Raw genomic sequence first — 57,671 nt, 5'->3', positions numbered from 1 at the left:
TACACACATGGCAGAAGGCTGGAAGGTGACTACGCAAATCCGTGAGCATCAGCTAGTGATTGACCAGCCAACCGGTGGTAATGAAGGCGCTAATCCTTTGGAAACCTTTATTTTCTCATTGGCTGGTTGTATTTCAACAATCGCCAAAATGGTTGCTCGTGAGCAAAAAATAGATCTGCAGCAGTTTGATGTATCGATGAAAGCACAGCTTAATACTGCTGGGTTACTCGGTAAACCTTCTGAGGATCCAGTTGGTTTCAAATTGATTGATGTTGTTGTGGTCATGGATGCTCAAATAGATGATATTCAGCTTGATGATGAGCAGAAGAATCTGTTCCTCGATACCGTTTGTCACCGTTGTCCAGTGCATGAAAATCTGCTTAAGCCTACGCTTGTTAACCATAGCGTTGCTTAGTACCAGCTAACAGAAAACGGTGGAATGAGTGTGGGTAACCCCACTCATTCGGCTTGGAAATGGTAACTTTTTACGCTTTATTACAGAGTCTTAATGTTGTGAATTCTTGTGTCTGTAATGCTAAATATTGGCCGACTGATAATAACTTAACGTTCTGATTAGATACCCACTTTGTTTCATTAGTTGTAACCCTCTAACGCAACCTGCTGTAATTTGCACTTTTGGAAAGTAAGCATAACTGTAAGATAGATATTAATTACCCCTTAATCTGCTAGAATATTGATCAAATAGATGTAAATTACTGCACGGACGAATTGTTCTTTATGGATCAAAGTTTATTTTTCTCGCTTATTCAAAATGCAGCGCTATTACTAGCAATGGTGTTCGTATATGACGCGTTCCCGCGTAGTCATAAGCGAGAGTTAGATGTGCTTTGGAGAGTGGGCATTGGCGCCCTTGTTGGGGTGATTTCTATCTCCGTGATGTTGAGCCCTTGGCAATATACGGAAGGCGTTTTTTTTGATTCAAGAACCGTTATCCTTGGTGTTTCAGGGATGTTTTTCGGTGGGATCCCCACACTTGTCGCTGTGATTATTAGCGGATTATTTCGACTTAGTGAAGGAGGCGTAGCGGTATGGTCTGGCGTGGGGACAATTATGACCTCGGGCTTGGTAGGCTATTTATGGGGTAAGTACCGCAGCGGCGATATTGGTGATATTCGCTTTAGAGAGCTGTTAGTATTTGGTTTTAGCTTGCACATTATCGCCTTACTTTGGGGCTTGGTTATGCCCTTTGAAGTGGCTTTTTCACTATTGAAAGCGATCACTTTACCTTTCTTAGTTATTTTCCCTATCACCACGGCTTTATTGGGAATGCTGCTATCTCGACGCATTGAGATCCAGCGAGACCAAAAGATAAAACTTCAAGACCATTTATTATTCAAATCCCACTTTCAAGCGGGCAGCATGGGCATTGCTATCACCGACGTTGACCATCAATGGATAAAGGTGAATCCAAATCTTTGTCAGATGTTGCAATATAGCGAGTCAGAGCTGCTTGAATTACTTTGGGCTGACCTACTGCATCATAGTGATTTTAACCTCTATAGGCACTATTACGCCGATATGCTCGCGGGGGAAATCGATGAATTTGAACTCGATATCAGACTGATTGCTAGCGATGACTCTATTGTTTATACCCATATGACCGTGGCATGCCAACGCAACCAAGATAAAGTTGAATTGGTTATTGTTGGTTTGCTTAACCGAAGCTCACAGAAACAAGCTGAAATGGCTATGTTGGCGAGCCAGGAGCAACTCGCACTGGTACTAGGTAGTAGTGAATTGGGTTTCTGGGACTGGGATATTGTTAATAATAAAGTAGAGCGTAATGAGCTCAGCGCCAATTTGCTGGGTTGTGATGTCACCACACTTAATGAAAATCCTAAGCTTTGGATGCGTGCAATTCACCCCAATGATCGCGTGAAAGTACTGAGTTCAATAGATGAGCATCTTAGCGGTATCAGTGATCAACATAAAATAGAGTATCGCATGTATGCTCATACTGGAGAGATCCGCTGGATTTTAGATTCTGGCAAAATTGTTAGTCGGGATGAAAACAATAAACCGTTGCGCATGTGTGGGGTGCATTCTGATATCACTGACAGTAAGCGAGTCGAAGAGTCTTTAAAATTAGCTGCGTCAGTCTATAACAACAGTAGCGAAGCGATGAGTGTGCAAGATGAAGCTGGCGTTATTATCACCACTAATTCAGCTTTTACCGATATTACTGGATATAGCGAAGCCGAAATCAAACATCAGAATATTCAAATTCTGCAGTGCAAGCGTAACAACTACAGCGTATATGAACAGATTAGTCTGGCAGTAGAGGAGACGGGACGCTGGCAAGGAGAGATGTGGCTTAGGCGCAAAAATGGCGAAGAGCTAGTGGTCTGGTTAACGATAAATACGCTGTTTGATTCAGAAGCCCAAACAGAGCGACGAGTGGCGCTATTCTCCGACATTACCGATAAAAAACAGGCTGAACAGATTATCTGGAAACAGGCTAATTATGATCCTTTAACGGGTTTGCCTAACCGTCGCATGTTGCTTGATTATCTAGGCAGTGAGATTTTAAAGTCAGACCGACGTGAAAAACACTTCGCACTAATGTTCCTCGATCTCGATTATTTTAAAGAGGTAAACGATACACTTGGTCATGACATGGGAGATTTACTGTTAACTGAAGCAGCTAAGCGCCTAAAGAGCTGCATTAGAGACAGCGATGTTGTTGCCCGTTTAGGCGGTGATGAATTTACTGTGGTGCTATCTGGGATAACAGATATAAAAGGCGTGGATAAAGTCGCCCAAAATATTTTGAATCGTCTTGCTGAGCCCTTTAGCCTTGGAGAAGAAACCTCTTATATCAGCGCAAGTATTGGTATTACTCTTTACCCTGATGATGCTAGCAGTATTGAGGGGCTACTCAAACACGCTGATCAAGCCATGTATGCGGCTAAAGATCAGGGCCGAAATCGATTCCACTATTTTACACCTTCAATGCAGCGAAATGCCAAGTACCGGATGCGCTTAATCCAAGATTTACGACTCGCGGTGACCAACCAAGAGTTTGAACTTTATTACCAGCCAATAGTGTGTCTAGCGGGTGATCCCACCGTTAAAGCTGAAGCACTTATTCGTTGGCATCATCCAAAGCGTGGCTTAGTGTCTCCCATCGAATTTATTGCAGTTGCGGAAGAAACGGGTTTAATCGTAGAGATAGGTAATTGGGTTTTTCAGCAAGCAGCACGTCAGTGCGCGCTTTGGCGTGATAGATTTGGAATTGAAGTACAGATAAGTATTAATAAATCTCCAGTACAGTTTAGAGATGAAGGAGAGAGTCTAGATTCTTGGGTTGCACTGCTTAAAACACTGAACCTTAGTCGGAACTCTATCTGCGTCGAAATCACAGAAGGTTTACTATTAGATAGCAACCAGACTATTTACAGTAAGCTAGAGCAGTATCGCAATGCCGGCATGCAAATATCACTGGATGATTTTGGCACTGGTTACTCCTCTTTAGCCTACCTTAAAAAGTTCGACATAGACTTTTTAAAGATAGATCAATCTTTTACCCGAAACCTCGACAGCAATAGCGATGATTTTACCCTTTGTGAAGCGATAATTGTCATGGCACATAAGCTCGGTATGAAAGTCATAGCCGAAGGCGTAGAAACAGACTATCAGCGTCAAGTGCTTGCGGATGCGGGTTGCGACTATGGTCAAGGTTATCTGTTTTCAAGGCCCGTTACCGCTGAAGAGTTTGAGGCTAGCTGCATCACTGCTGCTTTAGAGTATAAGCAAAATGCATTGCCGCAAGAGAGTCATTCAGACGCTACAAAGGCTGTTAACAAAAGTAAGTAGTTTAGTATTATGGTTGCCGTCTGAGCTTTTCGGCTCATCACCTAGCGGATAAATAGCTAGCCATCGCCGCTTTGCTGCACTCGGTAGTATTATCTGTGCTGGGTTTTTGATAGACTCCGCGCTCACTTTTATTCCTCTATTTTATAACCAGTATTGAGCCGACCATGAACTTTGATGCATTTGATCTACACCCTCACATTCTAGATGCAGTATCGAATCGCGGTTATAAAGCGCTAACCGAAGTTCAGAGCCATGTGTTACCTGTTGCAATGCTTGGTCAAGATATTATGGCTTGTGCGCAAACGGGTACCGGGAAAACGGCGGCATTTGCACTCCCTTTGCTCAATACCCTAGTTGAGCAAGCATTACAGCAAAGTAATGTTGCTGAAGAGGATGCCTTTAATCAATACAAGTCAGAGCTAAAAGTTCTAGTGTTAACGCCAACTCGTGAGCTTGCCATACAAGTGGCGGATAATATTCAAGCTTACGCACAGTTGTTACCTTTTAAAACGGCAGCGGTTTATGGCGGCGCAAACATGAACCCACAGCGTAAAGCAGTGCAAGCCGGGGTTGATATTTTGGTTGCGACGCCAGGTCGACTTTTTGATCTAATCGGCCAGTTCGGTTTGGATTTAGGCAGTGTGACTCACTTAGTGGTTGATGAAGCCGATCGCATGCTAGACATGGGCTTTGTTAGAGATATTGAAAGAGTAAAAAGGCTGGTGGCAGTTGAGCATCAAACACTATTTTTCTCAGCAACTTACAGCGAAGAAGTAAAAACTTTAGCGCAGAAGATGTTAGTTTCGCCAGAGTGGATCGATGTGACTACCGCTGCCACTGCCAGTAAAATAACCCAAGAGGTTTATCTGGTAGATAAGCGCCGTAAAGCTGAATTGTTGTCAGAGTTAGTAGGCCGTAATAATTGGCAGCAAGTTCTGGTGTTTGTCAGCAGTAAAGAGAGTGCTGAACACTTGCATAGCGAGCTGAAACTTGATGGTGTTAAAAGTGCAGTATTTCATGGTGATAAAACGCAAGGCTCTAGAAATCGAGCATTAGAAGAGTTTAAAAGCGGTAAGTTAAGAGTGATGGTCGCCACTGATGTTGCCGCTCGCGGGTTGGATATTGAAGCGTTGCCATTGGTGATTAACCTTGAGTTGCCTTTTGCGGCTGAAGATTATGTCCATAGAGTCGGCCGTACAGGACGTGCTGGCTTAGAAGGTCGAGCCATATCGTTTGTATCACCGCAAGATAAAGCGATGTTGAGTGAGATTGAAACGATTATTGAAATGACACTACCTTGTATTACGCTGCCAGGCTACGAAGAGGGCGCACCTTTACCTGCTCGCTATCGCGATGTCATCGCAAAGCCGGTTAAAGAGAGAAGTCATAATAAGCGTAAATATCAAGAGAAAAGACGTAGTGAGTCAAAAACCGGCCAAGCTAAAGCGTCTAAAGGTAGCGGTGATAAAAATAGTTATGGCCGTAGTAAGAGTCGAACCAAATAACGGTTACTGATAAAAATGATGAGGTTGATGGTGAACCTCATCATTAAGTCATATTGCAGCTTCAGCAATGTCTCTAGCTGTAATTTATCGCTCTGCTGCGTGCTGAATGGATAAATTAACGATCCAGCCTGCTATCTCGTTAACCTCAGTTTGTTTGCCATTAAATAAGCATATTGTTAGTCCATCATGCAATAGCGCATAGGCTTGACCTGCATTAACTTAATAGACTGGGGTTAAAATGTGATGGTGGCACCCACGGTGTACATCCAAGTTTGATCTAATATGTCAAAGTACTCAACTTCACCTCTGACGGCAATACTGCCTAATTCAAACTCCAGGCCAATACCAGCCGCTAAATCCAGGCCATCATTAGAGATGTTTTTCCCAATATACTCTAAATCTGCATCCCAATAGATCCCTCCTAATTTGCCAAATACTCTTACCGGTCCGAGTGGAATACCTGCAACGGCAAAGACATCTAAGCCATAAGGATCAACGCTGGCTCTGGAGTCTGACGGAGAACCTAAATCAACATAGCCGGCTTCAATAGCGAGTAAGCCTGAAAATTGATAACCACCAAAGAGTTTCCAAGCAAAATCATTTTCATTGAAATCAAAATCGCCGAGGTCAGCATCACTGCCTGACTGCTCTATGCTGGCAGAACCGACTGAAGCTCCAAAGTATAAGCCTTCATCTTTAGCCTGTACTGAAGTACAAACTAAGGTAAACATCAAACTCAATATTAGCAAAGTGATATGTTTCATCATTAACTCCTTTGATTACTTTAATTACTATCCTTAGCGAATAGACTAGCGCGTGTAAGTTGTACTCTTGTATATCGATACTGTATGAGCACAAATTGAGGATAGTAAACAACTTGATAATTGCAAATTGGTGGGGATATAGGGACTAGTTAATGAGTCATTGATACGGCTTTTGGGATAACAATACCGACTGTAAAATCTCATCTTATACTCACGGCATGGAGGAAGTGCTTATTTTTATATCTGCGCAGCGTACCTTGGCAAACTGCGCAGTTATTGGGGACTATGATGGCTAATTATTAACAGCCAGCTTTAGCTGTTTCAATGATGTTTTAACTTGCTCTAAAGGCGATGCAAAGTTCATTCGATAGAAGTTTTCATCCGCTTCTCCAAACCAAGTCCCCGGGGTTAATGCCATCTGCGCCTGCTCTGTTAATAGCGTCTTTAGCTGCGTCGGAGTGAGCCCTAGTCCGGTAAAATCAAACCAGATTTGATTTGTACCTTCTGGGACGAAGGTTTTTACCTGGGGTAGCTGTTGCGCCATAAACGCGACAATCCAATCTCGGGTATGCTGGGTATAGCTTAGGAAAGAATCAAACCACTCTTTGCCCTGCTGATAAGCGGCAATCGTGGCGTAGGTTGTAAAGGCATTTCCGTGGTCAAGTGACATTGATGTTGAGGTCGCTTTGATTTTTTCACGTAATGCCGTGTTATCGCTGTAGATGTAACCATTAGAGATACTATTTAGGCCGAAGTTTTTCGCTGGTGATCCAATAATCGTCAGGCTGTTGTCGTAATCTAGAGACGCCAAACTGGTGAACGTTGAACCCGCAAAAATAATATCGGCATGTACTTCGTCACTGATGATTATCGTTTGATATTTCTTAGCTATTGCGACTAACTTTTGCAGTTCGGACTTGGTCCATACGCGGCCTACTGGGTTATGCGGGTTACAAAGCAGCACCATTTTGACTACACCGCTTTTTAGCTGTTGTTCAAAATCTTCAAAATCGATGACGTAACGGTCATTTTCAATCTGCAGCGTGTTATTTACTGCTTTACGGCCTGCTGACTCAATTAAACGACGGAACTGGTGGTAGACCGGTGTTTGAATGAGTACACCATCGCCTTCATTGGTAAAGTCGCGGATCAACATGGCTATTGCACTTAATACACCAGGCACTTGAACAAAGTGCTCAGGGTTCAGATTGAGACCGTGGCGCTCTTGGTTCCAGTCAGCAATGGCATTGAACACCGTTTTTGAATCGAACTCATATGAGTAAGTTTCTCGGCTGACCAATTGCTGCATCGCATGACTAATGGGGGAGGCGATAGGGAAATCCATATCTGCAATCCAATAAGGGGTTACATCCTCGGTACCGTAGACTTGCTTAAGCATATGACTATCGCGTTTGATAAATTTATCACTGATTTCAGTTTGTTTGGGTTTAACTTGGAACATCTATTCTCTCCGAATATTAAGATTTATAATAGTAAGACGTAGCAGCATTAGAAAAGACGCAAATAAATATGATTTATCAGTCGTAATCAATTTACGCGTGTAGTTTCTAAAGTCATTCAATCAGCGAGAGAGAGTCTAGAATGCCTTGGCCACTGTGAACGCCGCCTTCATTTTCACTGGCGGGTTTACTGCGGATCAAATATCCTGCGTAACCATTCAATTGCGTCACTGGTTTGGAGTCGAAATAGGCGCTGAATAAACCAATTTCACTAATGAGATTATCTACTTGCAGTTGCTTACCATTCCGAATAGCTAACGCTGGCCGCTCACGTTCATGGGGATATAAACGCCGCATTAGCGCCCATGCGTCATACTCTTCAGCAGCCAGTAACGCTAGCTTTTCACTAATATCATCACCAAATATACAGTGACCACCGCCTTCACCTTGGTTTTTTAGCACCCAATCTTGTTTGATAGCTTGATGGTTAAACCAAGTTATATTGTCAGCGTTAATAGGTTTCATCTCAGTAAATACCTGTTTTACGGATCTCGCTTCGGCGAGACTAAGCCCCCAACGTGCGTACTCCTCTATAGGCGTTTGACTGAGTAACATCTGCATGGTTTTGCTGGTAGCGAGCTGTTGGCTGAAAGTCGCGCTAACTGCGACATGGTGTTGTTCTATAAATAGTCTTGTTTGGCTTAAGGTTTGGCAGCAAACTGCCTCATCGAGCTTGGGAGCATGGTAGTCTGAGTACTGATAGCCAGCACGCAAATACACTACGTCAATAGCGCCCACTCCTTGTAATAATAAGCGTTGTTTTTTGCCACTTGAAAGCTGTGAACTTAACTGTTTGAAAGTACGCCTAATAGTGCGTAGCCCAAGCCTTTGTAGTTCAATTTCGAGCAGATGCTGATCATAAACATTGTCTTCATTCTCTTGAACCACCATTAAAAAAGTAGGCTTATCTGACTCTTCAAATTGAGCTTTAACTTTGGTTGCTGCTTGTGTGATGCCATAGGCAAGTTGTTCAAGCCCATGGTTTTCAGCGGGAGTAGCACGCTTGTTTTCAATCCAGTCATGATAAGTCTCTGGCCATTGATTGTTCATGTAGCGGTGAAACTCGGTTGCGCGTTGGCCAAAAGGTGCCATCCCTGCTGCGATACCGTTAAACTCAATAACCTTAGCACCAAGCTTACGATCATCCATAAAGTCAGTGCGCATTAATAGCAGCGGTTTGCGAGCTGGTTGGATTCGAGCGTCAATGTCACCATGAGCTTGTTGGTGCAGCGCTAGCAGGCGCTTGAAAAATGGATCTGCTTTAGCGACGTCTTGCAGTGATGTCTGCAGAAAATCATGATCTTCGGATACATTATTAATCAGTTTGCTGATAATAGGTGTCACTTTTACTAGCTGCTCAAATATTTTTCGCTCCATAGTCATTGGCGCAATACTAAAAGGACAATGCCTAGCGCTATTATTTGCTTGCCGAAAAGCAACGCCATGCATAATGGCCCACTCGGTGGCCTCTGCAATGACTTGGTTTGTTAACAAGGAAGCGGCGTTATTGTGCATGATGACTGATCCTATCTTTAAGGCTAATCGTTATAACTACTATTTTGAGAAAACTGCTTGATGCAAGCAGGCTTAAGTCGTGCACTAATTCGTACACGGCTTAACTAAGACGTTGGAATAACTGAAAGGATGCAAAAATTGACAATAAATATCTAAATGGTGGCAATAGCGCTAACGATCGAGGATTAACATTTGCGAGATATAGGCTTTTTCGGCACGTAATCGATAATACCTTGCTGACCGATTTCAAAGTCACAGCAAGTCATCATCTGCTCTCTAAATTTAACTCGGCTTCTTTGCACTCGGCTTTTCGCGCCAGAAAGCGATAACCCTAACTCATCGGCAATAGCTTGTTGTGATACCCCTTCAAGCTCAGCCATGCGCAGAGGGATGGCATATTTCTCTGGTAATTCGTTGATCAGCGGCCGTAAACATTGGGCCAATTCTTTATGTGCTAGCGAACTGACATCTTCCTCTTCAATCGCAAGTTCCTCTGGCAGCATTTCGTGGGGTTGGCGCGCTCGATAAAAATCCATAATGGTGTTATATGCGATGCGATAAAGCCAGCCCTTAAGGCTACCTTTAGATTTTAGTTGGTGCAGGTTACTACTGGCTTTGATGTACACCTCTTGCAGGATATCGTCCACCGCATCAGGGTCGTCAATACGTTTACTAACGTAGCCGCGAAGCTGCGCCTTGTGATTTTGCCATTCTGATACCATAGAAACTGCGCCTTATAATCAATATTACATTTTAACTATGACGTGCTTATCGCTAAAAAGATGCAAATTTTTAATAAATTTTCATTTGGATAAATACTTATTTACCGTCGTAAATTGCAATACATTGTTGCCGGTTAATTGATTTTGATGGAGAGAATGTGTGTGTTTATATTTTAATGCAATTGCTTAAAGCTTGTTTAATTTTTATAAGGGAGAGAATATTGAACGACTACCTGCAATTGATAATAGGTAATTTCCAATGAAAATTAGGTGTTTTAGTACAAGAATTTTAGCCGCGATACTATGTGTTTTAACTGTTGCATGCACTGATGGCGAGTTAGAAAAGAAACCATCGGGTCTTCAGACGATTGAAAGCCCATGCAGCCAAGTATGGTTTGAAAAAGTGGATAGACAAATAACCAGCGGTGATGGTCAAGGTCATGGCCCTGATTTAGGCTCGATGGAGTGGCGCTCCGTGGTGGAGTTTAAGCTAGGAATTAGAGGTGATGAGTCATTACCGGCTGCTGATTCTGAACACTGGTGCGTTTATATCGAGCAGCATTTTATCAACTAGTACTTTTTCGACGCTAAAGTTGCTGATTAATCACTTAACGAGTGAGTTTAGTGCTTTGCATGATTGCCGGTGGGCAGATTTGCTGCTTTTTAAACTCCTGCATCACTTTAAGGGTGATATCTGTTTCGAATAGCTTCTCGTATTTTATATCTAACACGTAGGCTTTTAAAGTGAGTTTAATGGCAAAGTAGCTGTCGCTAATGTCCTGTTTCACTAACACCACGATAGGCTTTGGTAGATGAATATAGCGGCTTGAGGCTGCAGCTTCTCGGATAATATCGGTCGCCAAAGTCAAGTCTTGATCAAGTGCGACATAAAAGGGGATCACCACTTGCATATCTAGAGCGCCATAATTGCCACTGACCACTACATCACTTAAAAACTTACTGTTGGGGATAGTGATTATATCGTCAGTTAAGGTGCACATGCGTACAGAGCGCAGGCCGATAGCGATAATGTCGCCATAATGCCCCTCAAAGGTCACTCTGTCACCGACTTGAAATGGCCTGTCTATCATTACTGTTAAGCCGGCAATAAAGGAAGCCGCAAGGTCTTTCATGGCAAAGCCAACTGATACTGCCAGCGTTCCTCCTATTAACGTCAGTACTCTGTCATCGACTCTAAAGCTGAGCATAAATACTGAGATCCCTGCTGTCATATAGACAAAAAATTGAAAGAAAGATTGTAGCTTTTGCGCCAGCATTCGCCGTTGGGCAAATTGGCTGCTGATCGAGTCAACGATGTTCTGTGTGAATTTCAGCATTAACCAGGCAACAAACAGGACTAACATTGATATAAATACACCGCTCCAGCGGATAAGACTGGCAATTTCGGTAAGACTATCGAGGTTAGGCGATAACGCTTCGGCCTGCGCTTGAAAGCTTAAGAATAACGCCAGTAGCAATAGTGTTGCGTACGATTGTATTTTCATCTACTTCACCAATAAATGTTGGTTATGCAAGGTATTGGTGATGTACCTAAACCAATGCGAAGATATTTTTGCCTTGTCGTCAATCAGTTCTATAAAGCCTCGGTTTTGAAAATAGCGCAGGGTATTAAGTACCTCAGCAAAACCCAGTTGGGTACAAGCCGCTAGCTCTTCTGCTGAAGCAACCTCTAGTTGCACGATGGCTCGAAGAACAGCGAGCATAGGCTTTGGCATACTTTCAAGCTCTTTGGCATCAGGCGCCTTGAAGATCCGCACAAACACTTCACCTGTGGCTTTATCTTGATGAAGTGACTGCCTGAAGAAACGCAGTGCAACGCTAGGATTTCCATCTGAGTAGTCCCATAAAATACGGTAAAACCCTTGTTCTGCGCGCTCTATTTCAGACAGTTCCTGTTCATCCCATTGCTTAGGTAATTTTAAGCCTGCAAAGCTCAAAACATGCTCGCCATCAGTCGCAATACGGCTACTGAGTAAGGCGGCTATTTGGGTCTCATTCCAGCGCGGCATCGCGATGACTTTATCAAACAGCAAGCGTTCACCACGGGCCCGGTCCACAAACCGCCATGCTGACTGCTCAATACCAAGCAACATGCCGTGCTGGTTACGACCTCGGCGCAGTAATTTAGATAGCTTCATTAAGAGGTTCAACCCGCCGACTTTAGGGCTAATGATGCGCTGACAATCATCAATACAAAATACATAACGTTTATCAGTATTACGTAGCAGTTTAATTAGCTCTGTCTCATCAGCTTCTTCAGGCAAGCCAACAGCGCTGTTTATCTGTGCTATCAGTGCGCTATATCCTGCATGGGGGCAATTGATGTAAATAGCATCTTCTGACTGAGCCCGATAGATGACCCGTTTTAATAGTGTAGTGAGGCCAAGTCCGCGTTCGCTGTAGATCAGCGCCATTGCTGGGGAGGGCGCTAACACATAGCGCGCTATTTCATTGAGTTCATTACTAGCATAATCTTCAATTAGTTCACTATCTTCATGGCCTGGAGCGACAAAATGATAGGTACTATCGCCCTTAATTCGTACCATGTTGGCGTTCTCTTTGTCTGCTTTACTTTGTTTAGCCACCTCTACTCTAAAGAAGTAGGCCAGTGCGTGCTTAAAATTTTCGTATTTAGAAAGCTTGTTAAAAACGGCTTGGAATAGTCGTTGCGAAAACAGGCGGTATACAGCAATGAATGTGGCTATTGGCGCTAAAAAAAGATTATTACTCTTTGATATAGCCCATGCAACGTAGGTTGGTTGCTCCTCAAACTGACCTAGCTGCTTAAAGACAATGCTGCGCCAATCTCTTAATGTCTTTATCAGCAGAAGCAGTAATATAAGTAGAATTAGCGTTTTAACCCAAGCGTATATCGTTCCTTGGTAGACGCTCATTGCCGTAGCTTTTAATACAATAGCAGCAATCACAATTGTCCATACCCAATGCTTTACAGTGCGAACTCGTAGCTCAACAATCTCTGACTGATTATTGTAATGGCTATGGTGTGAAGCAAACTCGGTGATTAATCGAATAACAATGACGGCGGCAAAGCTCCAGTTAATTACCACGCTGAGATAATTGATGCTATCAAGGCCAGGTAAACTGACTAAGGTGTTTAGCACCACTGAAAGGGTGATAAACCAAGCTAGTGGTGCCTGTATTTTATTAAGATAACGCCAAAAAGAGTGGCTAATTGGTTCGCGAGTTAGCGGTTTGCTTTTAGTGTGTTCGAGCTGAGTCACAATTAACTTTGGTGCATGTTTAAGCCACCATGACAGTAGCATAGCGATTAAAGTGAGCTTGAAAACCAATACTAATAGCGGGAAGGGGGAGACTTTAAGATCAGCGATGAATGTGGCTAAGCTTCGTAGCTGGAATACGAGCTGATAATTGATGATGGCTTCAGTGACTTGAATCTCTAATAGAAGCTGCCTGACGCCATCCGGGCCAAATCCAGTAAAGCGTTCATTAACGCTCGGCGGCACATAAGCTAAAAGGTACGCTTTGTTCTGACTCAGGCTATCAAGCGAAAGTCTTGTTTGTTCAATGCTGAGCCAATTCTTGTCAGTGTTAGATTTTCTAAATTGTTGCAGCTGTTGATTAAGGGATTTCGCATGAGATTGCTGCTCCCTAAACGTGTCGATGAGTATGCTCGTTGCCTGTCCTTGATCTCGAACTGTCGCAATGTGCAGTTCAGGTAATGCTTTGGTTCGTTGCGCGATGGACTGACTTTGCTTAGTTAATTCGGGCGCCTCAAAGGAAGACCAATTTGCGAAAAGGTAACTGGGTAGCAATGACGCTGCAACAAATGTCAGCCATAGCATGAGCTTTTTAAGTAGCATAGAAATGTCACACTCCATCGGCAAGTTTTTGATTTGTTACCTATAAAACCTAGCAGAAGCTACAAATTTTGCTGGTGTTTCTCGTCGAAGTCTTCTGTGCCACAACAGAGATATAAGGATTTGGAGTTCTGATTACCATATCAGTCGTGACATTGACTGCTGTTCCCGATTAAAATCTCGAACACCTTGCGTTAAAGAGCTGTCATCATGATCCAAAAAATAATACCTACCAACGTCATTACTGGTTTTCTCGGTGTCGGTAAAACATCATTCATTAAAATGCTATTAGGCCAAAAACCGGCAGATGAAGTATGGGCGGTATTGGTCAATGAATTTGGTGAGATTGGTATTGATGCCGGCCTGTTAGGCAATAAAACGGATCAAGTACAGATAAAAGAGGTGGCTGGAGGCTGTATGTGCTGCGCTGCAGGCCTGCCCATGCAGGTAGCAATCAATCAGTTGATTGCCAAGGCAAAGCCAGACCGTTTACTCATTGAGCCCACAGGACTCGGTCATCCACAAGAAGTGCTAAAGGTGTTGACCCAAGCGCATTATCAGCAAGTGTTATCAATGAAGTCATGTATCACTCTCGTTGATGCTCGAAAGCTCAGTGATTGCCGCTATACCAAGCATGAGATATTTAACCAGCAGCTGCAGGTGGCGGATCTTGTGCTAGCCAGTAAATCAGATACTTATGGCGAAAAGCTTATTGGTGAGTTGCAGCAATATCTTAAAGATAACACTTCAGAAAAGGGGCAAGCCATGACCGTTGAGCCTTGGAGTTATACCCAGAATGAAGCGTTAATGCCTGCGATTTTAGCGTCAATCAACTTACCTCATAAATTGTCCGCTGCGACAAATGTCCCAGCGGTGCAAGCTGTGACTATTCAACCTAAAGCCCGCCTTTTAGATATAAACTACAGTCCGCTGTTCTCAGCGGATACTAGTGTGCAACAACTTGAGTTTGATGAGCATGGGTTAGTATGTAAGACCAAACAAGCCGATGGTTTTTACAGTTGTGGTTGGGTATTCGATGTAAGCTACGAATTTGATTTTGATAAGCTGCTTGAACTCATAAAAGGTCTCGATGTTGTCCGTTTGAAAGCGGTGATGATAACTGATGAAGGTATTGCTGGATTTAATGGCGTCGAGTCTGAGCTATCAATTGTTGAGCTTGATGATGCGATGGACTCAAGAATAGAGTTGTTGTCTATGTCAGCTCTCAATCGAGAAGAGATTGAATCGGGATTATTAGCTGCAAGTAAAAGACTTGGTTTATCGTGACATCTTTGAACATGAACAGAAATTCATTCAGTATTTCATCAGTTAAAGTTGTATAAGCAAGTCGTAAAAAAGTAAAGTGTCAAAAGGAATCGTTGTTATTGCGAAATTGCAGGCCTGTATGCAGGGCTTAAATTTCCAATATAAGGCTATAAAACAGGATGTTAAAAATGAAGTTATTCCCCAAAGCTATCTTAGCTGTAGCATTGTCTACCTCAATGTTAATGGCTAGCCCGCTATCAGCCTCTGAGTTTAGTGACGCCTACAAGGCTTACAAAGCCGCAGTAGTGGCAAAAAACAATGCCGATATTGAGCAATTTGCGCTGCAAGCTTATCAACTCGGCAAACAAAAATTTGCCGCCGATAGTCTCGATGTTGCCATGCTCGCCTTAAATGCTGGCGATGCATCAATTCAAAATATGCCGGCTAATACCTATACTGAAGAAAATAAAGCGAAAGCAGATGCCCTAAAAGAGCAAGCTTTTGCGCTCTATAAAGTCGCACTGGATAACTATAAAAAAGAATATGGTGATGACGCGGTTGAGTTAATCGATCCATTAATGGGCTTGGCAGATTCCAGTCGTAAAAAAGATGCCCGAGAATACTTGAATGACGCATTAGACATTGCAGAAGATTCAGACAATCCAATGCTGCTGGCCGATACGCAAAAATCCTATTTCGAAATGCTCTCTAATAGCCAGTATTACACCCGCAAAGTACGTGATTATATGCTTGATGCTTATCAAACTTATCAGCAGTTACTGCCTGAAAATTCAATGAAGCGAGTATTAGCGGCTTATACAGTCGGTTCAATTGAATATGCCGAGAAACATTACGATAAAGCAGAAACGGCCTTGTTGTACGTGATTGAGCAATTTGAAGCGCTTGAGTATGATCACCCTTATGAACTGGCAGCACACGCGAAATTGGTGGAGCTCTACGAGCTAAAAGGCGAGAGTGATAAATCTACTCAGCATTGTATTGCCATCGGTAGCATGCAGCCTTGGAGTTCAGAGCAGGAGCAAACACCTTTATTTAGAGTGCAACCAAAGTATCCTATGTCATCGCTTAAAAAGAGAAAAGAAGGCTGGAGTCAGATAAGTTTTACTGTTAATGAGATGGGCTTTGTAGTTGATCCGATTATTCTTGGTTCAAAGGGCGGTTCTAATTTTAATAAAGCATCGCTTGAGGCATTAAAGAAATGGCGCTATGCACCTAAGTTTGTTGATGGTAAAGCGGTCGCTGCAAAGTCGAGTGTTCAGCTCGATTATACGATACGGTAATCTCGTTGATTTGGAGAAATAAGAAAATGAGGTGACTCGATAAGAGCACCTCATTTTTATTGGTGATAGCCGCCAGCTTGAATTGGCCTAAATATCTAGGTCAGATAGACGTTCAAACTACACGCGCCATGAGCACCGACTACTAGAGCCTGTTCAATATCTGCAGTTTTAGACGGTCCTGCGATAAAAGTCCCAAACTCCCCAGGCGCTAATGTCATGAGTTTTGCTGCTTGATGCATATTGGCAACAATACTTTTAGCTTCAATGACCAGCAATAAGTTCTCACAGATAAAAGGCGTGACTCTATGGCCAAGACTTTTATTGTTAACCCAGATAGCTCCATTTTCAGCAACGCCTAAATCCCCTGGAATTACCGCATAGTCGATATCTTTAAGCTCGTGCGCGGTTTCACTTACAACACGATTACCATTAATACCATCGACCATAGAGATGATCTGCATCCCTTTTGCTATATACTCATCCACTGTTGCTTGCAGTGCTGCTAAGCCGCCATCACGGTGTAGCGTACCTGCAACGGTATTTAAGCTTGTTTCAAATTGACCGACTAAGTCGTCGATGCGAGGCGCGATATCAATACATGGCATCGCTTGCGGGGCAATCGCGGCACTTTTAAGTGCATTGAAAATTTGCTGTTTGCTCGACATGTTTTAACCTCTATTTTTCTTAAACCAAGCTTCAAAGCTTGAGTTTGGTGCCACTGGTAACTCGCGATATTTACCCCAAGCACCCGAGAATGGTTTAAGCACACTACCTGGTAGTATTTTTAGTGCTGTACGGGCGATGCCCATTGAACAGTTAAGTGCCATTTCACTGGCCATAAACTTACCGACTAATGGCATGTAACTCGACTTTCCATAAGGCAGTTTCCCAGCTTCAGCTTTTAGTCTTCTATGGTGGTGAATGATCTTGTCTAGCGGCACTTTGGTTGGACATACATAGGAGCAACTGCCACATAATGTACATGCCCAAGGTATAGAGTTGGTATCATCATTTTGCGCGCCAACCGCAATTCCAATCGGACCCGGAATGGTGTAGTTATAGCTATAACCACCCGAGCGACGGTAAACCGGACAGGTATTTAGACAGCCACCGCAGCGAATACACTTTAGTGATTCAGCTAAGATCTTATCTTTAAGCATCTCTGTGCGGCCATTATCGACAATAATGACATGCATCTCTCCGCCTTCCTGTGGACCGCGGTAGAAAGAGCTATAAGTGGTGATCGGTTGACCTGTGGCATTTCTTGCTAGTGTTCGCAGCAGCACTGCTGCGCTATCAAGATCAGGTACGACTTTGTCTATGCCCATTGAGTGCAGCTGTAGCTTAGGTAAGTTAGCGCCCATATCGGCATTACCTTCGTTAGTACAAACCACTACAGCACCAGTATCAGCAACCGCCATGTTGACGCCTGTCATTGCTGCATCGGCAGACAAAAACTGTTCACGCAGATGACTGCGCGCTGCCCGGGTTAGGTAAAGAGGATCGGAAGCTCCTGCATTTGTACCGAGCTTTTCGTGGAAAAGGTCGCCCACTTCCTCTTTTTTCATATGGATAGCGGGCACCACAATATGTGATGGCGGCATTTTTGCGAGTTGAATAATGCGCTCACCCAAATCGGTGTCGATGACTTCAATACCACGGTCTTCCAAATAAGGATTCATGTGGCACTCTTCGGTGAGCATCGATTTAGACTTAACCACCTTTTTGACTTGGTGCTTAGCTAATATTTGGTGCACTATCTGGTTATGCTCTGCACCATCTTTTGCCCAGTGGACCTTAATATTGTTGGCAACACAGTTTTGTTCAAATTCTTCTAAATATTGAGCTAAATGCGTCAGAGTATGCAGTTTCATTTCAGAGCCAATTTCGCGTAACTGCTCCCATTCTGGCAAGCTGCCAGCCGCTTTGTCACGTTTTTCACGCAGCATCCAAAGGGCTTTAGAGTGCCAATCTACCCGAGATTCATCTTTACAGAAGATCTCCGCTTTATGGGCATGAACGTTAGATTTTGAAGTCGACATGTCTGCTCCTATAGCGCTGCATTGATGATCTGCGCAATGTGACGCGTCTCAATCGGTAGTTTTTGACGTCTTACCATACCGTCAATATGCAACAGGCAAGATGGATCAAATCCAACGGCGTATTTAGCGCCCGTTGCCGCATGAGCTTGAGCTTTATCTTTGCCCATCTTGGCTGATACCGCACCTTCATCGACAGCAAATGTTCCGCCGAAACCGCAGCACTCATCGCGTCTATCGGGGTAAACAATGTCAATTTCAGGTATAGCAGCAAGCACCGCTTCGAACTTATTCATGCGCGGCCCCATCTGCTCACTTGGGGTGGCCAAGTCCAGCATGCGTATACCATGGCAACTCATCTGTAGGCTTATCTTGTGTGGGAAGGACTTGCTAAATGCTGGGATCGGCGCGACATCGTGTAAAAACTCAGTCAACTCATAAAGCTTGGCGATAACGGCTTGTGCTTCTGGGCTGTCATCGAATTCGTGAAAATTCTCTTTAGCAGCGACCAGGCAAGAAGCGGCTGGGCAGACGATGGCATCGCACTCAACACCTTTGAAGGCATTGAGCAGTTTTAATGTGGTTTTTTTGGCTTCGTTAAAGCAGCCTGAGTTCGTCATTGGTTGACCGCAGCAGGTTTGACCGGCAGGCAGTATGACTTGGTGACCGAGTTTCTCTAGTAATTCAAGTGTCGCGATCCCAACTTCTGGGACCATTTGGTTCACTAGACACGGAATGAAAAGTGCTATCTTCATTGTGCTTTCTCTTCTATTTGCAGACATTATTATGCGATTTAAGAGCCGCAAAAAGCCTACAAGAAGCGGACTTTAATTTAGCTCGATATTCGCTTTAGATTTCCTCACCCAGTAAATATAGGCTCATAACCTTATAAAAAGTAGTGCTAATTTAGTAAATAAAGAGGAGGACTTTTGCAAAAATGAAAATAAGCTAGGTGGCTGTTTAGTATGGATATATTGAGTTAATACTCTAAAGGGGAAGTGGATACTTTTTAAAAGTGGATAAGGTGAGAAAAGACTATATGTTAATGAAAAGCAAAAAGAATTAGAGGCTGATATAGCCTCTAATTCTTTATCTTTGGTCAGCTAAGCTTAAGTTTGTTCGGTGGTAATTAGCTAGTGAACCTAAGCAAACTATTTACTGCTGCTATCGAGTGCACTCTTCTAGCAAGTAAGCTAAGTGACGGTATGACACGCCGCTGTGTTGAGTTAAGCCAACTTCACACATGCGATTAGCATAATAGCCCTCTTTGACATCAACAGGGATGAGCTTTTTGATATTACGTAGGGCGCTGGCATTGATTTCGGGCTTATAAAGCCCTTTTTCACCGGCATATCCGCAGCAATCAATGCCAGCAGGTCGAATGATTTGTGTGCTACAAGCATCAACAATCGCTTCCATTTTTGGCTCAATCTTCATCTTACGTGCACTACAGCCTAGATGCAGTGCAACCGCTGGTTTCTTGCTAGTTATGGTTAACTTATTCAGTAGTTTGTCATGGATAAAGTCCACCATATCAACAATCTCAACCTTGTCGGTTAATGAGCTGTCACCGGCAAGAGTACGGTAGGTACAAGATAACGCATCAATAATGACTGGCAGTTTTCCGCCTTGAGTCATAGAGGCAACCGCTTCAATCAACTCTTTGCGTTTTGCATCCGCATTTTTAAAATCACCCTTTGACTCCCACATTTGACCACAGCATAGATCACGGGTTTTCTCTGGAGTGATAACGTTGTAACCGGAGCGCTCTAGCAGAGTCACAACCACTTCTGGCAAGGTTCTATTGTCTGGGTCTTTTGGGGTCGGACCAAATGTACGACCACCACAAGCAGGGAAGTAAACCACGGTTTCTTGCCCTGGAATTGGCGCGGCAAGTTTTGGTAGCTTACCGCCTTTAGGGAAGTCCGGATTCCAGTAGGGAACCTCTTTAGACACTACGCGACCAGCTTTCATGATCGCACCAGTAACAGCGCTACCCGTGATTTTATGAATAGTGCCTAACACGTCGAAGCCTGTGCTGATCACTTGGTTAACTGCACCAAAATGCTTAGCTTGGAAATCGAGCACTTTTTGCTCGGTGGTGCTAATGTAAGGCGTTCTCAGTTTTCGTACTAACTGACCCATACTGTTATCTACAGGGCAGGCAATGGTACAAAGCTGACAAGCGGCGCAGGTATCAACCACATCATATTTAGCGGCAGCACGCATCTCGCCGGCCGCTTGCTTATCACCAGACTGCTCTAAACGCTCAATTTCACGCAAAGTCGCAATACGTTGGCGCGGAGACATATTAAGTGCTGAGGTTGGGCAGGTCTTTTCACAGAAACCACATTCAATGCACTTGTCGACGAGATCATCAACAACTGGGCAAGGCTTAATATTCTTAACATGAATTTGGCTATCGTCGTTAAGAATTACGCCAGGGTTTAGCAGACTTTCTGGATCAAATATCTGCTTAATGCGCTTCATTAAGGTGTATGCATCGCTACCCCATTCCATTTCAACAAAGGGGGCGACCGCGCGACCAGTGCCGTGCTCGGCTTTCATCGAGCCGTCATATTTGTTGATAACCATCTCGGCGACATCCTGCATAAAGGCATGGAAGCGTTCAATATCAACCTGAGAATTGAAGGTTGGTGTAATGATGAAGTGGAAATTTCCAGCTAATGCATGACCATAGATAACGCCCTCTGGGTAGTTATGCTTATGGAATAATTCAGTTAAATCATTAGCTGCAGCAGCAAGGTGCTCTAGCTCAAAGGCGACGTCTTCAATAATGACAGAAGTCCCTTTTGGTCGCTCGCCGCCAATAATAGGGAACAGTCCTGAGCGCATCGCCCAGTATTGACCAAATACTGCTGGGTCGTCACTAAAGGTAATAGGGCGCTCTGTATCAATATGCGCCAGTTTGGTAATAACATCTTGGGTGTAGCTTTCAAGCGTCTCTTTATCGTTAGCACGGGATTCAATAAGTAGAATTGATGCGCCTTCAGGTAGCTCAGACAGCCAAAGCGGCATACCTTCTTTACCAGTAACAGACTTAATCGATGCCCAGTCAAGTAATTCGGCTGCGGCAACGCTATCACCGACTAATGGCGGAATTGCTTTCGCGGCATCTTCCATGTTGAAAAATACCGCCATCGCCGATGCTTTAAAACGTGCTTCATCAACCGTGTTATAAGTGACCTCTTCCACAAAGGCGAGGGTGCCTTCGGCGCCAACAATAAGGTGGTTAATAAGCTCAAACGGATCGCTAAAATCAACCAGCGCATTAAGGCTATATCCGGTGGTATTTTTAATGGAAAACTTTTTACGAATTCTGTCAGCCAGTGTCTGATTGCTTAGCGTCATCTCTGCTAAATCGAGCAGTGATTTTATCATCTCTGGATGAGTCTTAGTGAACGCAGCTTTAGATGCGTCGCAGCCGGTATCAAGTTCACTACCATCTGCAAAAAGCAACTTTGCGGATGCAATTGTTTGATAGCTGTTTTGCGCCGTACCACAACACATGCCTGAGGCATTGTTTGACACAATCCCGCCAATCTTTGCAGATGCGAGCGTGGCTGGATCGGGGCCAATCTTCTTATTTAGTGGTTTAAGGGCAGCGTTAGCATCAGCGCCAATAACGGCGGTGCCCAAAGTAATTTGCTCGGCATCATCGCTTACTTTTAATGTTCTAAAGCCATCGTGGCCTAGAATAAGTAAAATACCTTCACCAATAGCTTGACCTGAAAGGCTGGTACCTGCTGCTCTGAAGGTAACTGGTGCGCCATAAGTGCGAGCAATAGCGAGTGTACGTTTGGCTTGCTCCAACGTGTCCGCATGGACAACTATCTCAGGTACGATTCTGAAGTAACTGGCGTCAGTCGACCAAGCAAAACGGCGTACAGGATCGTTTGTGGCGGCGTCCTCACCAACTTGCTTACGTAGATCTCTTAATACTGCTTCATAATTAATTGACATCGATTCTATCTCTACACACTGCTATAAGAGTGGATGAAAGCCGCGCTATGCGGCTTTCTCAATATTATTGTTATTAATTTGATTAGCTTTGAACTAGAAACCGCCCCATATCGCGGCAATGGTGCCAGCGACTAAAGCATAGCCTAGTGCAACAGGCATGGTTTTACGGATAATCTCAGATTCGCGACCAGCCATACCTACAACGGTTGCAGCAGCGACGACATTCATCACGCACATCATGTTGCCGGCGTTAGCCCCAATGCCTTGCATTGCGAGAATTAACGCGTGGTTAGCGCCAATATTATCGGCAACGCTGTACTGAAGACCGGAGAACATCATGTTGGAGAAGGTCGCTGAGCCTGATAGGAAGGCGCCGAAGATCCCTACAATCGGTGAAACCCATGCCCAAACCGCGCCCATGCTGCCAGCTAATGTGTCAGCCAGTGCTACCGGCATAGAGGCAAGTCCTGATGCGTTCTCGCCTGAGTTAAGGAAGATTTTCACCATAGGTACAGATGCACCTAAAGAGATAATGGTTGGTACCATAGATTTACAAGAAACTGAAATGGATTCTTTAATCGCAGGAGACTTCATTCTAAACAGGAAGAAACCTAAGATACACACAAATACAAAGAATGCGCCCGGAGCGTATAGCGTTGCAAAACCCGCTTTTAGCTCTGTACCGAGTAAACCCGTCCAGCTGATATTAAAGCTGGTTAACCAAGCTTTAAGAGGCTCTACAGTACGAGATAGCACAAGCAGTGCAGCCATAATAATGTATGGAGACCATGCCGCAACTTGGGAGAACTTCGCCTCTGTTGCCAGCTCTTTGCGCTCTTGGCCATCATTCTCGGCGAAATCATTCCAAGGCTCTTTTGGTAAAAGGTATCCTTTCTTAGCGACAGGAATAACAATTGCCATACCGACAAGCGCGCCAATTACCGATGGGAACTCAGGGCCTGCAAAATAGTTGATTAACCAAGCGGGTACAGTGAATGAAAGACCAGCAAATAACGCAAACTTCCAGATAGCTAACCCTTCTTTGAAGGATTTATTGCGGCCAAAGAAGCCGGTAAGGATCGCGACCATCGTTAATGGAATAAGCGTGCCTGTGATTAAGTCGATGGTGATCATGTGCATAGCAATGAACTGGGCGTAATCAGCAAAACTGCCACCATGCTGAGCAATTTGCTCAGCAGCCATATTCACGCCGCCTTGGGTAAGACCTTGATCCATACCAAACAGAACCGGTAGACCAATAGCACCAAACGACACTGAGGTCGAGTCGGCAATCAGCGCGACGACGGCTGCTGCAATGGGTGGAATGCCCAATAGCACTAGCAGTGGGGCGCCAATAGCAGCGGGTGTACCAAAGCCTGCTGAACCTTCAATGAATGAGCCAAATAGCCAACAGATAATAATGACCTGCACGCGGGCATCGGCACTAATGTTGGTAAAGCCTGCACGAATGGTATCCATAGCGCCGGAGTACTTCAGCGTATTCAGTAGGAACACCGCACCGAAAATAATGGTTAATGGAGTTAATGCTGAAAGCAGGCCTTCAACCACTGACGCTGCGAGAAAAGTGGTATCCATTTGCCAAACAAAGACAGCGGCTAGTCCTGTAAAAACCATGGAAATGGGCATTGCTCTTGATGCTGGCATCCGTAAAAGCACCAAAAACAGCATTACACTGATTATCGGCGTTAAGCTTGCGAGTAGTTGAATAAAGGTCATGCTTGCCTCGTTGATTATTGGGTGGCGAACTTCAATTGTAAGTACCCGACTTATGTTTAATTTTTGATACTGGCGGGTTGAGGTGTGTACTAAACGTTAAATAGGCTAACGCTAATATGATCTAGATCAGTTTGTACCTTAATTGTGGTTGAGAATGCTAGTAGTGAGATGCGTCATTGTTTGCCAGTTTTTTCAGCTGTGATCTAGATCACGCTCGTTTCTTTGCTAAAAGCTATTTACGACGTTTTTTTGATAGTTCAGTATGCGAAACCGTGAAAATAGCTAAACGAAATGCGTTATTTGATCTAATACTTTCGTGTTGTGACGTTAACTTTGGTTACAGTAACAAAATCTCGATGTGAAGCTCGTCACGCTTTTGGTTTTTTGCCTAGAGTTAAAATGACTAGTGGGTGGTCTATGTATTTGTTTTAATATCTGTTTTTAATTCCAGTCATGGTCAGCCTATGAATTAATTAGAGATACTTAATGTGAACCTCGTTGTGATTATTCAACCAATTAATACATAAAATAACGCCTAGTATCAGTGTGAATAGTCGCTTAAACAGCAGGCTGTTATTAGCTTGTTGCGGATAAGAGACAGTGTGTAAATGGCTGAAAGTAAAGAGTCAGTAGCCTAACTACCGACTCAGAGGGCAATTTAAAATAACTTACTGCCCCAGCCTAACTTGGTTCTTAATACATGAAAGTAGTTATGCCCTTTGGGGTGGATTAGTCGCAACGTATCCACGCTGCGCTTGACGATAATCTCATCACCTGGGAGCACTGATAAATTGACGTGGCCATCACAGCTCACCTCTAAGTTGTCACCGTTGTGTGGCGACACAACCAGTTTAATAATACTGCAGGCATCGACCACTATTGGCCTACAAGAGAGAGTATGCGGGAACATGGGGACTAAAATCATCGCTTCTAAGTTAGGCGTGAGGATCGCTCCTCCTGCTGATAACGAGTAAGCTGTTGAGCCAGTTGGAGTCGATACAATCATACCGTCAGCGCGTTGGCTATACATGAATTTGTCATCGATATAGACTTCAAACTCAATCATATGGGCAATTTTACCCGGATGGAGCACGGCTTCGTTGACAGCAGTGTTACTTGATTTTAGTTCGCCATGACGGTGCACCTCCGCCTCAAGTAAGAAACGCTGCTCGGTATCGAACTCTCCATCCAATACTTTAGATAAGGCTTCCTCAAAGGAGTCGGGTGGCAGGTCGGTTAAAAAGCCTAAGTTACCACGGTTAACCCCAATAACGGCGATATCAAACCTTGCCAATACGCGTGCAGCACCCAGCATATTACCGTCACCACCAACAACAATGGCGAGATCGCATTTCGCGCCAATCTCTAACAGGTCAACAGAATGAGTATGTGAGCCGACATCGGCGGCAACGCGCTCCTCAACCAAGACGCTGTAGCCTTGCATTGTTAGCCAATGATGCAATCTCTTAAGGGTGAGATTGGTTCCTTCATGGTTAGGTTTGCCAATAAGTCCAATAGTGTGAAAGGTATTGCTCATATTTGTGTCAGATCCGGCTTTAGGCCTTGAAACCTCAAAATTGATCCCCATAATATGCCCAGAGCATGCAGAAACAAAGCATTTTTAGCTGGAGCAAAAATGAGCAACGAAACAAATAAAGCACAAGATAACCAAATTGATGAGCAAGTTGAATCGATTGTAGAGGGTGAGCTACTGACAGAAGGTAGCGATGAAGCCTCTTTAATGGACGAATTGACTCAAGCGAACTTTCGAGTTGAAGAGCTAGAGAAGGCTTTGCAAGAAGCACAATCAACTGTGGATTCACAAAAAGACTCAGTGATCCGAGCGGCTGCTGAAGTGGACAATATTCGTCGTCGTGCAGCGATTGATGTCGAGAAAGCCCGTAAATTCGCACTTGAAAAGTTTGCTAATGAACTGCTACCAGTACTCGATAACATGGAGCGTGCGCTTCAGGGAACCGATGCTGAAGCTGAAGCAACCAAAGCCATTTATGAAGGCGTTGAGTTAACGGCTAAGAGTTTTGTTAGTGCAGTTGAAAAGTTTGGTTTGACGCAAGTTGACCCACAAGGTGAAGCGTTTAACCCTGAACTTCATCAAGCAATTGGCATGCAACCAAGCACTGACTTCCCGGCGAATACCGTGATGATGGTTATGCAGAAAGGTTACACCCTTAACGAGCGTCTACTGCGCCCTGCAATGGTGATGGTGTCACAAGGCTAGTTGCCAAATAGGCTTACCCAATAAAGTGGCCAAATAGACTGACCTGATTAAACAAATTGAAATGCCAGTAAGTGATACTTACTGGCATTTTTTATGCCTGAGCTTCTCGTTCAACATCACCATTCATCAGCTGATATAAGCTGATATAAGCTGATATAAGCTGATATAAGCTGATATAAGCTGACATCACTAGGGAGGCGCTCTCACTATAGCTATATTCGGAGTCGTTAATTTAAATGAAAAGGACTTCAACATTATGCGTTACAAAGCGGCTTATATGCTCCTAGGCGGAGTTTGTATGTTTACTTCAGTAGAACCAACTCGAAGCATTGGAGAGGAATCTTTTGCTATTAGTTCAACAGATATCATGCCGTGGTCATTGTCGATGATGAATACAGTTTATGCCGGCACGGATGGAAGTCATCGGCCACCAGATTCTGCTGAGCCAGGCGCAGAAGAGGAGATGGAAAGAGGTGAATTTGTGGGGTTATATGATGATAGTTGGGATATAGACTGGGAAGATGAATGGCGCAGTGACAGAGGTGATGAATCTGGCAGAGATGACGAAATAGATACCGGTGTGCATTCATCTGACAGAGGCTTACTTCCTAATGGCCGATTTAACACGACAAAGAAGCCTAAAAAAGAAACCCAAAAAGAGTGTCAGGAAGATCAGGAACCAGTGTCTACTTGTAGAGTTGATGTTGCAAACGCTTATAAAAAAGATCTTGCTAATAAATGCTCTGGTCTTCCTTCAGTTTCAGTTGGTGCAGGTCGCGACATCGGTTTTGAAGTCTCCTATGATTTCTACGAGCCATGTATCGAGGATTAAAAGGCGCATAGGGATTCTGGATATGAGCAGTGCGCTAAGGATGAAGCACTAAGTGTTAACGCTTGCAAGTAATTGCACTAAGGGATTTGAATAATATGGATAACAAGCTTTCATTTAGTACTTTAGCCTCAACAGGGTTGTGCCTTGTCGCTAGCGCGGGCTTTTACTACTTTTTTCAAGCTGAAAAAACAGTCACTAGCAGCAAAATGGACGCTCAGTCGCCAAGCGCTGATGACTTGGCTGCGCTGCAAACCAAGGTGGCAAGGGCAGAGCGATAACAAAGGAGCTTGCAACGCTTGCTTGCCGTTATCGAGCCAAGCACAGCGCCTAAGCAAGCTGAAGCTAGCGCCTTAAAGAGCTTTGATGAGGATTGGTGCTCAGCAGGCAGAGAGCTGAGCGCAGAGGATTAACGTCTGGCGGAGTCGCAACAAGCAGATTGGATGAGTATCAAGGTGTTGGGAGGGTTAAATCAGGCTATTCAATGAACCGCAACGATGAATATTACCGAGGTAATAGCTTTGTGGCTTCCTATCAAGAACTGCCACAGCAAGAATTAAGAGCGCTGGCGGTAGCAGGTGATAAGTTGGCAAGGTGAACAGGTTACAGAGCTAATAGTGGTATGTTATATTGTTTATTAACAGCTTTTTAGAGTTTTAGACTTTGACGTTGGTACGAACTTACATCTGAAAAGCCAACGTGTGCAAATATTTAAAGGATTAAATAATTGAAGAAAATACATTGGCTATTGACCATTGCGGTTACCTTTACGGTCGGTTATTGGCTAGGGGGAGGATTCACTAACATATCCTCTCTGGCAGAGGTGAGTAGAACCTCGGTGCAGGGGAGTAATAACGGCGGAGAGCTGGCAGGTATAAGCCACATAGAGAGTAACGATAAGCTCGCATCTTGCAAACCCGACATCAGTAAGACTCTAGCTAATACATATGCAGAAATAGAGCAGCTTTTACTGGATATAGAAGAAAATCCAAAAAATAAAACAGCACATATAAAACTCTACAGCATTATCAGCGAGTTTTCACTTACCGAGCTAGAAACACTATCAATAACATTAGATAGTAGAAACAAGGTGCAGCGCGATTTGTTGCTTCCTTTGATAACATCACAGTTAATTGAGCTTGCTCCCAGGAAAGTATTACCTTTTATTGAGAAATACAACCCATTGCCTGACAGTGATCATTATTTACAACGTGTAAAAGCTCTTTTAGCAGAAAAAGACCCTGAGTTTGGCTTTGAGATCTTTGAAGAAGACCTTGTGACCACTGATAGTGACACTGGTGTTCCTGCTAATTCTGATTTTATTTCAATACTCGCTAAGCACAATCTAGAAGAGCTGATGTATTTGCTTGTGCAGTATAAAAACAAAGATATTGATATATCATCAGAACTTTTCTCAGTTAGCTACCACTTAGAAACCAGTGATGAATTTAGCGCCTTTTATGATGAGCTACGTAAGCTTAACGATATTGGCTTACTTGTTAGCCCCCTTATGCAATGGCTAAAAATCTCACCAGATGATGTTTTTGCTAAGTTGAATCAGATAGAGGACGTTGACGAGCGCAAAATGCTTATCGATGATGCCTACCATTATTGGATGTATGTAGACCCAGAAACTGCTGCAAATAAACGGCTGGCTGATGCTTCTAACAAAAAAGCCGAACTAACGGATATTCTAAGTCGTTGGCCAGACAAAAAGTCGGAGCAAGCATGGGCTTGGTTGTCCCAACAAGATGGGATAGATATTAATAGTTTTAAAATACAATTGTTAGACGAATTAAGTTATTCCTCCCCTGATTTCTTGCTAAAGCACTTAGCTGATGTTTCATTAGATAATGATGAAAAAACATCCTTTAATCATAAAATATATTCAGGACTGAAACGACGTAGTAGTGAAGAAGCTAGGCAGTTTTTAACGACTCTATCTTTATCCAGTCAAGCAGACGTACAAGCATTAATTGATGAAAAGGAAACACCTAAGACCACTCCGCGAGGGAGTTTTAGGGACAGTATCAATAAGGGCTTCAATCAATATTTTCATTATAAAGAAGCCAAAGCATTTGCTGTCGCTATTGACAATGATGACGCATTTTCATGGGGATATAGCGTTAACAGAAAAGATCAAGAAACTGCGAATCAAGCCGCACTAGAGATTTGCCAAAGTAATCGTCAAAAAAGTAAGGTAACCGACCACTGCAAAATTTATGCGAAAGGAGATAGTAAGCTATTTATTTTGTAGTAAGACCTGCAGCCACTAATAGGCTGATATTATTGAGGATTAAGTATGATTTCTAAAATAGAAGCAGAGTTAAGCAAACAACAGAAAAAAGTCAATTTGACGGTTTTAATTTTTACGCTTCTGGCAATTTGGATCGATTATTTATACAACACAGTGTTATTTTTTGAACTGAATAAGCCTGGCCATAGTCTTGACATTTCGGCTGTGGGATCGTCGATTATTTTAACGGTAATATTAATGACTAATAGCTTTAAAAAGCTACTTAAACAACATGCCAGCGACAGCTGTGACAGCTAGCTATCACTTAAGCTAAAACCCCAATGCTATAAAGTAAAAAAGGACTGCAATTGCAGTCCTTTTTAATGTCTTGTATTTATTGCTATTAAAGCCGTTTACGCTAGGTAGTCAGCAATCTGCTTTTCGATTCCTGCAGCATCAAGCCTTAGCTCACTGATTATCTCGTCAGGTGCGCCGTGCTTAATAAACTCATCGGGCAGACCGATTTGCAACACTGGTTTTGGCAACTTAAGTGTTTGCAGTAGCTCAAGTATCCCTGAGCCTGCACCGCCCATAATGGCATTTTCTTCAACGGTAACTAGCACATCATGAGTTTCAGCTAACTCTTTTACCAAGTCGACATCAAGCGGTTTAACAAAACGCATATCAGCAACGGTGGCATCGAATGCTTCTGCGGCCACTAAACTATTTGCCAGCGTAGTACCAAAGTTTAGGATGGCAACTTTTTGGCCGCGACGTTTAATTAAGCCTTTACCTATTGGCAGTGCCGTCATAGTTTCGACTTGCTTAGCACCTGTTGCACTGCCACGAGGGTAGCGTACCGCTGTTGGCCCCTCTTTGTAGCAATAACCGGTATAAAGCATCTGACGACACTCATTTTCATCAGACGGTGCCATGATAACCATATTGGGCACGGTACGCATGAAACTTAAATCGAATGCCCCTTGGTGAGTTGGACCATCAGCACCAACAATACCGCCGCGATCGATAGCAAACACCACGGGTAGTTTCTGCAACGCTACATCGTGGATCAGTTGATCGTAACCACGTTGTAAGAAGGTCGAGTAAATAGCGACTACTGGTGTATAACCTTCACAGGCAAAACCTGCACCCAAGGTAACTGCATGTTGCTCGGCAATGGCCGCGTCAAAATACTGTTTTGGGAAGCGCTGAGAAAACTCAACCATTCCCGAGCCTTCACGCATTGCTGGCGTGATAGCTAATAGCTTTTCGTCTTTTTCTGCTACATCACAAAGCCACTTACCGAACACTTGCGAGAAGGTTGGGTCACTTGGCTTGCTAGCTGGCTTTTCAAAGGTTGACGGATCAAACTTAGGCACAGCATGCCAGCCGATAGGATCTTTTTCAGCAGGCTCATAACCACGACCTTTTTTAGTCATGATATGTAAAATCTGTGGTCCGCTGAGGTTACGCATATTGCGTAAGGTCTCAACTAAGGCGTCAACGTCATGGCCATCAATTGGGCCAATATAATTAAAGCCTAGTTCTTCAAACATAGTGCCTGGCACAACCATGCCCTTAAGATGCTCTTCAGTGCGCTTCGCCATCTCCTTGATAACAGGCATGCCTTTAAGCACTTTTTTGCTGTTTTCACGGATCGTGGTGTAGAAACGTCCTGACATAAGCTGAGCAAGATGGTTGTTGAGTGCGCCAACGTTCTCAGAGATAGACATCTCATTGTCGTTTAAGATCACCAACATGTCGTTGTGTAGATCGCCTGCGTGATTCATGGCTTCAAACACCATGCCGCCTGTCATTGCGCCATCGCCAATTACGGAGACCACTTTACGACCCGCTTGCTCTTTTTCAGCAGCAACAGCCATAGCAAGTGCAGCACTTACTGAAGTACCTGAGTGGCCAACGCTAAAGGTGTCGTATTCACTCTCTTCGCGCCATGGGAAAGGATGAACTCCACCTTTTTGGCGAATAGTGTGCATTCTTTCACGACGACCAGTAAGGATTTTATGAGGGTAGGCCTGGTGACCAACATCCCAAATAAGTCGATCAAATGGTGTGTTATAGACATAGTGGATCGCCACTGTCAGTTCGACAGTGCCAAGGCCTGATGCAAAATGGCCACTTGATTTACCCACTGACTTCAAAAGGAAACCTCTAAGTTCGTCAGCCAATTGTGGCAGAACGGCTTGAGGGAGCTGTCTCAGCTCATCTGGGGTATTTGCCTGTGCTAACACAGGGAATTGAGAAATATCAAAACTCATATCGAGATTCTTTGTCTCTTATTTATACTCTTCGCTCAATGATATAACGGGCGAATTCGGCAATTAACTGGCTATTGTATGGTAATTTAGCCAGCGCTGATAGTGCGTCCTCAATCAAACTTGCAGCAGTTTGTTGAGCACCTTCTAAACCAAGCAACTTCGGATAAGTGCTCTTATTTGAATCTGTGTCAGAACCTTGAGGTTTTCCAAGCTCTTCGGTACTGGCAATAATATCTAAAACGTCGTCTTGTACTTGAAATGCTAGCCCTATGGCATCAGCAAAATCGAGTAAAGCTTGCCGTTCGTCATCGTTAATCTTTGCAGCAATAATGGCAAACTCGACTGCACAGCGGATAAGTGCGCCGGTTTTGAGTTTATGCAGCTGGATAAGGGTTGCTAGTTCTATCTGTGCATCGGTGGCACTTAAGTCCATCGCCTGACCGCCGCACATGCCACTGTAACCAGAGGCATTTGCCAAGGCTTTAACCATAGCCAAATTTTGTGATGGGGCAATGTTTTCAATAGGCTCACTGATGATTTCAAATGCCAGAGCTTGCAGGGCATCACCCGCTAAAATCGCTGTGGCTTCATCAAAGGCGATATGCACGGTTGGCTGACCGCGGCGCAGTGCATCGTCATCCATGGCGGGAAGATCGTCATGGATTAGTGAATATGCATGAACACATTCAATTGCCGCGGCGCAAGAATCTAAGGTTTCGAGTTTAACGTTTAGCATATCGCCGATGGCATAAACCAAGAACGGTCGAATGCGCTTGCCGCCAATTAGTGCGCCATGTTTCATCGCAGCTTTTAGCTTAGGGTCGATATCGTCAAGCACATCAATACGAGCAGCGAGCTGCTGGTTGATACGTTGTTGGTAGGTAACAAGTGACTCTGCTAACAATTACTCGCCCTCAATGTCATAAGGCTTAAGCGTGTCAACACCCTCATCAGCCATAAGCACAGCGACTTTTTGTTGGGCATTTTCGAGTTTACCCTGGCTATTTCGCACCAGCTTAATTCCACGCTCAAATTGCTTTAATGCATCATCGAGTGAGACATCACCGTGCTCTAAGTCAGCAACTATTTTTTCTAGTTCGGAAAGTGATTCTTCAAAAGAGAGGTTTTCTGGTTTTTTTGCCACGATGATCATTCCTAGAATTAAGCGATACACAAAGTATATCAGCAGGGCACAAGGGTCAAATTAAGCCGTTGACTATTTGCACAAAAGCACGTTTTCGTGTGAAAAAAGTCCACTTGTAGGGTATTTATTTACGCAATCTCATCAGCCGCTTTTGGTTATAGTCTGTTGAGTGAATACGTGAAATACACATTTGGGATCTATTTTAACGGATTTAACGCAACAAATGCGGGAAATATCACTCAAGAGATCTTAACTTTGGTCGTTATATTAGGTGCAATGTTGAAAATGTGAGTGCTATTTAGCCGTTTATTTACGTGATGCTTGCTGTCACGTTGCAAGCGTAATATTGTCGCTTATGGATTTTATCGACGCTAGCGTTTTTAGTTATTATTGTGAGCATTTGATTGCATTAGCTGCGTGATTATATTGGTATTTGAGGAGCGATTTTGGATTTAGCAACCCTAATAGGACTGATTGGTGCTTTTGGCTTCGTCATCATGGCGATGGCAAGTGGCGGTGGGATCGGCATCTTCATTAATGTGCCCTCAATCTTAATTGTGATGATTGGTTCACTATTTGTCGTGATGATGAAATATAACCTTAAGCAATTTCTCGGTTCTGCCAAAATCGCCGCGAAAGCGTTTATCTTTAAAATTGATAAGCCTGAAGATTTGATTGAACAGTCAATTACTATGGCTGACGCCGCTCGAAAAGGTGGTTTTTTAGCGTTGGAAGAGGCTGAAATTAGCAACAGTTTTATGCAAAAAGCGGTCGACATGCTAGTTGATGGTCACGATGGGGATGTGGTTCGTGACGCGCTGGAAAAAGATATCGCTTTGACTGAAGAGCGCCATAAAACCGGTGTTGGAATTTTTAAATCTATCGGTGATGTAGCGCCTGCAATGGGTATGATTGGTACGCTGATTGGTTTGGTTGGCATGTTATCAAATATGGACGACCCTAAATCGATTGGACCAGCAATGGCGGTTGCTCTACTGACTACACTTTATGGTGCCGTAGTGGCAAATATGGTTGCGCTACCGATTGCGGATAAATTGTCACTGCGCATGAACGAAGAGATGCTTAACCGTAATCTGATAATGGACGCGGTATTGGCGATTCAAGATGGTCAGAACCCTCGTGTTATTGAGGGCTTCCTCAAAAATTACCTTTCTGAAAAATCTCGCACAATAGATACCTTGGACGGGGCTTAGCTCCATGGCCAAAAAAGTCAAATGTGACTGTCCACCACCAGGTGCCCCCTTGTGGTTGGCTACTTTTGCCGATTTGATGTCCTTGTTGATGTGCTTTTTTGTACTCTTACTCGCATTCTCAGAAATGGATGTGATGAAGTTTAAGCAAATTGCTGGTTCAATGAAGTATGCATTTGGGGTGCAAAATAAGGTAGAAGTTAAAGATATTCCTAAAGGAACATCGGTCATTGCATTGGAATTTAGACCTGGGCGTCCTGAGTCTACTCCGATTGAAATTATCAATCAGCAAACCAATGAAATGACTGAGCCGATGTTAGAGTTTCAGGCGGGTGAAGATGACAGTGCTGGTGGCGTACAGCAGCAACGTGGTGAGCAGCGTGGCGGCGAGTCATCATCGACAGCGCAAGAGCAAGAAGATGCACAAGCGCTAGCCAAGTCAACTTCTGAGTCTAAAAGTGAAGCCTCTAAAGCTGAAGCTGCCGCGCAGGAACAAATTAATCAGCAAGTTAAGAAAATGGCGCAAGAGCTCAACAAAGAGATTGTTGATGGCGCGATTGAAATAGAATCTCTCGGCCAGCAAATTATTATTCGTATCCGTGAAAAAGGTGCCTTTGCATCGGGTTCCGGCTTTTTACAGCCACGTTTTAAACCAATTGTTAGACGAGTCGGTGAGCTGCTAAAAGACGTTCCAGGTATTGTTACTGTGTCTGGCCATACAGATGATTGGAATATCTCGAATGAGCTTTATAGTTCAAATTGGGATCTGTCGAGCAAGCGTGCTGTTGCGGTCGCTCACGAAATGATCAGAGTGAAAGGGTTTGATCAGCAGCGGCTCAAGGTTGTGGGGATGGCTTCATCAGCGCCATTGGTCGAGAATAACTCTCAAGCAAATAGGGCGCGCAATCGCCGTGTTGAAATTGCCATCGAACAGGGCAAGGCAAAAGAGTCTGACGAGATCCAAGTCTCAAAATAGTTAATCTAGCCTCTCGAGCAGATAGCAGCTAGCGTTGCTATCTGCACTCCATTTAGGTTTTCCTCTGCTTTATATGCGACTTTCGTGGTTGCAAAGACGAATATTCGCTGATAATGACAGATCAGATATACGCAAACGTGTCTGGATATTGTTATAATCCTCCCATTGCTGTTTAAATTTGCCCCCGCGGAAGACCAATGAAATTTATCGTAAAACTGTTCCCTGAAATCATGATGAAAAGCAAGCCGGTAAGAATGCGCTTTACCAAAATGCTTGAAACCAACATTCGTAATGTACTTAAAAAAGTAGATGAGTCTGCAAAAGTACAACGTCAGTGGGACAAGATCATGGTGATGGTGCCTGATGATAGACCTGATTTGGTTGAGGCATTTGCTGAGCGTTTAGGTTGCATCCCCGGTATTGCCCATGTGCTACAAGTGAACGTCAGCACTTTTGAGTCTGTTGATGACATCTATCAGCAAACGTTAGCCGTCTATAAAGATAAGCTAGCAGGAAAAACATTTTGTGTACGCGTTAAGCGTGCAGGTAAGCATGACTTTAACTCGATTGAAGTTGAACGTTATGTTGGTGGTGGCTTAAATCAGTTTACTGAAGCGGCGGGCGTACGCCTGAAAAACCCCGACATGACGGTAAACCTAGAGATTGATAACGAACAGCTTTACTTGGTTGATAGACGTATTCAAGGTCTTGGTGGTTTCCCAATGGCGACCCAAGAAGATGTGTTGTCGCTAATATCGGGCGGTTTCGATTCAGGTGTCTCTAGCTATCAGTTTATCAAGCGTGGCTCGCGTACTCATTACTGCTTCTTTAATTTAGGCGGTGATCAACACGAAATTGGTGTTAAGCAGGTAGCCTACCATTTGTGGCAGAAATACGGTGAATCACACAAAGTTAAGTTTATCTCTGTGCCATTTGATCCTGTTGTACAAGAGATTCTAGAACGAGTCGACAATGGTCAGATGGGCGTGGTACTTAAACGTATGATGATGCGAGCTGCTGCACGCGTTGCTGACAAAATGGGCATCCAAGCTCTAGTCACTGGTGAAGCGATGGGGCAGGTCTCTAGCCAAACCTTGACTAACCTCAATGTTATCGATCGCTGTACTGAGCAACTTATACTACGTCCGCTAATTGCGATGGATAAGCAGGATATTATCGACATAAGTCGCAAAATTGGCACGGAAGATTTTGCTAAGTCTATCCCTGAATACTGCGGCGTGATTTCACAGAAACCAACCGTAAAAGCGGTACTATCAAAAGTAGAAGCAGAAGAAGCTAAGTTCTCTGAAGATCTCATTGATAGAGTGATTCAAGATGCTGTCATTATTGACATCAAAGAGATTGCAACTCAGATGGACACCAAAATTACTGAAGCTGAGACTGTAGCTGCAATCAGTGCTGATGAAGTGATTATTGATGTACGCGCGCCAGAAGAGGAAGAAAAAGATCCGCTAGCAATCGAAGGGATTGAAACCAAGACGATTCCATTCTATAAGCTAGCGACTCAATTTGCAGATTTAGACAAAGATAAGACTTACTTATTGTATTGCGACCGTGGTGTGATGAGTAAGCTACAGGCGCTTTATCTGCAGGAGCAGGGTTACAGTAATGTTAAGGTTTACCGTCCTTAAAGAGTAGCGACTATAATGCTTTGATGAAAAAGCGACCTTATGGTCGCTTTTTTTGTGATTTTAAAACTGAAAAGTTTTCAGTAGGCACAAAAAAACCACCCTTCATAGGTGGCTTTTTTATATATTAATAACGAGACTGAGATGGATTCCCATCTATGGCATGAGTTTAATCAGCGGATTAAAGTGCCTGAGAGTGTCTCTACTGTATTAATCGTTGTTAAGTGATTAGTCAGCTAGCTGAACTGTTTTAGTCGCTGTCTCTTCTTGCAGCTCATCAGCAACGAGCATAGTGTTTAACTCTTCAGTTAATTGCACCTGCATTAAATCCATGCTTTCTGCTAAGTTAGCAGTTAATGTCGCTTCAAGGTCAGTGGTATCAACAGTAATTTCATCAGCGCTTACTGTAGTAGAAGCTGATAGAAGTGCGATAACAAATACAGTTTTAAGGTTTAACATGTTCAATAGCCTCCAGGCTTAAATTTGGGGTTGTTAGACACTCCCCAATTACGTCGTAGAGGCTGTCCAACTAGTATCATTTCGTTGGCGCAAAATTTAACCAAAAACACTGGCCTTTACAAACGATAAAATGTAACAATGATCATTAGAAAAACTAATCAAAAAACGGGATCTTGATCACTATGGCCAGACGACTACCCCCCCTCAATGCAGTGAAGGCATTTGAGGCTGCAGCAAGGCATTTGAGCTTTACGCGGGCAGCGGAGGAACTGTTTGTGACTCAAGCGGCAGTGAGTCATCAAATTAAGGCGCTTGAAGAATATTTAGGGCTAAAGTTATTTAGGCGTAAAAATCGTTCTCTTTTATTAACAGAAGAGGGACAAAGTTACTTTCTTGATATCAAAGATATCTTTACACAACTCGCTGATGCGACCGATAGATTACTCGCAAGAAGTGCTATTGGTTCCTTGACTGTAGCGACTTCTCCTAGTTTTGCCATTCAGTGGTTAGTGCCTCGACTTGCCAAATTTAGTGAAAAAAATCCAGACATTGATGTACGAATTAAAGCCGTCGATGATGAGGATGGTTCGTTGACCGATGACGTCGATGTTGCCATCTATTATGGCCTCGGAAACTGGAGTGGAATGCGAGCCGATAAACTGCGTAATGAAGTGCTTATTCCAGTTTGTTCGCCTATGTTATTAAGTGGTCCTAAGCCATTAGAGAAACCAAGTGATCTTAGAAATCACACGCTGTTACATGATTCTAGTCGTCAAGATTGGCAAGCTTGGTTTAGACAATGTGGGATTACGGATATTAATGTGAACCAAGGTCCCATATTTAGTCATTCTTCACTAGTGTTACAAGCCGCTGCCCACGGGCAAGGTGTGGCGCTAGGCTACAGCGTTCTGGCAAGACCGGATATTAAAGCCGGTCGTTTGGTATGCCCGTTCCCTGAAGTTCTAGTCAGTAAAAATGCATATTATTTAGTTTGTCAGCAGAACCATTCTGATATTGGTAAGGTTGCGGCTTTTAGAGAATGGATGCTAGACATGTTTGAAGAGGAGACGCGCAGTGAGCTCCTTACCGGATAGATTAAAGCAAGCTTACTTAGAAGGTACGATTTCAACTGCCGCGGAACAGCTCAGTACCGACGAGCTGGTCTATGATGCTAGCGAATACCTTTTAACGCCTTTGGCTGCTAATGATGAGCCAAGCTGCGATACGCTAATTATTCTGGCTCATGGCGCGGGTGCAAATATGCAGCATGAGTTTATGGCGTTATTGGCTAGCGGCCTTGCTCAAGCCAATGTGCAAATTGTGCGCTTCAATTTTCCCTATATGCGCGCCAATGCTATCGATGGTAAACGACGTCCGCCTGATCGCGCGCCAAAATTGATTGCTGATTATGCCTTGCAACTGAGTATATTAAAGCACCATTTTAAGCCACAAAAAGTATTCCTTGTCGGTAAGTCGATGGGAGGGCGTATGTCTGCCATTTTGGCTGAAAGTCTGATGCTTGATGGCGTTGTTTGTTTAGGTTACCCATTTATTCCTTTAAAAGGCGGTGAACCTCGGCTTGAGCCTATCGAGAAGTGCAAAGCACCTCTTATGGTCATTCAAGGCGAGCGTGATAAGTTTGGCCATAAAGGTTTAGTTGAAACTTGGCCGGTAATGGATAAAGTGCAATTGCACTGGTTAACCGATGGCGATCATAGTTTTAAACCAAGAAAGTCGTCAGGTACCACGTTTGAGGCTAATCTAGCGCAAGCTATTTCACAGATCCAGGCGTTCATAGCTTGATAATGTTTTGACGCCGTAGTGTTGAGCTAGCGTAAACTTAATCTAACTCACAGCATAAAGTTGATGAGGTTCAGGAGGCTAAATGCGTAGTGGTTTTTTATTGTTGGCAGCGTTAAGTGGTTTTATGGCTGTAGCCCTTGGGGCATTTGGTGCACACGGACTAAAGAATGTTGCTTCAGCCGAGATGATAGCGATCTTCAATCTTGGGGTTGAGTATCAGTTTTATCATACCTTTGCATTAATAGCGGTAGCGTTTGCTGGCCATTGGCTTAAGTCACGCCTATTGGATTGGGCCGGTTATCTCTTTATGTTGGGTATTGTGCTGTTTTCAGGTTCGCTTTACCTATATGCCTTACTTGGTACCAAGTGGACTGGCCCGATCACACCGCTGGGTGGTGTTTGTTTTCTTCTCGGCTGGTTGTTTATTGCTGTCGCAGTATGGAGAAACCGAGTTAAAGAGCTCGATTAAGCAGTACTACAATATACTGGCAGTACCCTACTGGGCAGTAAAAGTGTAAAATAGCGGGCAGCAGTTTTGTTGGCCGCTATTTTTATTTGTTATCTTCAGGAAATTCAATGATAAACCTATTTTTATTTTGCCGTGCTGGTTATGAGAAAGATTGCGCGGCAGAGATCCAAGTGCGTGCCGCTGAGCTCGATATTGGTGGTTTTGTTAAAACAAACACCAATGATGCTTACGTGATATTTCAGTGTTTCCAAGCGGGTGACGCTGAGATATTAGCAAAGAATATCAGTCTCGATTCGTTGATTTTTGCTAGACAGATGTTTGCCGCTAAAGCGCTCTTAAAGGGATTACCTGAACAAGATCGTATCACACCGATTGTCGAAGCTTTGGCTGATATACATAAGGCGGGTGAGTTACGGGTTGAAACACCTGATACCAATGAAGCAAAAGAGCTGTCTAACTTCTGCCGTAAGTTTACAGTGCCGCTAAGGCAGGCGTTAAGAAAGTCGGGGAACTTGTTAGAGAAAGAAAATCCTAAACGCCCGATTATTCACGTCTGTTTTGTTGCACCAGGCCAAGCTTATGTTGGCTTCTCATTAAGCAATAACAGTTCTCCTTACTTTATGGGGATCCCACGTCTTAGAGTCGCAGCTGATGCACCAAGTCGTTCTACTTTAAAATTAGATGAAGCTTTTATTCACTTTATTCCTAAAGATGAGCAAGAGACCCGTCTTAGCAGTGGTATGAGAGCGGTTGATCTCGGTGCTTGTCCAGGCGGCTGGACTTATCAGCTTGTAAGGCGTGGTATGTTCGTCGCTGCAGTTGATAATGGCGCAATGGATGAAAAGTTAATGGAAACGGGTCAGGTTAAACATTACCAAGCTGACGGTTTCCGTTTTGAACCACCAAGAAAGAATATTACTTGGTTGGTTTGTGACATGATTGAAAAACCAGCTCGAGTGGCTGAGCTTGTTGAAGCTTGGGCGATTAATGGTTGGTTTAAGGAAGCGATATTCAACTTAAAGTTGCCAATGAAGACACGTTATAAAGAAGTGACTATCATACTCGATACTATGGCTGATATCTTAAAAGAGAATGGCATTAAAGACTTTAGTATGGCGGCGAAGCATCTTTATCATGACCGTGACGAAGTCACTGTGCATTTATGTTTAAAGCCAGCTCAGCCCTCTTCATAACGTTAGCGTAATCAAAAAGGCCCCAAGTGTTAAACACTTGGGGCCTTTTTAGTGCGCGTAGCGCAAGAACTTCTACTTACGAAAGACGCTCAATAACTGCTTGAGTGAAATCAGTTGTACCATGAGTACCACCCAAATCACGAGTTGTACGGTCACCTTCTTCAATCACTGCTGTGATTGCATTACGAATAAGTTCCGCTTTGTCGCTCATGCCTAGGTATTCAAGCATTTGAATCGATGCTAGAACAACTGACGTTGGATTGGCAAGGTTTTTACCTGCAATATCTGGCGCACTGCCGTGTACTGCTTCGAAAATTGCGGCATCGCTACCAATGTTTGCACCTGGTGCCATACCAAGACCACCTACAAGACCTGCACAAAGATCTGACAAAATATCACCAAATAAGTTTGTGGTAACAATAACGTCAAAAATCTCAGGGCTCATGACTAGTTTCATACATGTTGCATCAACAATCATCTCTTCAGTTTCGATGTCTGGGTAGCGCAGGCTAACTTCGCGTGCGACTTTTAAGAACAGACCTGAAGTTGACTTCATGATGTTAGCTTTATGAACGATAGTAACCTTTTTACGACCCTCTTTACGTGCTAACTCATAAGCAAAAGTGGTAATCTGCTCTGCACCTTGGCGAGTAATAATACTGGTCGCTTCGGCGGTTGCACCGTCGTCTGAAACCGTTTGGCCTAGACCTGAATACATGCCTTCGGTATTTTCACGCACTGTGATGATATCGATATTGTCGTAACGAGCTTGAGTGCCTTTAAAAGACAATACAGGACGCACGTTAGCGTAAAGGCTAAATTGCTTACGTAGGCTCACGTTAATAGAGGTAAAACCTTCACCAACAGGAGTGGTAAGTGGGCCTTTAAGCGTAATACGGTTTTTCTCAATTAAATCAAGTGTGCGTTGAGGTACTAGTTCACCGTGCTTTTCGAGAGCAACAAGACCTGCGTCTGCAAATTCATACTCAAAATCACAACCCGCTTTATCGAGAATTTTCAGTGCCGAGTCAATAATGCTTGGGCCAATTCCATCACCAGGAATTACGGTTATAGTTCTTTTTGTCATGGATAATCCTACCGCGCTGAGGCGTTACTGCAATTGTCTAGCCATGTCTTAAGGACATAGCAAGTGATTAAAGGTTTGTTGCTAATCATGCTGCACTTGAAGAAATACTGGCTACATTTGTGTTTTCTGCCATAACTGACGTGTAAACACTTGAGTCATATCAGCATTTATTCAAGGGCAACAGCTTCCATTAAAGGAGTAGCAACATGCCTTAGTATTATTTTCGTTTTGTGCGACGTATTTTAAACACTTTTAAACACTTTTCACAGGAAAAGGTGAGCAATCTCACGTTTTTTTCTGTAGGGTAACTTGCATAAATCACCGCTAATGACGATGATTGATCGTTAAAGGTTAAAAAAGTCTACTTTAGTCTAATAACTATATAAAAATGAGGAAGACCTTGAAGTCATTACCTATCAAATCTCTGCTGTTATTTACGGCGAGTCTATTACCAGTAAGCCTCTATGCAGCGACCCATACAATCACTCCTGACGACATCATGAGATTCGAATCACTCAGCAAACCTGTGATCTCGGATACAGGCAAAACTCTGGCGGTTGAGGTTTCACCAGACAGAGGCGATAGCCGCGGTTTAGTTAAAAACCTGACCACAAAAAAAGAGTTTAGTGTAAAAGGTGGCAGCAAGCCAAAGGTAAGCCATGACGGTCGTTATGTTGCCTTTGTTGACAAGCAACCTTTGCTGACAACTGAGATGGCGTCAAAGAAAGAAAAGAAGAAACTTAAGTCAGGTATGGTGTTAGTCGATACCAATACGGGCAAAGAGCTGCGTTATGAGCGGGTTAAGTCGTTTGAATTTAACGAAACCGGCTCACATATAGCCATTTGGTATGAAGCTGAAGACAAGAAAAAAGAGACTAAAGCTAAAGATAACGCTGAAACAAGTAAAAAAGACATTAAAGTTGATGATTACGATAAAGGCTCAACGGTTGAGCTTGTTGCACTTAATGAACTAAAATCGATTACCTTTAAAGATGTTACCGCATTTAATTTTGACAAGTCTGGTAAGCACTTTGCGCTTGCAATAAATAATGTAACGACTGACAAACACGAGCTAAGGTTAGTCAGTTTGGCTAACAATACCGCCAAGATAGTCCATAGTTTAAAACAGCAGCAGCTTGGGTCATTGGCATTAAGTGACGATGGTAAATACTTAGGTTTTACTTTCGGTAATGCTAAACAAGCGCCATTCGGACGCGAATACTCATTATCTCTGTTCAATATTGAGTCGGGAAACATAAGCACTACGCCGACTTCAGAAGAGTGGACTTTAAATCGTTACGCTTCATTACGCTTCTCTGATGACAGTCAACGCTTGTTTTTCGGACGAGTGCCACAGGTCAGTCAACAAATTGAGTTAGCTAAAGTAGAAAAAGAAGCGGATTTGTATGATCAAAATATCATTACCGGTCAACGCGCTCTTCGAGTTTGGCACGGTGATGATCCTCGCATTAAGCCTCATGAAGTAAAGCAGTATAAGAAAGAGCTTAAGCGTACTTATCTTGCTGTACTGCATGTCAGTGGTAATAACCTGGTGCAACTTGCAGACTTGCAAGTTCCTGATGTAGAGATTCAACAACAGCAACGTTATGCGCTGGCTAGTTCTGATCTCCCCTATAGAAAGATGATCACTTGGGCTGGCTTTTATCGTGATTTTTATTTAGTCGATATTAATACCGGTCGTAAAATTCCGGTGTTGAGTCAACAGAGCAGTGGGTCAGAGCCTGTTCTATCACCCAATGAAAAGTTTGTTGCTTATTACCTGCAAGGAAATGCTTTCCTATATGAAATTGCTAATGATAGGAAAATTAATGTCACTAAGAACCTAGATGTATCCTTTGCCGACGAAGATCACGATTATCCATCGAATGCGCCAGGATATGGTTTTGGTCCGTGGCTCGCTGATGATTCAGGGCTGCTTATTTATGACAAGTTCGACATCTGGCAGTTAAATACTCTTTCTCACGAGACCTTTAACCTGACTGCAGGTCAGGGACGTAAAGAGGGAGTGCAATATCGTGTGACTGGATTGGTTGAGGATAAAGACAGTCCAAGTGTATTGAGCAATAACCAACAGGTGCTACTCCAAGGTTATAGCGATATCACCAAAGGTGATGGTTTTTATCAAGCACAAATAGGCACTGCAGGCGTGACTAAACTTGTAGGGGGTGACTACAAGTTAAAGCTACTAGCTCGTAGTAAAGACGCGGAAACCGTGGTGTTCTCTAAAGAGCAATATGATCTCTTCCCTGATCTTTATACCGCTGACTATTTATCACCACAGAACGCAACCCGTCAGACAGATTTAGATAAACAAAGACGGGCATTTAACTGGGGTAAGTCTGAGTTAGTACAATGGACCAATGGCGATGGTAAGTCGCTTGATGGTGTGCTGATTAAGCCGACTAACTACGTTGAGGGTCAGCGTTACCCGGTACTAGTTTACTACTATCGCTTTATGAGTGACAGGTTACATTCGTTCCCGCAAATGAAGCTTAATCATCGTCCGAACTTTGCTTGGTTCGCTGACAATGGTTACGCGGTCTTTTTACCTGATATCCGCTTTGAAGTCGGTTACCCTGGAGATAGCTCTGTACAAGCGTTAACTTCTGGGGTGCAACATCTAATTGATATCGGTATTGCCGACCCACAAGGCGTTGGGATCCAAGGACATTCATGGGCGGGTTACCAAACTGCATTTGCAGTGACTAAAACCAATATATTTAAAGCCGCAGTTACAGGTGCACCAGTGTCTAATATGACAAGTGCATACAGTGGCATACGTCATGGCAGTGGTTTAGCAAGGCAGTTTCAGTATGAAACGGGTCAAAGCCGCATAGGTGAAAGCCTATTCAAATCACCACAAAAGTACATCGAGAATTCGCCTGTATTTTATGTTGAACGAATTAACACGCCAATGATGATTATGTTTGGCGATAAAGACGATGCAGTGCCTTGGGAGCAAGGTGTTGAGTTGTATTTAGCGATGCGCCGAGCTGGTAAAGATGTGGTATTCCTGCAGTATCAGGATGAACCTCATCACCTTAAAAAGTACCCTAATAAGTTAGATTACAGTATTCGAATGATGGAATATTTTGATCACTACTTAAAAGGTAAACCTGCACCTCAGTGGCTTAAAGAGGGTGAAGCTTACACTGAGTATAAAAAAGCAGATTAGCGATAAGCGTTGAAAATAGCCGAGGTGATTAGTTACCTCGGTTTTTTTATGCCTAAAATTAAGGAAAAGTAACAATGAGTCACGCTGGAAATGCTAAATAATATCAGGCTTGTAAATCTTATGTTTTCTGATATGTTCAATAAGCAACCTAAATAAAGAGTAGCTGGATGTCACTCTAAACCTAAACTACAAGGAAGTAATAATGAAAAATATCACATCAGTTGGTTTTATACTTTGCGTGTCTGCTTTATCAGCCTTGTCTTATAGTGCCTATTCGGGTGCAAAGGCGTTGGAAGGGGAACCCGAGTGGGAGGCTAAAGTCGCTAGCAGTGAGGAGTTAGAAAAGCTGCGATTAGAGCTGTTGATTAAACAGCTTGAGGAAGAAGAGCAAGAGAAAGAACAAGCAAATTCAAAAGATTAATCTTAACTTTTTATTTTTAACGTTTCTTAAGCGAAAAAGCAGCTCGTAAGCTGCTTTTTCAATATGGAAATGAATATGGCTTAGCTATATTGATTTTCAAAGTAGCTTTCAATAATCAATACTGCAGACATTGCATCGACTTGGCCTTTGGTTAGTGCTTTATAGCCGCCCATCTCAAAAAGTCGTGCTTTGGCATCTGCTGTTGTTAAGCGCTCATCCTGAGTAACCACTTTGACGCCGAAACGCCCATTTAGCCTGTTACCAAATTTTTTGGCTCTAAGTGTTATCTCTTGTTCAGTACCGTCCATATTGAGAGGTAGGCCCACCACAATTAAGTCAGGTTTCCATTCAGTAATAATTGCAGCTATCTCTTCCCATTTAGGGATACCGTCAACCGCTTTTATCGATATTAATGGTCGTGCGCTTGCTGTTAATTGTTGGCCAATTGCGATACCAATACTTTTTGTACCGTAATCAAAACCTAATACAGTTTGTGAACTCATTTCTCACTCCAGAGTTTGACTTACTTTACGCGTGTCCTGCCAAATTGGACAGTTGCCAGATATCAAAGCCAAGTGACTCTGCTGCTAGTTGCCAGCGCTCTTCATGTTCAATATCAAAAAGAAGTTCAGCGGTTGCAGGAACGGATAACCAAGAATTATCCGCTATCTCTTGCTCTAGTTGGCCTCTTGTCCACCCTGCATAGCCCAGTGCGATAAGAAATTTATCGGGCGCTTTATCTGAACCTAAACAACTAAGAATATCTTGAGAAGTGGTCAGCATCAGTGAGTCAGTAATGGGATCACTATTGCTCCAGCAATCTTGGTTGGTATGCAGTACAAAGCCGCGCTCAGGATTAACTGGGCCACCCACAAGTACTTCTCTACCGAGTGAGGTAACTGGTTGCGGCTCTTCCGCGAGTTCCATCTGTTGTAACAGTTCATCGACGATGATGCCGCTAGGGCGGTTAATCATAATCCCCATTGCGCCTTTTTCATCATGTTCACAGATATAGATGAGTGAGCGTTCGAAAAAAGTATCATTCAAAGAGGGCATTGCGATAAGAAATTGATTTTCCAAGCTATCCATAAAACGTCCTTAGTGGTTAGCCGCCAGCAAGCTTTACTGTGTAACCTAACTTTTCGAGTAGCGCTTTAAGTTGCTCTCTATTATCTGTTTGCACTTCAATACCAAAATCTTTGACAGTACCGCCACAGCCGCACTGTTTCTTTAGCTTTTGGGCCAGGGTTTTAAGCTCTTTTTCTGCAAGGCCTAATCCCTTAATAACCGACACGCCTTTTCCTTTTCGGCCTTTGCTATCTTTATGTATTCTGACAATACCATCACCAGTTGGGGCACTTTGAGTCGCTTTTTCCTCGGTGATTCTGCCAATATCGGTGCTGTAGACTAATGAGACGTTCGGATCGGATTTCATAAATATTATTGATGAATTACTGATAAGCGTAGTCTAACAAAGATGCTGTTGAAGCGGGAGTCAAAAGAGTGGATATCTTCAATCGCCAATAGCTAATGGTATTGGCGACCAAGAACAAGGTTAGAGGTATAAAGAAAGCTCTATTAGTAATGCTGCAAAGGTTAAGCTGGCTATCACTGCGAGATATCGGTGCAATTGAGGTAAAGCAACTGCGCAGGAAGTGAGTACAAACCCAACAGCGGTTCCTGCAAAGGGGGTGATTGGAGCACTGATGATGGCAACAACTAGCCAAGTCAGGACGATAATAGGTAACAATAGCAACGAATGCTGGCTTAGCTTACTAAAGAAAGACGGGCTATTGTCAGCATGTTGAACCGCTTTTTCTGGCGTAAAGACAAACATAATACTTGCAGCAATAATAGCGATGATGAACCAGAGCATAATAAAAAAGCCTATTTAACAGTAACTGATAATCATTATCATTAACTTAATTACTTAAGTCAAGCTGAACCAGAAGCTGATTTACTAAAATTGAGTTGTAGATTAATAGATTGCTATGTAAGCTTATTTAAAACAGTGTCTGAATGCCGTTGGCATAGTGGAGAGAATATGAAAAAGGTTTTAGTTATTATTGCTGCATTAGCACTTAGTGCTTGTAGCTCACTTAAGACAAGCTCTGATTATGATCCAGGGGTTAATTTTGCAGATGTCAAAACCTATGCTTGGGTTGAAAAAAAGACCGATAAAGCGGCATATCATCTTGATGGATTAATGGATCAACGTATACGTTCAGCGGTTAACGACCAGCTGCAACTTAAGGGGTTAAGCTTAGTTGGTGCAGACAAAGCAGATGTATTAGTTAACTATCTTACTAAAGTTGATAAGAAAATTAATGTCGATACCTTTAATAGTAACTATGGTTATAACCCATATTATGGCGCTGGCTGGGGCAGAGGAATGGGGATGGGTCATACTCAAACCACTGTGCGCGAATATGAAGTTGGAACATTGATTGTTGATTTGGTCGATACCAAATCAGGTAAGTTGATGTGGCGTGGTTCTGTCGCTGATACTGTGCGCGACAAAGATACGCCAGAAGAGCGTGTTGAAGTTGTTAACGCTGCCATAGGTGCACTGTTACAAAGCTATCCGCCTCAACCTGAAAAGTAGAGTTTAAGATTAAACGGCCGATTGGCCGTTTTTTTTATCTTCACATCTAATAATCAGCAGGCACACCGTTGATTGCTGCCACCAAATCAGCTTGATTGTAACTAGCGATTGTGAAAGTTTTCTTTAACGCTAGCCTTAGCCTATACGAATTTGTGAAAGAGAAATAAGCGACTAGATTCGTCTTTGATAAATTCACAGCGTGGTTATGGCGGATTAGTTGAAACCTTTGTCGAGGTTAATTTCGGCTCATTTAGATCTCTATTTACGCTATGTCATGGCGTTAAAACCTGTTAACTTTAATGTTGATAACATCTGTTTAACCTTTTGCTGCGCTTCGGCGCTATATCAAATGATTGTATTGTTTTTTTCAAAGTATTTTTAGGGATAGCTATCTTTATGGAACCACAATTAGTAGAGATTAAAGACTTTGTGTCTTTCACGCTCGCCATTATTGCGCTGTTTATTGGTAAAGGGATTATCTCTCGCTATGAATTGTTGCGTAAATACAGTATTCCAGAACCTGTAGTGGGTGGTTTTGCTTGTGCTGCAGTGGTTGGCATATTGTATTACGCCTTTGATATTCAAATTGAGTTCAATCTAGCGGTCAGAGATACATTATTGCTGTACTTTTTTGCGGGAATTGGACTGAAAGCTGACTTTGCCACTTTGCTCAAAGGGGGCAAGCCGTTGCTGATCCTGATTGTATTGGCAAGCGTGTTTATCTTTTTACAGAATTTCACCGGGGTAACTGTTGCGACGCTGTTTGGATTAGATCCCAAAGCTGGCTTGATGTCGGGTTCGATTTCACTTATCGGCGGTGTAGGCACTGCGATGGCTTGGACGCCGACTTTCGTTGAAGAGTTGGGGATCGTCAATGCCAGTGAACTTGGTATCGCATCAAATACTTTAGGCCTTATTTCTGCTTGTGTGATTGGTGGCCCAATCGCCGCCTATTTGATGAAGCGTCATCAAGTAAAAGCTAATCATAATGAAGAGCTTGATATTGGTACCAGCCATCAAAATAATACTTCGCATATGAAGGTTGATTATTTTGGGGTATTACGTGCTTGGTTATGGCTAAACGTTACGCTTATTGTTGGTTATTTCATCGACCTGTCGATGCAAGAGGCGGGACTAAAACTGCCTATGTTTGTTGCTTGTTTATTGGCTGGGATCATCATCGGAAACTTAGGCCGAGCAATAATCAATCGTCGTAAGAACAAAGACCGGACTTATATCGAAGATGCTTCTCGTGGTCTGTCTTTAATTCAAGATATCTGCCTTGGCATGTTTCTCACCATGGCATTGATGAGTTTAAAGATCTGGGAGCTTGAGGGCAGTTTATTATACATTTCGGTGGTGATGACTCTACAAGTGCTACTTTCTGTGGTGTTTACTATATTCGTTGTGTTTCGCTTGATGGGTAAAGATTATGAGGCTGCGGTGATCTGTTCTGGTTTTGGCGGGGTGACGCTTGGTTCTACTGCGACCGCAATTGTTAACATGACAGCGGTGACTCAGCAATATGGAGCAGCGCACAGAGCATTTATTATTGTGCCATTAGTGTGTGGTTTCTTCATCGATATTATTAATGCAATGATTATCAATCTGTTTGTTTATTTCTAATATTTAGAAGATTGAAAGGGAGCATTTGCTCCCTTTTTTATTTTTAGTGAACCTTTTATCTCTAGTAATCGTCTTTGTAGTAAATACTAGATGGAGTGACACATAAACTATGCTGCAAGCGCAAGTTGAGTTGTGGGTATTAGAAGCTCAAGCGGGAGATAAGCACGCTTTTTCAGCATTGTGCCAACACTTTTATCCGAGTGCGTTGGGGTTTGCTGCAAAAATAGCGGGTGACTCTACCTTGGCACAAGATGCGGTGCAGGATGCACTGATCAAGTTATCGAAAACAATTTATAAACTCGAGGATCCAGCAACCATCAATGCTTGGGTATTTAGGCTCGTTCGTTGGCAAGTGTTGGACTATCTGAAAGTTAAGAATCGTTATAAAAGTTTGTCAGATATAGAAATTAGCGAGTGTGAGGCGGTCGAAACAGAGCCGGAAGAGGTTATGGAGGGAGTCAAACTAGGGCTTTCCAAACTGCCACCGCTTGAAGGGCAGGCAATATACCTATTCTATTTAGAAGAGTTGAGTATTGCTGAAATTTCAAACATTTTGGAGATCCCGGAAGGTACCGTTAAATCACGCTTATTTAGAGCTAGAAAGTTATTTAAACAGGTTTTAGAGCAGGAGAATTAGTTATGGATATCGATAAAAAGATCCGCCAAGAATTAGCTAAAGAGAAGGCTCAATTGAGTCAGCAGCAAACCGCTGATGCATCTTTATTTGCGATGCTGGGCGATGCCTACAAAGGTCGCTTAGGTGGTTGGATGGTGTTGATGAGTATTATTGCTCTGTTACTCAGTGGCTTGATGCTGTGGTCAGGTTATCAGTTCTTCTTTGTGGTTGAAAGTTTACATGAACTCATCCGTTGGGGAGTGACCTTGTTGCTCAGTAGCATGATGCAGATAGCGATTAAGATGTGGACCTTTAACGAAGTTAACCGTAATGCATTGCAGCGTGAGATAAAACGATTAGAGCTGGCTATTGCGACGAAAGAGTCACTGTAGTCTGGTAAGGCTTCGCTATGTAGAAGCCTTTAACTGTTACAGAAGCTCTTTTACTATACGTTTTAGCAAATAGGTTTCACGGTCAATCGACATTCCTTTTTTTGGGCTATTGGCTATGGTGTGCTCATTGTGAGCAATGGCTTGATGGATATTGATCCACAAGGGGCGCATGCCATTTTGGATCTCATGTTCTTCAAGCCGAGTTTCCCCAAGCTCTGGGTGAATAGTGCAAACAAAACAGAATGACTCCATGTGCACGATGTCAAAACCCTCTTTGTACCAGGGCCTAAACTCTTCATAACGACCAAACTCACTGATCACATCAATATGTTTGGCACCGGTTTCTTCCTCTAGCTCTCTGATTAAGCCTTGGCGTAGATCTTCGCCTTCGTCTACACCGCCCCCAGGGATACTGTAGTCATGGTAGCGCTCGGTGTATAGCATTAGAATATTCTCACCATCAAGAATAATTCCGCGCGCTGCTTGGCGGTGGAATCGTTCACCTTCGAGGGACGCTAGGTCAGGATGGATAGTGGATCTTAAAAGCTGCATAGTTTTAATCGGCCTAATGTTTTGCAAGTGTTGTATCGAGGGAGAAAAGCAACTGGTCGCCGATTGTACGCGATACGATTATTGAATGCCTCTAATTATTAGGGCAATTTTAGAGCGGAGCTAAACACTACTTTTTGTCGGGTGTCAGTGCTTGATATTGCTTAATGATATTCGACACAGCTTCAGCTGAAACATCAGTTACTGAGGTTGTCGTGTTAATTCGCCTGCTCAATTGACCAGACTCAATACGCTGGTAGTGAGATAAGGTTTTTTGCAAATAGCGCTGATCGAGCGTGCGGGTCAAATCCCACATCTGGCTACCAACCAATGATATTGGCAATTTAGAGTGAGTCGAAACATGCAGCACCTCATAGAAGCGGCGGTTTTCTTCTAGCAGACGCTCATCAATCAGGCCAAGTCCTAGGTCTTTGAGTGCTTTACGGACTTCAAAAATATGGTGGACAGGGCATAAGATAAACTCAAGTTGCTGTAGTGGATGAGCTGCTATGATTGCGTCGACTAAGCTGATTAACAGTTCACCGCCGACTCCTGCAATGATGATCAGCTGGCTATCCGTTCTTTTAACCAATGGTAACAAAGCGACATCTATACAATGTACTTGCCAACGCTGTTCCTTCCCATTCGCAGCGGGGTAAAAACGCTCAAGTTTATTGCTTACCTCTCGCATTAAATCAGGTACAACATCAACAAAATGAACCACTGAAGCTCGATCATTATCTAATAGCTTGGCACCTAACAAGCCATGATCGCAGCAACAATCCCATATATGCTCATAGCGGTTGTTTACCATGGATTCAATTAAGTTTAGGCGCTGGCTTATTTTCATCTGCAGTTGTGACGTTCAATTTAAAAGAGGAGGGCATTCTAATCTATCTTCTAACGATATAAACCCCATGTGCCTTTAATTTGGCAAATCACAGCATATCTTCATTATTTACTCTAATGACTCGGGGCTCAATTGTGTTTATAGACTGATGGTTAGACTCATTGGAGCGTGAACCCAGAGCGAGGTTCAGCATTGCTGCGGCAACCTTGTCACCCGCAATTGGTTGATAACGTTTCAATGGTCCAATAAATAGCGGAGAAATTAGATTAAAAATTGTTTGCCCGAAAGATTCGAGCGGACGATGTTCAGTGCGTTCGCCAATAAGCAGACTTGGCTGGAAAAATACCAGCTTATGGACTGCGCTTTCAGTCTGCAGGTTGTCAGATAAATTAGACTCTAATGTCGCTTCTGTCTCGCCTTTGACTCGATTATAGAAAGAGTTTGATTGAGCATTCGCCCCAAGTGCGGTGACAATAAAGTTACTGTTTGCCTGACATAATTGCACGAAATCGACAACGGCGGTTTTATCTACGGCAATGAATGCATCTTGGCTCCCCGCTTGTTTGATAGTGGTACCCAAACAGCAAAATGCTTGATCTATATTTTCTGGTAATGAGAGTGTGGCGAGCTCGTCTAATTGGCAGGCGATGAATATAACCTCTGTGGTGCTAGAGGGCTGATAGCTAGCTTGGCGGCGGCCTAACATATAAATTTTGTTATAGGCAGTAGAGTCTATTAGCTTTTGCAGTAGGTGCTGACCAATTAAACCCGTAGCGCCGATAATGGCTGCATTCATAAATGGTTTTCTTTCTCTAAATAGGTTGTAAATAGTGTAGATGCAAACAGAGTCTATTTATATCTTTTCTGCCATAAATCAACGCTGATAAAGCGGGAGTTACCTTGGCTCAACTTATAAAAAATGCCGATTTTAGAATCGGCATTAGCTTATTTGCTGAGGAGACTTGATCGCAGGTATTAAGCTCGTACCTGCTCAGTTGCTGTCAATCTTGCTATCTCTATAATGGTTAGCGTTGCTTTTTCCATAGATTCGAGACAAACATATTCATGCTTTCCATGGAAATTGTGGCCACCGGTGAAGATATTCGGACAGGGGAGCCCCATATAGGAAAGACGTGCGCCGTCAGTACCACCTCTAATCGGCTTTACAATAGGAGTGATATCTAAGTTAAGCATTGCTTGTTTGGCTATATCGATAATATGTGGGTGTGGCAAGATCTGCTGTTTCATGTTGAGATAAGAATCTTCAAGTGCAATAGATAGCTTGCCTATTTTTAACTCACTATTATATTTTGCCACTAAATCGGCTAACCAGCGTTTTCTTTGTTCAAACAGTGTTAAATCAAAATCTCGAATAATATAGGTGAGTGTGGCTTTTTCGGTGACGCCTTCCATGCCAATAAGGTGGAAAAAACCATCATAGTCAGCACTAAATTCTGGTGTGTCTTTTAATGGCATTTTTGCATGGAAGCGGGCTGCCATAGTCTGAGCGTTGATCATGACGCCGAACGCACTGCCTGGATGGCAGTTATTGCCTGTTGCTGTTATTACTGCTGTAGCGGCATTGAAGTTCTCGTATTCGAGCTCGCCAACTTGTCCACCGTCGACAGTGTACGCCCAGCTAGCGCCAAAGCTTTCGACGTCAAAGTGGTCTGCTCCGCGGCCAATCTCTTCATCAGGTGTAAAGCAAAGTCTAACTTTACCGTGAAGGATCTCTGGGTGAGTGATTAAGTGGTGTAGAGCGGTAATGATTTCTGCAATACCAGCTTTATCGTCTGCACCGAGCAATGTGCTGCCATCGGTAGTGATGAGCGTTTGGCCAACATATTGGTTGAGGCTTTCAAATTGAGCTGGTGAGAGAGTCTCTTCTAGACCTAATGCTATTGCTTGGCCATTATAGTTTTCGATGACTTGCGGTGACACTTCATCGCCGCTGTAATCTGGAGCAGTATCCAAGTGGGCGATGAACCCAATACAAGGAACATTGTCTACAGTTGCAGGAACCGTTGCTGTTAAGTAGCCTTTATCTGAAAGTTGTACTTCATCAAAGCCTAAACTGACCAGCTCTTGACGCAGGAACTGGGCAAATACAAACTGGTTATGAGTACTTGGGACGCTGTGATGTTCACCGTCAGACTGAGTATTAAAGCCGACATATTTGAGGAAACGTTCACGTAGATATTGCTTCATATTCAAGTTTTCTAATAACGAAAAGTGGTCAGAGTCTAACAAGGCGTAAAATGAAATCATTAGATATTGATCAAGTTTTGTTTAATCCAAATTTGAAATATTGAGCTAGTCTCGACTAAGCATTCTCACTATTTGCCTTTTCAGTGTTTTAACTCTCAAGTTAATCCGTTGTTTATTCATGTAACTTTCAATATCCAACGTATTAATCGCCGTGGTGTTCTGTAGATTTTGGTGATTAAGGTTTATCTGCTAATAAACGAGATTTCTTCAACAATTACGATTATATTGCCTAGTTAACGAGATTAGCATTAGAGAAGAGTTGTGATGGATATTAGCTGGTGGCAGTTAGCAGGCTTTATGATTATATTGCTGATCCCGTTTGCGATTAGTCGCTACTTCGAACTCGGCTTGAATAAAGATATGCTTTATGCGGTCATACGTATGTTGGTTCAACTCATTTTAGTTGGCGTCTATCTGCAATACTTATTTGAGTTAAATAGTCTATCGGTCAATTTTCTATGGTTAGTGTTGATGTTGTTAATTGGCGCAAGTGCGATTGTGAGTAAAGCAAAACTATCACGACGATTACTCTATTTTCCTGTACTTACTGGCCTGTCTATCGGCTTGTTTCCGATACTATGGCTGATGATTGTTTATTTGTTATCTCCAGAACCTCTATATAGTGCTCAATACTTGATACCGACAGCAGGAATGTTGTTGGGAAACTGTTTAAGCGGCAATATTGTCGCTTTACAGCGATTGTTCGGCGCTTTTGAAGATAGGAAGGCTGAATATGAGGGAGCACTTGCGCTTGGTGCGAGCAGCTACCAAGCAGCGCTGCCCTTTATTAGATCTGCAATGCAGCAATCTTTCGCACCGATATTGGCTTCAATGGCCACCACTGGATTAGTAACCCTACCGGGCATGATGACTGGACAGATTTTAGGTGGCGTCGATCCGTTGATCGCGATTAAGTATCAAATTGTTATTCTAGTCGCTATTTTTGTCACCTTAACAGTTTCAGTATCTAGTTCGTTACTGCTGAGTATTAAAACTGCGGTAACCGTTAACGGTAGAGTTAAAGGCGTTCCTTAATTTGTCGCAGTTACTTTTGTCTACGACATGATTACCTATAAAAGCTCATACAGTGAATAACTCAAAGGCATTGAATTTTTTCTGCAAATCATCTGATCTATTTTAGGTAATCCATTGAATATCTACTACGCTTACTATTAGCTAATTATAGCGACGATTCATAACCTTAAGTTCTTCACTTGACCGCATTTTATTGGGAATGGTCAAATAGGTATTGGCTTGTCATTGCTTACTGAATCAATGGGAACGGAACGCCTATGTTTAAGTCTTATATCTCTAAATCGAAAATATTGAATGGGTTATTGTCATGCTTATTCACCTCTTTGCTATTAGTGACTCAAAGTGTAAAATCTGAGACTTGGAAGTTTGAAATATCTCCCTACCTTTGGCTTGTTAATCAGCAAGGTCAAACTGGGTATATCGACGAAAACGGGGTCCCAATTGTTGTTGATATGGATATGTCATTTAGCGAAATATTTGAAAACTTAGATGGGGCTGCACTGCTTAATTTTCAAGCAAACAAAGCTGACTGGCAATTTTGGTTAGACTTAGTTTATATGAAACTCAAATATGAGACCAAAACAGACTTTGCTTCAGCTGAACTGACTGCCAAACAAAAGATGCTCGATATCGTAGCGGCTTACCGCTTTTCAAATGAAGCTAACAATCAATGGTATGTCTATGCCGGCGCGCGTGCTGTCGACATCAGTAACACACTAGAGGTTCGTTTTTTTGAATTGAATAGAGAGCCGAGTTTTGGCGATGATTGGTATGATCCGCTGATAGGAATTAAAAATAAGTGGAGCTTTAGTGAGGGCTTTTACCTTATAAGTCGTGCCGATGTAGGTGGTTTCGGCATCGGCTCTGATTTTTCATGGGGAGTGAACTTAACCATGAACCAAGATCTCTCTGAGAACTGGGCATTAAAATACAGTTTTAGGTATTTGGACCTTGATTATGATGACAATGATTTTATATTTGATATGGCTTCAAGTGGCTTTGGGTTAGGTATAACCTATCAATTTTAATAAAGTTCAACGCCTTTTACACAATGGCTGCTTTTAGCTCTGAACGTAAAACTAAAATAAGCAGCCTGCTAACAACTAAGATTTATGCTTTATAGAACTAATTCCATATCTAGCTCAATATCAGTGCAACCTTTTTTGCAGCGGATCCCCGAAATTGTTTCTTGTTGATCTTTCGTCGGTAACTTCATCTCTAGCGCTTGCTTACATATAGGGCAAAGTACGGTATTCCCTTTGAAAACTCTCTTAATAAGGTTTTTTTGCTCATTAAAAGATTTAGCGGTGGTGTCATTGATTACTGAGAAATCCATCTTTGCCATTTGGGCTTACCTTAAATAGTGACTACTAGTGTTAATAGAGGTCGAGTATATCTATGCCAAAGCTAATGTGGAAGGGAAAGCTGTTATCTCCGACAATTCAAAAGATTGAACGATTCCTATTTAATTTTAACATTTTTAGCATTTGTTGCTAGTCAATATGTTCTTGTGGAGACTATGTGGTTAAATACTCCAAAACTGGCTAGTTAACTATCCTGAATTAGTACAAATAATTAACGCATAATATCTTTGCATGCAATATGCAAAGTGTTTTATCTGATTTTTGGAGAAGTCGCGGTTTACTGATTGTAAGATGTTGGCTATTGAGTAAAATAAACCAATAATTTTTGAATTATCTGTAGAGCATACTAATAATAATGAACGCTCATAGTACCAAGAATGAATACTATCCTAGCCCTATCAAAACATGTGCTATTAGTGCAAAACGCTATGCTGCCATCTTAGCTATGTTAGTCGGTGAGTCGCCATTAAAACCCGTCTTACATGCAATTGTACGGCTAATTGAAGAGAAGAAGATCGGTAGCAAGGGGTCTATATTATTACTCAGCGCTGATGGTAAACGGCTACTTAAAGCGGCGGCTCCGAATATTTCAGAACATTATAATAATGCTATTCATGGTATTGAAATTGGGCCTAATGTGGGCTCCTGTGGTGCGGCTGCGTTTTCTGGGAAACGGGTTATTGTTGACGATATTGCGAGCCATGATAATTGGGTTCTTTATAGAGAATTACCGCTGTCTGTTGGTTTGAAGTCCTGCTGGTCTGAGCCTATTCTAGGGGCTGACGGCCGGGTATTAGGTACATTCGCGATGTATTACAGCGAGGCCAAAAGTCCAAATGCCGATGATTTAGAGCTGATCTCTGAGGCGGCGCTGCTTGCAAGTTTAGCTATTGAACGCGATCGCTCATCTAGATTTCAACGTTTATGTGGTGGGATCTTTGAGCAAATGCCGTTAGCGATTTTAATTACCGATGCTAACGGTACGGTAATCGATGCCAACCCTGAGGGATCCCCACGAATTTAATAGCTTGCTTGTGGATCCCGAACTAAGCCTTGCAGTGTATTAATGGCCGTTCGCCAATGCGACTTCAGCAGCCTCAACTTCCTGTCTTTGTATGCTCTCAA

Annotated in this window: 54 protein-coding genes (1 of these 54 running past the window's edge); 28 read left to right on the top strand and 26 right to left on the bottom strand. The window is 43.1% G+C overall.

Translation table 11 applies throughout. From position 1 onward, the window contains the following. The 3 genes from K5R16_RS09300 to K5R16_RS09290 all read left to right on the top strand — a co-directional run. A protein-coding gene (locus K5R16_RS09300) for an OsmC family protein (protein ID WP_220737292.1) crosses the window boundary here: on the top strand, window positions 1-415 show its 3' portion. The gene continues 26 nt to the left of window position 1, outside the view; 415 of the gene's 441 nt are visible here — the last part of the coding sequence; its start codon lies off the left edge, out of view; the stop codon is at window positions 413-415. A 323-nt stretch (window positions 416-738) separates the two neighbouring features. Then, window positions 739-3,837, top strand: a complete 3,099-nt coding sequence (locus K5R16_RS09295; protein ID WP_220737291.1) for an EAL domain-containing protein — start codon at window positions 739-741, stop codon at window positions 3,835-3,837. 164 nt (window positions 3,838-4,001) lie between these two features. Then, window positions 4,002-5,342 carry a DEAD/DEAH box helicase gene (locus tag K5R16_RS09290; RefSeq protein WP_220737290.1) on the top strand — a complete coding sequence of 447 codons (1,341 nt, stop codon included), beginning with the start codon at window positions 4,002-4,004 and terminating at the stop codon, window positions 5,340-5,342. Between the two features lie 233 nt (window positions 5,343-5,575). Here K5R16_RS09290 and K5R16_RS09285 read toward each other — a convergent pair whose 3' ends face one another. From K5R16_RS09285 to sigZ, 4 genes are all read right to left on the bottom strand, one after another. After that, window positions 5,576-6,106, bottom strand: coding sequence for an outer membrane beta-barrel protein (locus tag K5R16_RS09285; protein WP_220737289.1), 531 nt, complete (start codon window positions 6,104-6,106; stop codon window positions 5,576-5,578). A 292-nt stretch (window positions 6,107-6,398) separates the two neighbouring features. Beyond that, window positions 6,399-7,568, bottom strand: coding sequence for a MalY/PatB family protein (locus tag K5R16_RS09280; RefSeq protein WP_220737288.1), 1,170 nt, complete (start codon window positions 7,566-7,568; stop codon window positions 6,399-6,401). A 112-nt stretch (window positions 7,569-7,680) separates the two neighbouring features. Beyond that, window positions 7,681-9,141, bottom strand: coding sequence for a glutathione synthase (locus K5R16_RS09275; protein WP_220737287.1), 1,461 nt, complete (start codon window positions 9,139-9,141; stop codon window positions 7,681-7,683). A gap of 185 nt (window positions 9,142-9,326) precedes the next feature. Next, window positions 9,327-9,863, bottom strand: coding sequence for an RNA polymerase sigma factor SigZ (sigZ, locus tag K5R16_RS09270; protein WP_220737286.1), 537 nt, complete (start codon window positions 9,861-9,863; stop codon window positions 9,327-9,329). A gap of 259 nt (window positions 9,864-10,122) precedes the next feature. On the opposite strand from sigZ, the gene K5R16_RS09265 reads away from it, so the two are divergent. Further along, window positions 10,123-10,437: a hypothetical protein gene (locus K5R16_RS09265; RefSeq protein ID WP_220737285.1), complete on the top strand. Its 315-nt coding sequence runs from the start codon at window positions 10,123-10,125 to the stop codon at window positions 10,435-10,437. 34 nt (window positions 10,438-10,471) lie between these two features. Here K5R16_RS09265 and K5R16_RS09260 read toward each other — a convergent pair whose 3' ends face one another. Continuing rightward, window positions 10,472-11,368, bottom strand: a complete 897-nt coding sequence (locus K5R16_RS09260; RefSeq protein WP_220737284.1) for a mechanosensitive ion channel family protein — start codon at window positions 11,366-11,368, stop codon at window positions 10,472-10,474. After that, window positions 11,369-13,726, bottom strand: a complete 2,358-nt coding sequence (locus tag K5R16_RS09255) for an AAA family ATPase (RefSeq protein ID WP_220737283.1) — start codon at window positions 13,724-13,726, stop codon at window positions 11,369-11,371. A gap of 207 nt (window positions 13,727-13,933) precedes the next feature. Here K5R16_RS09255 and K5R16_RS09250 point away from each other — a divergent pair, with 207 nt between their 5' ends. Both K5R16_RS09250 and K5R16_RS09245 read left to right on the top strand, forming a co-directional pair. Then, the gene (locus tag K5R16_RS09250) at window positions 13,934-15,010 is read left to right on the top strand and encodes a GTP-binding protein (protein ID WP_220737282.1); all 1,077 of its coding nucleotides are present in this window, start codon (window positions 13,934-13,936) and stop codon (window positions 15,008-15,010) included. Window positions 15,011-15,168: 158 nt separating this feature from the next. Beyond that, window positions 15,169-16,290, top strand: a complete 1,122-nt coding sequence (locus K5R16_RS09245; RefSeq protein ID WP_220737281.1) for an energy transducer TonB — start codon at window positions 15,169-15,171, stop codon at window positions 16,288-16,290. A 95-nt stretch (window positions 16,291-16,385) separates the two neighbouring features. Here the strand turns inward: K5R16_RS09245 and K5R16_RS09240 are convergent, their stop codons facing one another. From K5R16_RS09240 to nadK, 6 genes are all read right to left on the bottom strand, one after another. Beyond that, the gene (locus K5R16_RS09240) at window positions 16,386-16,955 is read right to left on the bottom strand and encodes an LUD domain-containing protein (RefSeq protein WP_220737280.1); all 570 of its coding nucleotides are present in this window, start codon (window positions 16,953-16,955) and stop codon (window positions 16,386-16,388) included. A 3-nt stretch (window positions 16,956-16,958) separates the two neighbouring features. After that, the gene (locus tag K5R16_RS09235) at window positions 16,959-18,332 is read right to left on the bottom strand and encodes a lactate utilization protein B (protein WP_220737279.1); all 1,374 of its coding nucleotides are present in this window, start codon (window positions 18,330-18,332) and stop codon (window positions 16,959-16,961) included. A gap of 8 nt (window positions 18,333-18,340) precedes the next feature. Continuing rightward, window positions 18,341-19,084 carry a (Fe-S)-binding protein gene (locus K5R16_RS09230; protein WP_220737278.1) on the bottom strand — a complete coding sequence of 248 codons (744 nt, stop codon included), beginning with the start codon at window positions 19,082-19,084 and terminating at the stop codon, window positions 18,341-18,343. A gap of 409 nt (window positions 19,085-19,493) precedes the next feature. Beyond that, entirely contained in the window at window positions 19,494-22,313 is a 2,820-nt protein-coding gene (locus tag K5R16_RS09225) for an FAD-binding and (Fe-S)-binding domain-containing protein (RefSeq protein ID WP_220737277.1), read from the bottom strand. 93 nt (window positions 22,314-22,406) lie between these two features. Beyond that, on the bottom strand, window positions 22,407-24,050 hold the full coding sequence (locus K5R16_RS09220; protein ID WP_220737276.1) for an L-lactate permease: 1,644 nt from the start codon (window positions 24,048-24,050) through the stop codon (window positions 22,407-22,409). Between the two features lie 658 nt (window positions 24,051-24,708). Continuing rightward, window positions 24,709-25,587: an NAD(+) kinase gene (gene nadK / locus K5R16_RS09215; protein ID WP_220737275.1), complete on the bottom strand. Its 879-nt coding sequence runs from the start codon at window positions 25,585-25,587 to the stop codon at window positions 24,709-24,711. A 99-nt stretch (window positions 25,588-25,686) separates the two neighbouring features. On the opposite strand from nadK, the gene grpE reads away from it, so the two are divergent. The 6 genes from grpE to K5R16_RS09185 all read left to right on the top strand — a co-directional run bounded on the left by grpE (window position 25,687) and on the right by K5R16_RS09185 (window position 29,672). After that, window positions 25,687-26,289, top strand: a complete 603-nt coding sequence (grpE, locus tag K5R16_RS09210) for a nucleotide exchange factor GrpE (RefSeq protein ID WP_220737274.1) — start codon at window positions 25,687-25,689, stop codon at window positions 26,287-26,289. Between the two features lie 298 nt (window positions 26,290-26,587). Then, on the top strand, window positions 26,588-27,121 hold the full coding sequence (locus tag K5R16_RS09205; RefSeq protein WP_220737273.1) for a hypothetical protein: 534 nt from the start codon (window positions 26,588-26,590) through the stop codon (window positions 27,119-27,121). A gap of 95 nt (window positions 27,122-27,216) precedes the next feature. Beyond that, window positions 27,217-27,399, top strand: coding sequence for a hypothetical protein (locus K5R16_RS09200; protein ID WP_220737272.1), 183 nt, complete (start codon window positions 27,217-27,219; stop codon window positions 27,397-27,399). A gap of 95 nt (window positions 27,400-27,494) precedes the next feature. Next, on the top strand, window positions 27,495-27,716 hold the full coding sequence (locus K5R16_RS09195) for a hypothetical protein (RefSeq protein WP_220737271.1): 222 nt from the start codon (window positions 27,495-27,497) through the stop codon (window positions 27,714-27,716). 129 nt (window positions 27,717-27,845) lie between these two features. Next, complete coding sequence (locus K5R16_RS09190; RefSeq protein WP_220737270.1) at window positions 27,846-29,375, top strand: DUF4189 domain-containing protein; 1,530 nt, start codon at window positions 27,846-27,848, stop codon at window positions 29,373-29,375. 45 nt (window positions 29,376-29,420) lie between these two features. After that, window positions 29,421-29,672, top strand: coding sequence for a hypothetical protein (locus K5R16_RS09185; protein WP_220737269.1), 252 nt, complete (start codon window positions 29,421-29,423; stop codon window positions 29,670-29,672). A 95-nt stretch (window positions 29,673-29,767) separates the two neighbouring features. Here K5R16_RS09185 and dxs read toward each other — a convergent pair whose 3' ends face one another. The 3 genes from dxs to xseB are packed head-to-tail and all read right to left on the bottom strand — an operon-like array spanning window position 29,768 to window position 32,777. Beyond that, on the bottom strand, window positions 29,768-31,633 hold the full coding sequence (gene dxs, locus K5R16_RS09180; protein WP_220737268.1) for a 1-deoxy-D-xylulose-5-phosphate synthase: 1,866 nt from the start codon (window positions 31,631-31,633) through the stop codon (window positions 29,768-29,770). A 22-nt stretch (window positions 31,634-31,655) separates the two neighbouring features. Next, entirely contained in the window at window positions 31,656-32,537 is an 882-nt protein-coding gene (gene ispA, locus K5R16_RS09175; RefSeq protein WP_220737267.1) for a (2E,6E)-farnesyl diphosphate synthase, read from the bottom strand. Continuing rightward, window positions 32,538-32,777: an exodeoxyribonuclease VII small subunit gene (xseB, locus tag K5R16_RS09170; RefSeq protein WP_220737266.1), complete on the bottom strand. Its 240-nt coding sequence runs from the start codon at window positions 32,775-32,777 to the stop codon at window positions 32,538-32,540. Between the two features lie 446 nt (window positions 32,778-33,223). Here xseB and pomA point away from each other — a divergent pair, with 446 nt between their 5' ends. From pomA to thiI, 3 genes are all read left to right on the top strand, one after another. Then, entirely contained in the window at window positions 33,224-33,991 is a 768-nt protein-coding gene (pomA, locus tag K5R16_RS09165; protein ID WP_220737265.1) for a flagellar motor protein PomA, read from the top strand. Between the two features lie 4 nt (window positions 33,992-33,995). After that, a complete protein-coding gene (locus K5R16_RS09160; RefSeq protein WP_220737264.1) occupies window positions 33,996-34,964 on the top strand; it encodes a flagellar motor protein MotB in 969 nt (322 codons plus the stop codon). A gap of 197 nt (window positions 34,965-35,161) precedes the next feature. Further along, entirely contained in the window at window positions 35,162-36,616 is a 1,455-nt protein-coding gene (gene thiI, locus K5R16_RS09155; RefSeq protein WP_220737263.1) for a tRNA uracil 4-sulfurtransferase ThiI, read from the top strand. 225 nt (window positions 36,617-36,841) lie between these two features. Here the strand turns inward: thiI and K5R16_RS09150 are convergent, their stop codons facing one another. Then, entirely contained in the window at window positions 36,842-37,072 is a 231-nt protein-coding gene (locus K5R16_RS09150; protein ID WP_220737262.1) for a hypothetical protein, read from the bottom strand. Window positions 37,073-37,254: 182 nt separating this feature from the next. Between K5R16_RS09150 and K5R16_RS09145 the strand changes: the two genes are divergently transcribed. The 4 genes from K5R16_RS09145 to rlmM all read left to right on the top strand — a co-directional run bounded on the left by K5R16_RS09145 (window position 37,255) and on the right by rlmM (window position 40,537). After that, window positions 37,255-38,166, top strand: a complete 912-nt coding sequence (locus K5R16_RS09145) for a transcriptional regulator GcvA (protein ID WP_220737261.1) — start codon at window positions 37,255-37,257, stop codon at window positions 38,164-38,166. A 100-nt stretch (window positions 38,167-38,266) separates the two neighbouring features. Then, complete coding sequence (locus K5R16_RS09140) at window positions 38,267-38,875, top strand: alpha/beta family hydrolase (protein ID WP_259649818.1); 609 nt, start codon at window positions 38,267-38,269, stop codon at window positions 38,873-38,875. An 82-nt stretch (window positions 38,876-38,957) separates the two neighbouring features. Beyond that, window positions 38,958-39,344, top strand: a complete 387-nt coding sequence (locus K5R16_RS09135; protein ID WP_220737260.1) for a DUF423 domain-containing protein — start codon at window positions 38,958-38,960, stop codon at window positions 39,342-39,344. Window positions 39,345-39,451: 107 nt separating this feature from the next. Then, window positions 39,452-40,537, top strand: a complete 1,086-nt coding sequence (gene rlmM / locus K5R16_RS09130; protein ID WP_220737259.1) for a 23S rRNA (cytidine(2498)-2'-O)-methyltransferase RlmM — start codon at window positions 39,452-39,454, stop codon at window positions 40,535-40,537. A 76-nt stretch (window positions 40,538-40,613) separates the two neighbouring features. On the opposite strand, the gene K5R16_RS09125 is transcribed toward rlmM, so the two are convergent. Continuing rightward, the gene (locus K5R16_RS09125) at window positions 40,614-41,624 is read right to left on the bottom strand and encodes an isocitrate dehydrogenase (RefSeq protein ID WP_220737258.1); all 1,011 of its coding nucleotides are present in this window, start codon (window positions 41,622-41,624) and stop codon (window positions 40,614-40,616) included. 400 nt (window positions 41,625-42,024) lie between these two features. Between K5R16_RS09125 and K5R16_RS09120 the strand changes: the two genes are divergently transcribed. Further along, on the top strand, window positions 42,025-44,820 hold the full coding sequence (locus K5R16_RS09120; RefSeq protein WP_220737257.1) for a S9 family peptidase: 2,796 nt from the start codon (window positions 42,025-42,027) through the stop codon (window positions 44,818-44,820). Between the two features lie 202 nt (window positions 44,821-45,022). Next, the gene (locus K5R16_RS09115) at window positions 45,023-45,241 is read left to right on the top strand and encodes a hypothetical protein (RefSeq protein ID WP_220737256.1); all 219 of its coding nucleotides are present in this window, start codon (window positions 45,023-45,025) and stop codon (window positions 45,239-45,241) included. An 80-nt stretch (window positions 45,242-45,321) separates the two neighbouring features. On the opposite strand, the gene ruvX is transcribed toward K5R16_RS09115, so the two are convergent. The 4 genes from ruvX to K5R16_RS09095 form a co-directional block, all read right to left on the bottom strand. Further along, window positions 45,322-45,744 carry a Holliday junction resolvase RuvX gene (ruvX, locus tag K5R16_RS09110; RefSeq protein WP_220737255.1) on the bottom strand — a complete coding sequence of 141 codons (423 nt, stop codon included), beginning with the start codon at window positions 45,742-45,744 and terminating at the stop codon, window positions 45,322-45,324. 25 nt (window positions 45,745-45,769) lie between these two features. After that, window positions 45,770-46,330, bottom strand: a complete 561-nt coding sequence (locus K5R16_RS09105) for a YqgE/AlgH family protein (RefSeq protein ID WP_220737254.1) — start codon at window positions 46,328-46,330, stop codon at window positions 45,770-45,772. 16 nt (window positions 46,331-46,346) lie between these two features. Beyond that, complete coding sequence (gene yciH / locus K5R16_RS09100) at window positions 46,347-46,676, bottom strand: stress response translation initiation inhibitor YciH (RefSeq protein WP_220737253.1); 330 nt, start codon at window positions 46,674-46,676, stop codon at window positions 46,347-46,349. Between the two features lie 120 nt (window positions 46,677-46,796). Beyond that, window positions 46,797-47,117, bottom strand: a complete 321-nt coding sequence (locus K5R16_RS09095) for a hypothetical protein (protein ID WP_220737252.1) — start codon at window positions 47,115-47,117, stop codon at window positions 46,797-46,799. A gap of 168 nt (window positions 47,118-47,285) precedes the next feature. Here K5R16_RS09095 and K5R16_RS09090 point away from each other — a divergent pair, with 168 nt between their 5' ends. The 4 genes from K5R16_RS09090 (at window position 47,286) to K5R16_RS09075 (ending at window position 50,480) form a co-directional block, all read left to right on the top strand. Then, on the top strand, window positions 47,286-47,846 hold the full coding sequence (locus tag K5R16_RS09090) for a DUF4136 domain-containing protein (protein WP_220737251.1): 561 nt from the start codon (window positions 47,286-47,288) through the stop codon (window positions 47,844-47,846). Between the two features lie 396 nt (window positions 47,847-48,242). Next, on the top strand, window positions 48,243-49,472 hold the full coding sequence (gene gltS, locus K5R16_RS09085) for a sodium/glutamate symporter (protein WP_220737250.1): 1,230 nt from the start codon (window positions 48,243-48,245) through the stop codon (window positions 49,470-49,472). A gap of 109 nt (window positions 49,473-49,581) precedes the next feature. Then, window positions 49,582-50,109, top strand: coding sequence for an RNA polymerase sigma factor (locus K5R16_RS09080; RefSeq protein WP_220737249.1), 528 nt, complete (start codon window positions 49,582-49,584; stop codon window positions 50,107-50,109). A 2-nt stretch (window positions 50,110-50,111) separates the two neighbouring features. After that, the gene (locus K5R16_RS09075; protein ID WP_220737248.1) at window positions 50,112-50,480 is read left to right on the top strand and encodes a DUF6768 family protein; all 369 of its coding nucleotides are present in this window, start codon (window positions 50,112-50,114) and stop codon (window positions 50,478-50,480) included. Between the two features lie 36 nt (window positions 50,481-50,516). Here K5R16_RS09075 and K5R16_RS09070 read toward each other — a convergent pair whose 3' ends face one another. The 4 genes from K5R16_RS09070 to pepT form a co-directional block, all read right to left on the bottom strand. Beyond that, window positions 50,517-51,032, bottom strand: a complete 516-nt coding sequence (locus tag K5R16_RS09070) for an NUDIX hydrolase (protein ID WP_220737247.1) — start codon at window positions 51,030-51,032, stop codon at window positions 50,517-50,519. Between the two features lie 127 nt (window positions 51,033-51,159). Continuing rightward, a complete protein-coding gene (locus K5R16_RS09065; protein WP_220737246.1) occupies window positions 51,160-51,879 on the bottom strand; it encodes a tRNA (adenine(22)-N(1))-methyltransferase TrmK in 720 nt (239 codons plus the stop codon). Between the two features lie 88 nt (window positions 51,880-51,967). Beyond that, window positions 51,968-52,675: an NAD-dependent epimerase/dehydratase family protein gene (locus K5R16_RS09060; RefSeq protein ID WP_220737245.1), complete on the bottom strand. Its 708-nt coding sequence runs from the start codon at window positions 52,673-52,675 to the stop codon at window positions 51,968-51,970. Window positions 52,676-52,854: 179 nt separating this feature from the next. Next, entirely contained in the window at window positions 52,855-54,087 is a 1,233-nt protein-coding gene (gene pepT / locus K5R16_RS09055) for a peptidase T (RefSeq protein WP_220737244.1), read from the bottom strand. 324 nt (window positions 54,088-54,411) lie between these two features. On the opposite strand from pepT, the gene K5R16_RS09050 reads away from it, so the two are divergent. Both K5R16_RS09050 and K5R16_RS09045 read left to right on the top strand, forming a co-directional pair. Next, a complete protein-coding gene (locus K5R16_RS09050; RefSeq protein ID WP_220737243.1) occupies window positions 54,412-55,182 on the top strand; it encodes an ABC transporter permease in 771 nt (256 codons plus the stop codon). 257 nt (window positions 55,183-55,439) lie between these two features. Next, window positions 55,440-56,210 (top strand): hypothetical protein, encoded by a 771-nt coding sequence (locus tag K5R16_RS09045; protein ID WP_220737242.1) that lies wholly within the window; start codon window positions 55,440-55,442, stop codon window positions 56,208-56,210. Window positions 56,211-56,299: 89 nt separating this feature from the next. Here K5R16_RS09045 and K5R16_RS09040 read toward each other — a convergent pair whose 3' ends face one another. Beyond that, window positions 56,300-56,527, bottom strand: a complete 228-nt coding sequence (locus K5R16_RS09040) for a hypothetical protein (protein WP_220737241.1) — start codon at window positions 56,525-56,527, stop codon at window positions 56,300-56,302. Window positions 56,528-56,901: 374 nt separating this feature from the next. On the opposite strand from K5R16_RS09040, the gene K5R16_RS09035 reads away from it, so the two are divergent. Then, entirely contained in the window at window positions 56,902-57,570 is a 669-nt protein-coding gene (locus tag K5R16_RS09035; RefSeq protein WP_220737240.1) for a GAF domain-containing protein, read from the top strand. The last annotated feature ends 101 nt before the right edge of the window (window positions 57,571-57,671 follow it).

Source organism: Shewanella sp. c952 (assembly GCF_019654975.1).
Taxonomy (GTDB): domain Bacteria; phylum Pseudomonadota; class Gammaproteobacteria; order Enterobacterales; family Shewanellaceae; genus Shewanella.
Note: the sequence above shows the minus strand (reverse complement) of the source record. Positions and strands in the feature narration are given on the sequence as shown.

Coding starts and splice junctions, on each gene's coding strand:
- K5R16_RS09295 (WP_220737291.1), top strand. CDS start 739: ATGGATCAAAGTTTATTTTTCTCGCTTATTCAAAATGCAGCGCTATTA.
- K5R16_RS09290 (WP_220737290.1), top strand. CDS start 4,002: ATGAACTTTGATGCATTTGATCTACACCCTCACATTCTAGATGCAGTA.
- K5R16_RS09285 (WP_220737289.1), bottom strand. CDS start 6,106: ATGAAACATATCACTTTGCTAATATTGAGTTTGATGTTTACCTTAGTT.
- K5R16_RS09280 (WP_220737288.1), bottom strand. CDS start 7,568: ATGTTCCAAGTTAAACCCAAACAAACTGAAATCAGTGATAAATTTATC.
- K5R16_RS09275 (WP_220737287.1), bottom strand. CDS start 9,141: ATGCACAATAACGCCGCTTCCTTGTTAACAAACCAAGTCATTGCAGAG.
- sigZ (WP_220737286.1), bottom strand. CDS start 9,863: ATGGTATCAGAATGGCAAAATCACAAGGCGCAGCTTCGCGGCTACGTT.
- K5R16_RS09265 (WP_220737285.1), top strand. CDS start 10,123: ATGAAAATTAGGTGTTTTAGTACAAGAATTTTAGCCGCGATACTATGT.
- K5R16_RS09260 (WP_220737284.1), bottom strand. CDS start 11,368: ATGAAAATACAATCGTACGCAACACTATTGCTACTGGCGTTATTCTTA.
- K5R16_RS09255 (WP_220737283.1), bottom strand. CDS start 13,726: ATGCTACTTAAAAAGCTCATGCTATGGCTGACATTTGTTGCAGCGTCA.
- K5R16_RS09250 (WP_220737282.1), top strand. CDS start 13,934: ATGATCCAAAAAATAATACCTACCAACGTCATTACTGGTTTTCTCGGT.
- K5R16_RS09245 (WP_220737281.1), top strand. CDS start 15,169: ATGTTAAAAATGAAGTTATTCCCCAAAGCTATCTTAGCTGTAGCATTG.
- K5R16_RS09240 (WP_220737280.1), bottom strand. CDS start 16,955: ATGTCGAGCAAACAGCAAATTTTCAATGCACTTAAAAGTGCCGCGATT.
- K5R16_RS09235 (WP_220737279.1), bottom strand. CDS start 18,332: ATGTCGACTTCAAAATCTAACGTTCATGCCCATAAAGCGGAGATCTTC.
- K5R16_RS09230 (WP_220737278.1), bottom strand. CDS start 19,084: ATGAAGATAGCACTTTTCATTCCGTGTCTAGTGAACCAAATGGTCCCA.
- K5R16_RS09225 (WP_220737277.1), bottom strand. CDS start 22,313: ATGTCAATTAATTATGAAGCAGTATTAAGAGATCTACGTAAGCAAGTT.
- K5R16_RS09220 (WP_220737276.1), bottom strand. CDS start 24,050: ATGACCTTTATTCAACTACTCGCAAGCTTAACGCCGATAATCAGTGTA.
- nadK (WP_220737275.1), bottom strand. CDS start 25,587: ATGAGCAATACCTTTCACACTATTGGACTTATTGGCAAACCTAACCAT.
- grpE (WP_220737274.1), top strand. CDS start 25,687: ATGAGCAACGAAACAAATAAAGCACAAGATAACCAAATTGATGAGCAA.
- K5R16_RS09205 (WP_220737273.1), top strand. CDS start 26,588: ATGTTTACTTCAGTAGAACCAACTCGAAGCATTGGAGAGGAATCTTTT.
- K5R16_RS09200 (WP_220737272.1), top strand. CDS start 27,217: ATGGATAACAAGCTTTCATTTAGTACTTTAGCCTCAACAGGGTTGTGC.
- K5R16_RS09185 (WP_220737269.1), top strand. CDS start 29,421: ATGATTTCTAAAATAGAAGCAGAGTTAAGCAAACAACAGAAAAAAGTC.
- dxs (WP_220737268.1), bottom strand. CDS start 31,633: ATGAGTTTTGATATTTCTCAATTCCCTGTGTTAGCACAGGCAAATACC.
- K5R16_RS09160 (WP_220737264.1), top strand. CDS start 33,996: ATGGCCAAAAAAGTCAAATGTGACTGTCCACCACCAGGTGCCCCCTTG.
- thiI (WP_220737263.1), top strand. CDS start 35,162: ATGAAATTTATCGTAAAACTGTTCCCTGAAATCATGATGAAAAGCAAG.
- K5R16_RS09150 (WP_220737262.1), bottom strand. CDS start 37,072: ATGTTAAACCTTAAAACTGTATTTGTTATCGCACTTCTATCAGCTTCT.
- K5R16_RS09145 (WP_220737261.1), top strand. CDS start 37,255: ATGGCCAGACGACTACCCCCCCTCAATGCAGTGAAGGCATTTGAGGCT.
- K5R16_RS09135 (WP_220737260.1), top strand. CDS start 38,958: ATGCGTAGTGGTTTTTTATTGTTGGCAGCGTTAAGTGGTTTTATGGCT.
- rlmM (WP_220737259.1), top strand. CDS start 39,452: ATGATAAACCTATTTTTATTTTGCCGTGCTGGTTATGAGAAAGATTGC.
- K5R16_RS09125 (WP_220737258.1), bottom strand. CDS start 41,624: ATGACAAAAAGAACTATAACCGTAATTCCTGGTGATGGAATTGGCCCA.
- K5R16_RS09115 (WP_220737256.1), top strand. CDS start 45,023: ATGAAAAATATCACATCAGTTGGTTTTATACTTTGCGTGTCTGCTTTA.
- ruvX (WP_220737255.1), bottom strand. CDS start 45,744: ATGAGTTCACAAACTGTATTAGGTTTTGATTACGGTACAAAAAGTATT.
- K5R16_RS09105 (WP_220737254.1), bottom strand. CDS start 46,330: ATGGATAGCTTGGAAAATCAATTTCTTATCGCAATGCCCTCTTTGAAT.
- yciH (WP_220737253.1), bottom strand. CDS start 46,676: ATGAAATCCGATCCGAACGTCTCATTAGTCTACAGCACCGATATTGGC.
- K5R16_RS09095 (WP_220737252.1), bottom strand. CDS start 47,117: ATGCTCTGGTTCATCATCGCTATTATTGCTGCAAGTATTATGTTTGTC.
- K5R16_RS09090 (WP_220737251.1), top strand. CDS start 47,286: ATGAAAAAGGTTTTAGTTATTATTGCTGCATTAGCACTTAGTGCTTGT.
- gltS (WP_220737250.1), top strand. CDS start 48,243: ATGGAACCACAATTAGTAGAGATTAAAGACTTTGTGTCTTTCACGCTC.
- K5R16_RS09080 (WP_220737249.1), top strand. CDS start 49,582: ATGCTGCAAGCGCAAGTTGAGTTGTGGGTATTAGAAGCTCAAGCGGGA.
- K5R16_RS09075 (WP_220737248.1), top strand. CDS start 50,112: ATGGATATCGATAAAAAGATCCGCCAAGAATTAGCTAAAGAGAAGGCT.
- K5R16_RS09070 (WP_220737247.1), bottom strand. CDS start 51,032: ATGCAGCTTTTAAGATCCACTATCCATCCTGACCTAGCGTCCCTCGAA.
- K5R16_RS09065 (WP_220737246.1), bottom strand. CDS start 51,879: ATGAAAATAAGCCAGCGCCTAAACTTAATTGAATCCATGGTAAACAAC.
- K5R16_RS09060 (WP_220737245.1), bottom strand. CDS start 52,675: ATGAATGCAGCCATTATCGGCGCTACGGGTTTAATTGGTCAGCACCTA.
- pepT (WP_220737244.1), bottom strand. CDS start 54,087: ATGAAGCAATATCTACGTGAACGTTTCCTCAAATATGTCGGCTTTAAT.
- K5R16_RS09050 (WP_220737243.1), top strand. CDS start 54,412: ATGGATATTAGCTGGTGGCAGTTAGCAGGCTTTATGATTATATTGCTG.
- K5R16_RS09045 (WP_220737242.1), top strand. CDS start 55,440: ATGTTTAAGTCTTATATCTCTAAATCGAAAATATTGAATGGGTTATTG.
- K5R16_RS09040 (WP_220737241.1), bottom strand. CDS start 56,527: ATGGCAAAGATGGATTTCTCAGTAATCAATGACACCACCGCTAAATCT.
- K5R16_RS09035 (WP_220737240.1), top strand. CDS start 56,902: ATGAACGCTCATAGTACCAAGAATGAATACTATCCTAGCCCTATCAAA.